This is a genomic window from Cupriavidus sp. TMH.W2, assembly GCF_050847365.1.
Classification (GTDB): Bacteria; Pseudomonadota; Gammaproteobacteria; order Burkholderiales; family Burkholderiaceae; genus Cupriavidus.
The window spans coordinates 216,711-274,159 of sequence record NZ_CP193795.1; the positions used below are offsets into that span (position 1 = coordinate 216,711).

At 60.0% G+C, this 57,449-nt stretch carries 53 protein-coding genes and 4 pseudogenes (2 of these 57 cut by a window edge); 34 read left to right on the forward strand and 23 right to left on the reverse strand.

Annotation, left to right across the window (positions count from 1 at the left end; all coding sequences use genetic code 11):
• Together ACREYQ_RS32955 and ACREYQ_RS32960 are read left to right on the forward strand one after the other, a co-directional pair.
• A protein-coding gene (locus ACREYQ_RS32955; protein WP_432263162.1) for a DNA cytosine methyltransferase crosses the window boundary here: on the forward strand, positions 1–216 show its final stretch. Its footprint begins 1,218 nt before the window's first position; the window shows 216 of its 1,434 coding nt (coding positions 1,219–1,434); its start codon lies beyond the left edge, outside the window; it ends in the stop codon at positions 214–216.
• Positions 217–364: 148 nt separating this feature from the next.
• A complete protein-coding gene (locus tag ACREYQ_RS32960) occupies positions 365–946 on the forward strand; it encodes a hypothetical protein (RefSeq protein ID WP_432263163.1) in 582 nt (193 codons plus the stop codon).
• 210 nt (positions 947–1,156) lie between these two features.
• Here the strand turns inward: ACREYQ_RS32960 and ACREYQ_RS32965 are convergent, their stop codons facing one another.
• Positions 1,157–1,897: a hypothetical protein gene (locus ACREYQ_RS32965; RefSeq protein WP_432263164.1), complete on the reverse strand. Its 741-nt coding sequence runs from the start codon at positions 1,895–1,897 to the stop codon at positions 1,157–1,159.
• Positions 1,884–2,765, reverse strand: coding sequence for a SprT-like domain-containing protein (locus tag ACREYQ_RS32970; protein WP_432263165.1), 882 nt, complete (start codon positions 2,763–2,765; stop codon positions 1,884–1,886). Before ACREYQ_RS32970 ends, ACREYQ_RS32965 begins: the two co-directional genes overlap by 14 nt.
• Positions 2,766–2,923: 158 nt before the next feature.
• Between ACREYQ_RS32970 and ACREYQ_RS32975 the strand changes: the two genes are divergently transcribed.
• The 5 genes from ACREYQ_RS32975 to ACREYQ_RS32995 all read left to right on the forward strand — a co-directional run bounded on the left by ACREYQ_RS32975 (position 2,924) and on the right by ACREYQ_RS32995 (position 7,077).
• Positions 2,924–3,640, forward strand: coding sequence for a DsbC family protein (locus ACREYQ_RS32975; RefSeq protein WP_432263166.1), 717 nt, complete (start codon positions 2,924–2,926; stop codon positions 3,638–3,640).
• A gap of 193 nt (positions 3,641–3,833) precedes the next feature.
• A complete protein-coding gene (traW, locus tag ACREYQ_RS32980) occupies positions 3,834–4,463 on the forward strand; it encodes a type-F conjugative transfer system protein TraW (RefSeq protein WP_432263167.1) in 630 nt (209 codons plus the stop codon).
• The gene (locus ACREYQ_RS32985; RefSeq protein ID WP_432263168.1) at positions 4,460–5,497 is read left to right on the forward strand and encodes a TraU family protein; all 1,038 of its coding nucleotides are present in this window, start codon (positions 4,460–4,462) and stop codon (positions 5,495–5,497) included. Before traW ends, ACREYQ_RS32985 begins: the two co-directional genes overlap by 4 nt.
• Positions 5,445–6,176, forward strand: coding sequence for a type-F conjugative transfer system pilin assembly protein TrbC (gene trbC, locus ACREYQ_RS32990; RefSeq protein ID WP_432263169.1), 732 nt, complete (start codon positions 5,445–5,447; stop codon positions 6,174–6,176). Before ACREYQ_RS32985 ends, trbC begins: the two co-directional genes overlap by 53 nt.
• Positions 6,177–6,300: 124 nt before the next feature.
• Positions 6,301–7,077: a hypothetical protein gene (locus tag ACREYQ_RS32995; protein WP_432263170.1), complete on the forward strand. Its 777-nt coding sequence runs from the start codon at positions 6,301–6,303 to the stop codon at positions 7,075–7,077.
• Positions 7,078–7,136: 59 nt separating this feature from the next.
• Here the strand turns inward: ACREYQ_RS32995 and ACREYQ_RS33000 are convergent, their stop codons facing one another.
• The 6 genes from ACREYQ_RS33000 to ACREYQ_RS33025 all read right to left on the reverse strand — a co-directional run bounded on the left by ACREYQ_RS33000 (position 7,137) and on the right by ACREYQ_RS33025 (position 10,791).
• Positions 7,137–7,382: a hypothetical protein gene (locus ACREYQ_RS33000; protein ID WP_432263171.1), complete on the reverse strand. Its 246-nt coding sequence runs from the start codon at positions 7,380–7,382 to the stop codon at positions 7,137–7,139.
• Between the two features lie 131 nt (positions 7,383–7,513).
• Entirely contained in the window at positions 7,514–7,816 is a 303-nt protein-coding gene (locus tag ACREYQ_RS33005) for a hypothetical protein (protein ID WP_432263172.1), read from the reverse strand.
• A gap of 112 nt (positions 7,817–7,928) precedes the next feature.
• Positions 7,929–8,513, reverse strand: a complete 585-nt coding sequence (locus ACREYQ_RS33010) for a hypothetical protein (RefSeq protein WP_432263173.1) — start codon at positions 8,511–8,513, stop codon at positions 7,929–7,931.
• Between the two features lie 230 nt (positions 8,514–8,743).
• Positions 8,744–9,262 (reverse strand): single-stranded DNA-binding protein, encoded by a 519-nt coding sequence (locus ACREYQ_RS33015; protein WP_432263174.1) that lies wholly within the window; start codon positions 9,260–9,262, stop codon positions 8,744–8,746.
• A 197-nt stretch (positions 9,263–9,459) separates the two neighbouring features.
• Positions 9,460–10,392, reverse strand: a complete 933-nt coding sequence (locus ACREYQ_RS33020; protein ID WP_432263175.1) for a recombination-associated protein RdgC — start codon at positions 10,390–10,392, stop codon at positions 9,460–9,462.
• A gap of 33 nt (positions 10,393–10,425) precedes the next feature.
• Positions 10,426–10,791 carry a hypothetical protein gene (locus tag ACREYQ_RS33025; protein ID WP_432263176.1) on the reverse strand — a complete coding sequence of 122 codons (366 nt, stop codon included), beginning with the start codon at positions 10,789–10,791 and terminating at the stop codon, positions 10,426–10,428.
• A 532-nt stretch (positions 10,792–11,323) separates the two neighbouring features.
• Here ACREYQ_RS33025 and ACREYQ_RS33030 point away from each other — a divergent pair.
• From ACREYQ_RS33030 to ACREYQ_RS33050, 5 genes and pseudogenes are all read left to right on the forward strand, one after another.
• Positions 11,324–11,650, forward strand: a complete 327-nt coding sequence (locus ACREYQ_RS33030; protein ID WP_432263177.1) for a hypothetical protein — start codon at positions 11,324–11,326, stop codon at positions 11,648–11,650.
• Positions 11,651–13,669, forward strand: a complete 2,019-nt coding sequence (ligA, locus tag ACREYQ_RS33035) for an NAD-dependent DNA ligase LigA (RefSeq protein WP_432263178.1) — start codon at positions 11,651–11,653, stop codon at positions 13,667–13,669.
• A 20-nt stretch (positions 13,670–13,689) separates the two neighbouring features.
• Positions 13,690–14,652 (forward strand): hypothetical protein, encoded by a 963-nt coding sequence (locus tag ACREYQ_RS33040; RefSeq protein WP_432263179.1) that lies wholly within the window; start codon positions 13,690–13,692, stop codon positions 14,650–14,652.
• A 136-nt stretch (positions 14,653–14,788) separates the two neighbouring features.
• Positions 14,789–14,942, forward strand: a pseudogene (locus tag ACREYQ_RS33045) (tyrosine-type recombinase/integrase); the annotation flags it as partial.
• A 922-nt stretch (positions 14,943–15,864) separates the two neighbouring features.
• Complete coding sequence (locus ACREYQ_RS33050; protein ID WP_078201668.1) at positions 15,865–16,149, forward strand: hypothetical protein; 285 nt, start codon at positions 15,865–15,867, stop codon at positions 16,147–16,149.
• A 317-nt stretch (positions 16,150–16,466) separates the two neighbouring features.
• On the opposite strand, the gene ACREYQ_RS33055 is transcribed toward ACREYQ_RS33050, so the two are convergent.
• From ACREYQ_RS33055 to ACREYQ_RS33065, 3 genes are all read right to left on the reverse strand, one after another.
• Positions 16,467–19,556, reverse strand: coding sequence for an acetoacetate--CoA ligase (locus tag ACREYQ_RS33055; RefSeq protein ID WP_432263180.1), 3,090 nt, complete (start codon positions 19,554–19,556; stop codon positions 16,467–16,469).
• 492 nt (positions 19,557–20,048) lie between these two features.
• Positions 20,049–21,740 carry a site-specific integrase gene (locus ACREYQ_RS33060; RefSeq protein WP_206363466.1) on the reverse strand — a complete coding sequence of 564 codons (1,692 nt, stop codon included), beginning with the start codon at positions 21,738–21,740 and terminating at the stop codon, positions 20,049–20,051.
• Positions 21,741–21,880: 140 nt separating this feature from the next.
• A complete protein-coding gene (locus ACREYQ_RS33065) occupies positions 21,881–24,004 on the reverse strand; it encodes a VTT domain-containing protein (RefSeq protein ID WP_432263181.1) in 2,124 nt (707 codons plus the stop codon).
• A 198-nt stretch (positions 24,005–24,202) separates the two neighbouring features.
• Here ACREYQ_RS33065 and ACREYQ_RS33070 point away from each other — a divergent pair.
• The 9 genes and pseudogenes from ACREYQ_RS33070 to ACREYQ_RS33110 form a co-directional block, all read left to right on the forward strand.
• Positions 24,203–24,604 (forward strand): annotated as a pseudogene (locus tag ACREYQ_RS33070) (transposase); the annotation flags it as partial.
• A gap of 761 nt (positions 24,605–25,365) precedes the next feature.
• Positions 25,366–25,806: an Hsp20/alpha crystallin family protein gene (locus ACREYQ_RS33075; protein ID WP_224082962.1), complete on the forward strand. Its 441-nt coding sequence runs from the start codon at positions 25,366–25,368 to the stop codon at positions 25,804–25,806.
• A gap of 15 nt (positions 25,807–25,821) precedes the next feature.
• A complete protein-coding gene (locus ACREYQ_RS33080; protein ID WP_022540321.1) occupies positions 25,822–26,229 on the forward strand; it encodes an Hsp20/alpha crystallin family protein in 408 nt (135 codons plus the stop codon).
• 88 nt (positions 26,230–26,317) lie between these two features.
• The gene (locus tag ACREYQ_RS33085; protein WP_116323008.1) at positions 26,318–26,884 is read left to right on the forward strand and encodes an Hsp20/alpha crystallin family protein; all 567 of its coding nucleotides are present in this window, start codon (positions 26,318–26,320) and stop codon (positions 26,882–26,884) included.
• Positions 26,885–27,121: 237 nt separating this feature from the next.
• Complete coding sequence (locus ACREYQ_RS33090) at positions 27,122–27,502, forward strand: hypothetical protein (RefSeq protein WP_116322964.1); 381 nt, start codon at positions 27,122–27,124, stop codon at positions 27,500–27,502.
• Positions 27,503–27,649: 147 nt separating this feature from the next.
• Positions 27,650–27,937: a co-chaperone GroES gene (locus tag ACREYQ_RS33095; RefSeq protein WP_116322965.1), complete on the forward strand. Its 288-nt coding sequence runs from the start codon at positions 27,650–27,652 to the stop codon at positions 27,935–27,937.
• Positions 27,938–27,978: 41 nt separating this feature from the next.
• Entirely contained in the window at positions 27,979–29,601 is a 1,623-nt protein-coding gene (groL, locus tag ACREYQ_RS33100) for a chaperonin GroEL (RefSeq protein WP_432263182.1), read from the forward strand.
• 87 nt (positions 29,602–29,688) lie between these two features.
• On the forward strand, positions 29,689–31,626 hold the full coding sequence (dnaK, locus tag ACREYQ_RS33105) for a molecular chaperone DnaK (protein WP_432263183.1): 1,938 nt from the start codon (positions 29,689–29,691) through the stop codon (positions 31,624–31,626).
• A 413-nt stretch (positions 31,627–32,039) separates the two neighbouring features.
• Complete coding sequence (locus tag ACREYQ_RS33110) at positions 32,040–32,603, forward strand: Hsp20/alpha crystallin family protein (protein ID WP_432260193.1); 564 nt, start codon at positions 32,040–32,042, stop codon at positions 32,601–32,603.
• 398 nt (positions 32,604–33,001) lie between these two features.
• On the opposite strand, the gene ACREYQ_RS33115 is transcribed toward ACREYQ_RS33110, so the two are convergent.
• The gene (locus tag ACREYQ_RS33115) at positions 33,002–34,267 is read right to left on the reverse strand and encodes a sensor histidine kinase (RefSeq protein ID WP_432263184.1); all 1,266 of its coding nucleotides are present in this window, start codon (positions 34,265–34,267) and stop codon (positions 33,002–33,004) included.
• A 249-nt stretch (positions 34,268–34,516) separates the two neighbouring features.
• The gene (locus tag ACREYQ_RS33120; RefSeq protein WP_432263185.1) at positions 34,517–35,176 is read right to left on the reverse strand and encodes an RNA polymerase sigma factor; all 660 of its coding nucleotides are present in this window, start codon (positions 35,174–35,176) and stop codon (positions 34,517–34,519) included.
• A 52-nt stretch (positions 35,177–35,228) separates the two neighbouring features.
• On the opposite strand from ACREYQ_RS33120, the gene ACREYQ_RS33125 reads away from it, so the two are divergent.
• The 8 genes and pseudogenes from ACREYQ_RS33125 (at position 35,229) to ACREYQ_RS33160 (ending at position 39,600) form a co-directional block, all read left to right on the forward strand.
• A complete protein-coding gene (locus tag ACREYQ_RS33125; RefSeq protein ID WP_432263186.1) occupies positions 35,229–35,993 on the forward strand; it encodes a hypothetical protein in 765 nt (254 codons plus the stop codon).
• A pseudogene (locus tag ACREYQ_RS33130) lies at positions 35,990–36,241 on the forward strand (hypothetical protein); the annotation flags it as partial. The gene ACREYQ_RS33125 and the pseudogene ACREYQ_RS33130, both read left to right, overlap by 4 nt.
• Before the next feature lie 163 nt (positions 36,242–36,404).
• Complete coding sequence (locus ACREYQ_RS33135) at positions 36,405–36,659, forward strand: hypothetical protein (protein WP_432263187.1); 255 nt, start codon at positions 36,405–36,407, stop codon at positions 36,657–36,659.
• 96 nt (positions 36,660–36,755) lie between these two features.
• Positions 36,756–36,887 (forward strand): annotated as a pseudogene (locus ACREYQ_RS33140) (IS5/IS1182 family transposase); the annotation flags it as partial.
• Between the two features lie 544 nt (positions 36,888–37,431).
• A complete protein-coding gene (locus ACREYQ_RS33145; RefSeq protein ID WP_432263188.1) occupies positions 37,432–38,010 on the forward strand; it encodes a hypothetical protein in 579 nt (192 codons plus the stop codon).
• A 100-nt stretch (positions 38,011–38,110) separates the two neighbouring features.
• Positions 38,111–38,314: a CsbD family protein gene (locus tag ACREYQ_RS33150; protein WP_432263189.1), complete on the forward strand. Its 204-nt coding sequence runs from the start codon at positions 38,111–38,113 to the stop codon at positions 38,312–38,314.
• Positions 38,315–38,351: 37 nt separating this feature from the next.
• A complete protein-coding gene (locus ACREYQ_RS33155; protein WP_432263190.1) occupies positions 38,352–38,711 on the forward strand; it encodes a hypothetical protein in 360 nt (119 codons plus the stop codon).
• A 367-nt stretch (positions 38,712–39,078) separates the two neighbouring features.
• Positions 39,079–39,600: a DUF6496 domain-containing protein gene (locus ACREYQ_RS33160; RefSeq protein ID WP_432263191.1), complete on the forward strand. Its 522-nt coding sequence runs from the start codon at positions 39,079–39,081 to the stop codon at positions 39,598–39,600.
• Positions 39,601–39,737: 137 nt separating this feature from the next.
• Here ACREYQ_RS33160 and tnpC read toward each other — a convergent pair whose 3' ends face one another.
• Together tnpC and ACREYQ_RS33170 are read right to left on the reverse strand one after the other, a co-directional pair.
• Positions 39,738–40,076, reverse strand: coding sequence for a Tn3 family transposase post-transcriptional regulator TnpC (gene tnpC, locus ACREYQ_RS33165; protein ID WP_432263192.1), 339 nt, complete (start codon positions 40,074–40,076; stop codon positions 39,738–39,740).
• The gene (locus ACREYQ_RS33170; protein WP_432263193.1) at positions 40,069–43,068 is read right to left on the reverse strand and encodes a Tn3 family transposase; all 3,000 of its coding nucleotides are present in this window, start codon (positions 43,066–43,068) and stop codon (positions 40,069–40,071) included. Before ACREYQ_RS33170 ends, tnpC begins: the two co-directional genes overlap by 8 nt.
• Before the next feature lie 71 nt (positions 43,069–43,139).
• Here ACREYQ_RS33170 and ACREYQ_RS33175 point away from each other — a divergent pair, with 71 nt between their 5' ends.
• A complete protein-coding gene (locus tag ACREYQ_RS33175) occupies positions 43,140–43,577 on the forward strand; it encodes a hypothetical protein (protein WP_432263194.1) in 438 nt (145 codons plus the stop codon).
• A 204-nt stretch (positions 43,578–43,781) separates the two neighbouring features.
• Here ACREYQ_RS33175 and ACREYQ_RS33180 read toward each other — a convergent pair whose 3' ends face one another.
• The 6 genes from ACREYQ_RS33180 to ACREYQ_RS33205 form a co-directional block, all read right to left on the reverse strand.
• On the reverse strand, positions 43,782–44,009 hold the full coding sequence (locus tag ACREYQ_RS33180; protein ID WP_432263195.1) for a hypothetical protein: 228 nt from the start codon (positions 44,007–44,009) through the stop codon (positions 43,782–43,784).
• Between the two features lie 177 nt (positions 44,010–44,186).
• Positions 44,187–44,477 carry a type II toxin-antitoxin system RelE family toxin gene (locus ACREYQ_RS33185; protein ID WP_432263196.1) on the reverse strand — a complete coding sequence of 97 codons (291 nt, stop codon included), beginning with the start codon at positions 44,475–44,477 and terminating at the stop codon, positions 44,187–44,189.
• Positions 44,477–44,761 (reverse strand): type II toxin-antitoxin system Phd/YefM family antitoxin, encoded by a 285-nt coding sequence (locus ACREYQ_RS33190; protein WP_432263197.1) that lies wholly within the window; start codon positions 44,759–44,761, stop codon positions 44,477–44,479. Before ACREYQ_RS33190 ends, ACREYQ_RS33185 begins: the two co-directional genes overlap by 1 nt.
• An 809-nt stretch (positions 44,762–45,570) precedes the next feature.
• On the reverse strand, positions 45,571–47,028 hold the full coding sequence (gene dnaB, locus ACREYQ_RS33195; protein WP_432263198.1) for a replicative DNA helicase: 1,458 nt from the start codon (positions 47,026–47,028) through the stop codon (positions 45,571–45,573).
• 25 nt (positions 47,029–47,053) lie between these two features.
• A complete protein-coding gene (locus ACREYQ_RS33200; protein WP_432263199.1) occupies positions 47,054–47,980 on the reverse strand; it encodes a hypothetical protein in 927 nt (308 codons plus the stop codon).
• Positions 47,977–48,513 (reverse strand): hypothetical protein, encoded by a 537-nt coding sequence (locus tag ACREYQ_RS33205; protein ID WP_432263200.1) that lies wholly within the window; start codon positions 48,511–48,513, stop codon positions 47,977–47,979. The genes ACREYQ_RS33200 and ACREYQ_RS33205 overlap by 4 nt, the downstream gene beginning before the upstream one ends.
• Positions 48,514–48,853: 340 nt before the next feature.
• Between ACREYQ_RS33205 and ACREYQ_RS33210 the strand changes: the two genes are divergently transcribed.
• From ACREYQ_RS33210 to ACREYQ_RS33225, 4 genes are all read left to right on the forward strand, one after another.
• Positions 48,854–49,912: a toprim domain-containing protein gene (locus ACREYQ_RS33210; RefSeq protein WP_432263201.1), complete on the forward strand. Its 1,059-nt coding sequence runs from the start codon at positions 48,854–48,856 to the stop codon at positions 49,910–49,912.
• A gap of 456 nt (positions 49,913–50,368) precedes the next feature.
• Positions 50,369–52,333, forward strand: coding sequence for a DNA topoisomerase IV subunit B (locus ACREYQ_RS33215; RefSeq protein WP_432263202.1), 1,965 nt, complete (start codon positions 50,369–50,371; stop codon positions 52,331–52,333).
• Between the two features lie 18 nt (positions 52,334–52,351).
• Entirely contained in the window at positions 52,352–54,790 is a 2,439-nt protein-coding gene (gene parC / locus ACREYQ_RS33220; protein ID WP_432263203.1) for a DNA topoisomerase IV subunit A, read from the forward strand.
• Positions 54,777–55,325, forward strand: a complete 549-nt coding sequence (locus ACREYQ_RS33225; protein WP_432263204.1) for a YcbK family protein — start codon at positions 54,777–54,779, stop codon at positions 55,323–55,325. The genes parC and ACREYQ_RS33225 overlap by 14 nt, the downstream gene beginning before the upstream one ends.
• 473 nt (positions 55,326–55,798) lie before the next feature.
• On the opposite strand, the gene ACREYQ_RS33230 is transcribed toward ACREYQ_RS33225, so the two are convergent.
• Positions 55,799–56,695 (reverse strand): hypothetical protein, encoded by an 897-nt coding sequence (locus ACREYQ_RS33230; protein ID WP_432263205.1) that lies wholly within the window; start codon positions 56,693–56,695, stop codon positions 55,799–55,801.
• Positions 56,696–56,725: 30 nt separating this feature from the next.
• Positions 56,726–57,449 carry the 3' portion of a hypothetical protein gene (locus ACREYQ_RS33235; RefSeq protein ID WP_432263206.1) on the reverse strand. The gene runs 689 nt beyond the window's last position, so only the last 724 of its 1,413 coding nucleotides appear in the window; its start codon lies off the right edge, out of view; its stop codon occupies positions 56,726–56,728.

Genomic DNA, 57,449 nt, shown 5'->3' on the forward strand with positions numbered 1-57,449 from the left:
CCAACGGTCTGCGAACATGCCCGCGCAAAAGGCATTTGGGAAGACATGGTCCGAGACGTAACGCAGACCTTTGGCCATGAAATCTGTGGCCAGGCCGTCAGCACGCCACCGTTTATCGCGGTGTTCAAAGCCATCGGCGACATGCTCCAACGATTCAAGCAAGCGATCGAGGTCAGGTTTACCTCGTTTGTTCGCGCAGATCTGAAGGCAGCCTAACCCCTCCCACGCCACCAGCTCAAAACTGGTGGCGTTTTTCTTTTCCTCTTTGCCTACGCCTGGCCTTATCCCGCCCTGTGAGCCATCCCCACATGCCAAGCCAATCGCCGCATGCCTCGCAAGGGAGCGGCTCACTTCAGGAGAAACCATGTCTCAAATCCGTGTCCGCATCAACGGCAAAGAAGTTCCGCAAGTGGGCGAGAGCCCTGTGTCACTCGAGATGGCCCTCCCGGGCGGCAATCAGGAAAGCGACACCAGCATCGTCCTTCAACTGTCGGATGAAGGGCTGTCGTTCGAGTTCATTGACGGCAGGGATGGCCAGACCCTTGGAATGCACCGCCAGGTCGTTGTGTCGCTGGGTCACCTTCGAGATCTGGCCTTGGACCGCCGCGAGATTCGTCTCAGTCTGATGGAGAACGACGACTGCGCCGTACGGCAAGAGGACATCACGGACATGGCTGGGCAGATGATTGCCGAGGCAGTCCTTGATCAGCTCCAGGACGCTGATGAACTGGGCGGCGTCGATACGCCCGAACAGTATGTCACCTTGATGTACTTTCTCGCGCGACGTGCCTTCAGCGAGCCAAGACCTGCTCAGCGAATTCTGGACTTGCTGAGCCGATTGCCAAAGTCATCAACGTTCTGCCACCGTTCCCAGTCGACGGCGATGTGGTCTCGGCCGAAACCATTGCGCTCGCCCTGGCAGTGCTATCTGGACGGCCCGCGGTAGTTGACGACACGGCGATGGGCGAGATTGACATGTTGATCGGCTTGCGCGTCCCGCTCGTTAAGCTCCCAAACCCGCAGCAATGCGGACTCCACGACCGCTACTTGCTGTGTCGAGCCGACGCGGACGGAGTCACCTCGGATCGGCGGAAGCAGGAGATCGTTATCTAAACCAACCGCGCCATCACCTAAACCAGGTGGTGGCGTTTCCTTTTCAAAGCTGCCCGCATGGCTGTTCACTCGCGCCGCGATCGATTCCCGACGCTGGCTCTGCCGCCTCTTCAAGGAAAGCCATGGCTTGCCGGCAAAAGCGCCCCGCCTCCGCAAGGGATCTGAGGTAGGCCGCATCGGCAAACTTGCGTCTTGCCAGATCTTGGTAGTCCAACCGGAACGCCTCTGCCGCTTCCATCTCCAAGCCCTCGGCGCTGCTTATGTGTGTGGCGATCTGATCCTGTGTGAACCGCCCTGCAGGCTCCCAAGACAGTGAGCCGAACCTTAGGCGCCCGGTGCTGATGATCCGGCCTAGGTCATCGAGAATTTCGGCCCAGTCAATTGATCCGATTGACTCGTCTTCGTCGAGGTCCTCAGCGAATTTCTGACACCACAACGCTTCAACGCGCTCGCTGGTCAGCAACTCCCTCGCAACATCCAGTGAGCAGGAGGGGATGCGAACCACGGCCGTTGCCTTCCTGGAAAACGTAGTCGCACTGATGTGCTGGCCACGCATTTCAACGGCGATGTATCCATGAATTCGCACTGAGGTTGCCGCCGTTGCAATCGACTCTGCCAGGCGAGCGAGCTCACGACTTTCGCGTTCGCAGGGGACGCCTAGCCTCCTTTTGCCGCGGACGACCGTCGAAAGGACATGGTATCCAACCCGCTCTCGTACTGACGCCAGCAACATATCTATCCCCGCCTGTGTCAATTTCACTATCCTCGTATCAGTGCGCTTCAAAGCGCTTTTGACAGTCCCCGCACACCACGTTCACGGACGGTTTCGCCCACAAATTCGTTCCGCAGCCACCGCAGGTGTACTTCACCCGATTGCTTCGATCAACGGATACCCCCGCGGAAGCGGTTCGTCCGCCGCTGATGCGATCACCGCCGGCGGCAGAGGTAGGTCGAACCACCTCAAGGCCATTGCTGATGGGAATCGGCGAGAAGACTGGCACCTCGACCGACAGTCCCTTGCCGCCGGTTTCGTCATCGTCATCTTCCTCTCCATCTACCTCTGTCGTTGAGGCATCAATCCCAAGACTTCCGTGGGGCTTCGCCGACTTCGCAGGAATTTCCACAGTTCCCGCATACGTGTAGTCCTTGCGACTGAACTCCGGGTAGCGGTCGAACCAGACGATGCCAAAGGTGTGCGTAAGCAACTCCTTGCAGGCAAGGATGAACGGTCCGTCCGGGACGATGTAGTGGGACATTGTTTCCCCAACAGTCTTTCCCCCTGGGCTACCAGTTGAGCTCGGCTGAAGACCTATGGAGAGCATCTTGGCAGCCCACTTTTTGTCGTGATATGAGCGCCGCGGCGGCTCACCGTCGTACTCACGCCACTGATGGCATTGTTCGTGCGCCAGGGTAGACAGCACATCCTCAACAGGCCTTGTCCCGAAAAACACAGGATTTAGGTTGATCTCGTCCGAAATGATGCCACCGCGATTCACGAAGCGTTTCGGTGAGAAATGGCCCAAAGACCGGCCTTTTCGGTTCAACGTGATCAGGCACCCCTGAAGCACACCGGCGAAGAGACGCTCGTTCAAGAAGTCATACGCGAACTGAAGTGCCTCATATGCCTCTTTTGTAGGTCTGACATTGCTCATCGCCCGTCCGTCCATGGGTTTGCACAGGGCAATTATACTTTTCAATCTATCACAGATACAATTGCCGTATGTGCACGTGTGATGTATCTTGTCGTTGATTTTGCTAACACGTAAGCGTAAGATTCATGAACCGCATGTTCAACTACTGAGGGAATTCGATGAAAAAGATTGCCGCCGCACTCCTGCTTGCCTCCCTGTCCGCCGCCGCCCTCGCGACGCCGGAAACTGACGGCGTCATGGCGACGCTCAAGCAGAAGTACCCGAATACCACCTTCACGAGCATCGAGGCTTCGCCCCTGCCCGGGATCTATGAGCTGACGATGGGCAAGAACATTGCCTACACCGACAAGGAAGGTCATTACTTCCTGTTCGGTAGCCTGTACGACATGGAGAAGCGCCAGGATCTGACAGCGCCGAAGCGAGATGCCGCCAACAAGGTCGACGTGAGCAAGCTCCCGCTCAAGGATGCGATCGTGCGCGTGAAGGGTAAGGGCACTCGCAAGCTGTATCTCTTCTCCGACCCCGACTGCCCGTTCTGCAAGCAGCTCGAGTCGCAAGCCCTCCCGCAACTCGACGATGTGACGATCTACACCTTCATGTACCCGCTCGACTCGCTGCACCCCCAGGCCCGGGCGAAATCCGAGGCCATCTGGTGCCTGCCGGCGAAGGAGCGCGGAGCGGCCTGGGACAACCTCCTGACCCGCGGTGCTCAGCCGCCGATGAAGAAGTGCGAGAACCCCCTCGCAGCGCTCGCGACGCTCGGGGATAGCCTGGGTGTGCGCGGCACTCCGACCATGTTCAGCGAAGACGGCCGCATCCTGCCCGGTGCAGCCGACGCGGCCCGTATCGACGCGTGGCTGAACGGAGCGAAGTAATCGCCGTGGCCCTCTGGCCGAGCACCCCATGTAAGGGGGTGGCCCCTTCAACCGCAGCCGCATTCATGGCTGCGGTTGTAGTTTTTGTGCCGGCGTCGCGCGCCGAGGCCGCAGGAAGTATTTGGGCCTCGCGGCGCGCAACTCGGTAGGAATCTCCGGGTTGAAGCCCGGGGAGGACGTCAACGGAGCCGACATGAAGTTCAAACGCATTATTCCGTGCTTCATTGGCCTTTCGCTCTCCCTTTTCGCGGCCATATCGCTTGCCGAGGATCTCGGCCAGTATGGCAATACCTGGCATATTCAGGAACAGGACGCGATCGACATGATCAAGGGTCGGCTGACCCAGATGGAGAAGCAGGGCCAGTTGAAGAACTTCTGGGAAAACTTCAGGGACAAGCAGCTTGCTAACCTGGAGAACCCGAAACCAATCCCGGGTATCACGACGGCAACTGGGCCAAAGATCTGGACGTTCGACCCGACATACACATACAGAGAGAACGTCAAAGACAACCTGGGCAACATCATTGTGCCTGCGGGCACGAAGCTCAATCCGCTCGACTACACGTCACTCTCCAGAGCACTGATCTTCATCGACGGACGAGACGCGAAGCAAGTCGCCTATGCGAAGCAAAGGACTGATGCCAATCCGCGTGACAAAGTCATCTTGGTGGCCGGTTCGTTTCTGAAGCTCGACCGTGCATGGAAGCGGCCTGTGTACTTCGATCAGCAGGGCATCCTCGTCAATCACTTTGGTATCAAACGTGTACCGGCCGTTCTCTCGCAGAAGGGCAAGGTATTGCAGATCGAGGAGTTCGCACCGTGAAAAAGCTGCTCGCGGCCTTTGGCCTACTCATCGGCATGTGCTTCACGTCGAGCGCGGCGAATGCCGACGCTCTTTGTCAGGGCAAGTTCCCGAACCTCATTACCGATGTGTGTTGGTCATGCGTGATGCCAATCAAACTGTTCGGTAGCACTACGCTCCTATCGGGGGGGCAGGAGGACTTCGACTCCGGCGGCAACAGCCCGGTTTGCTTCTGCGACAACCCGCCTAAAGTCGGCATTCCCACGTCCTTCTGGGAAATGGACATGATGACCGACGTGACGGCAGTGCCGGGTTGCTTCCCGCTCCTCGGTGGCGTGCGGGTGAACGTAGGAGTGAACTCCGGAGCCTTTGGTCAGGTATCGGATGACCAGTCGGGCGAGATCGGTTCAACCCGCGCGTCGTTCATGCAAGTGAACCTGTATATCAACCCGGCTCTTTATGTCATGGGAGCAATCCTGGACGACTCCTGTCTGGATCAGCGCGGCATCGACATTCCGTGGGTTTCCTTTGCCGACCCAACGCACAACGACGACGAGTTGTCCGGAATCATGACGCCATATGCCTTCCCCTTCGGAGGCATGGTTGCGATCGGAGCGATGTCTGCCGATGCCGTAGCTGCGACGGCTGGCTTCCCGCTGCCCGAGATCTTCTGGGCGGCTGGCGCGTATGGACACATGTATCCGCTGACGGGGAACAATGAGGCGCACTTGAGCATGGAGCAGACCGCCCGCCTGCAAACCACGCGTGTTCTCGCAAAGCTGCATGCCGCCGGGACGCAATGGTCTGCGTTTGGCAGCGACGCCATGTGCCGGTATTACCCGCAGATCATCATGGACAAGCGCCAGTACAAGTTCACACGCCTATATCCGACGCCACAGACGGTGAAGATCAATGGTAAATGCTGCGACCCGATTGGCCGTTCTCCCATCCTTACTCAAACCAACACTGAACTGCCCATGCCGGGCTGGAGGGATTTTGGATATGCGATTTTCCGCAAACGCGATTGTTGCAGCGGCGCTACTCCTGGCCATTAGTTTGGAAGTTGTGCCGGCCAGCGCTCAGTCCCTGCAAATGCCGTCGGACGCCGAGATCCGGGCTCAAATGGCCAAGCAGCGCCAGGATACAGCCGAGGCCCTCGGCCAGAAGATTGTGCCCGTAAAGCCCGGCACGTTTAAGGCCGAGGTCCCTGTCATCAAGGCGCCGCCACCCGTCAAGACTCAGAGCCTCGACGATGTGATGAAGCAGTACGCCGAGGCCAAGAAAGGACCTCAGGTCAAACGTGGAGCCAGCGACCTGATCATCTTCGTATCGTTCTCGTTGCCGAAGGAGATCCTGACGGAACTGGCTCGCCAGGCCAAGGCAACGGGAGCAGTCATGGTGGTGCGAGGCTTCAAGGGTGGCTCGCTCAAGGCGACCAAACTCGCCGCATTGGAGGTGAACCGTGCCGGCGCTCCATGGGAGATTCACCCAGAACTTTTCAAGGCGTTCAAGGTGAAAACGGTGCCGACCTTTGTCGTGGCAAGCGCGGAAGCTGAGTCCGTTCTCGATGACGGATGCTCGCCGGAGGCTTCGTTCTCCTCAGTCTCCGGCAATATTTCGGTGGAGCTCGCTCTGGACACGATTCGCCGTCGAGCGCAGCCGTCGATTGCAAAGCTGGCCGAAAGCCGGCTGGCGATGATCCGCGCCAGCAACCAACCCGGTCCCTTGCACTGAGATTCGCCGGGGTTGATTGCATCAGCAGGCCTCCTGTCGAGTTGCGGCCGGGGGCCTTCTCCCTATCAGTTAGCCAGCCCTACCAAATTTAGTCCGCTACGGGCGGAACCGCACAAAGGAAGAAATGATGTTCAAGAAAATCGCTTTCGTGTTGGCGACCTCAGCAGTGTCAATGACGGCTCTGGCAGGGAACACTACGCTCATCAACTCCCCGTTCCCGGGCCTGGTGCCAACCTCGGCTGTGCTGCCGGCCATCGACCGGGTCAATGGCGTCGATGGTGTCAGGGCCGGCGAATCCCGTTCCGCGGTCGCCGGCGCGAAGCTAGTCGATCTGACGGTGGCCACCAAGACAACCAATGCACTCGTTGAAGTCGTGCGTGACCTGTCGATGTCCACCGGAGATGCAACGCTGAACCTCAAGGCTGGGGCAAGAATTCAGCCCGATGCCCGTCTGATCGACAACAAGGGCAAAGTGTACTACCTGGTGAAAGCTGACCCCGAGTCCAGCTCGTTTTTCAAGCGGAACCGGTACTTCGGTGTCACGGAAGATGGCGGCGTGCTGGATCACGCCTTCAGCGCTCAAAGCGACAGCTTCCAGACGCGTGAGCTTGTGACGGTGACGCCCGGCGATGTGGTCGTCACCAAGTCGTTGACCACAGGCCCAGCGCTCTGTGGCCTGTCGACTTTCTTCTTGGGAGCCGGGGAGGGGGTGGCCAAGTTCAAAGTCATTCGCACCAACAGCAACGGCGAGGTGAGCGCTCAGAAGGAACGTGCTTTCACTACCGACTTGAGATCGATCGGACTTTCTGGTACTCAGCTGGTGATCGACAAGATTGATCCGAACGCCGTTCGCGCGAGAGTGAACGGCGTGGGCCAGGTGAGCTGTCAGAGCGAGATCTGACACTACGCGGTCCAGAATAAGAAAAGGCGGCACCGGAGTCTATCCGTGCCGCCTTTGTTCTATTTGGTAGCCAGCGGCGCTGCGTTTGCAGCGAGCCGCGTGAATACCTCAGCCAGTTGGTTGAGAACGCCCCAGTCGCTTGGCACCTCGATGACGCAGCGTCCGAGTTTCCCTCGAGACGTGATCGGCTGCACCTGGACGCTGCCGCGTATCTCTCGAATTACCATTCCGGCCGACTTGAACTCACCATTTCGGCCGACGAAGAGGCCTAGCGAGGGGTACTTCACTTCCTGTTCCGTGAGCATGACGTTTCTCCTGAGTAAAGGGTGGCATTGCGAATGCCTGGCTCTTGGATATGCACGTCAGGAGCTCATAAAAAGAAGAAAGGCCCGAGTCCAAGGGAGTCGGGCCTATCGCTTACGTTATCCATCCTGATTCAGGAAGCGATATTTCCCACTGCCTCCTGTTCGGTCTTTTCCATCTTGGCCCGGATATTGGCCCATTCGACATCTGTCATGCGAATCCGATGGCGTGCCTGGACTTCTCCGTTGAGTACATGGCAGAACTTCACGATGAAGAAACCCGGAGTGACGCTGGGGATGCCTTCATACTCGTAGATGTTGAAGCCTTTGGGGTCTTGATGCGTGGTGGTGACCACTTGAGAACGGAACATCCAGTTCCGGAATGCAAGCAAAACCATTTTGAGAAATTTCAGGAATTCCATGACGATGATCTCCATGTAGACGCCATGCCCTTGCGATGGCCTGGTAATCGGAGATGCGTATCAGGGAACTAGATCGGGAAGCCCCCTCATCTAGGCACGGCCGTAGAGGGCGTCGGCCGCTAGGCTGCTACTTCTGGTGCTCCAGTTTGGTCTTGTAAGCGGCCAAGAGCTCATCAAACGTGTGATATCGCCTTCGACTCATTGCTGGAGAGGGAAGGCCCTTGAGCGCTGTTGTAAGACGCTCTTTCGAGGGGAACATGCGGGGATTCGCAGCAAGCACACGCTCAAGACGATCGGCCAGCGGTTGCATTGCTACTCCAAGCGGCACACTCGCATCGGCCTCTGCAAGCCAGGCAGCAATTGGCGCCGCATAGAGAACCACGAGGTTGTCAGCAACGGACTGATAGTCCTTGGCAAGCTGCTGTGCAAAGTGCCAATCCAGCCTGACAAAGTCACAATTCGCCGCCGCGGCCAGGATCTGCTTGCACCCCGCCTGCCAGTCTGACTGTCCAGGTCGCTTCTCTGCTTCCTCTTGAAGCATGCTATGGATCTTTGAACGGGCCTCGTCATGCATGCTGCGGAACTCTTTCGACTCCGGCGGCAAATACCAGTTGTCTAGACTGCGCTTCTTCATGCCCAGACGATCCGCGAACTCATCGCGGGTCAGGCCGAGCACCTCTTGGGCAGCTCGAAGAAATTCCCCTTGGGTCATGTGTCCACTATTCCTCGGCGCTAGCCGCCTAGTTGCAGGCAGCCTTGGTCTGTTAAATCCGAAGATTTTATACTCAATTCGAGGAAGTCTTCTTCGCCTCCGATCGGGCTCAGTTCACCCGCCACCTGCTGCATAGTTCGAACGTCGAAGCACCGAACTTGCGCAAGATCGAGCCTTGAGATAAAAAGGGGAAATGTAATTTCCCCTTTAAAATCAATGCCTTATTCTGTCTAGAACGGGATATCGTCCTCGGGAGGCTGCTGAGGCGTCCCCCGATTTTGCTGGTGGCCACCGCCATTTTGACCATAGCCACCCTGGTTCCCACCCCGACCTTGATTCCCACTGCCCTGTTGCTGATGGTTGCCGTTATGCTGGCCGCCACCATAGCCATCGTCATCACCACTGCCGCCACCTTGCCGCGATCCCAACATCTGCATCTGGTCGGCCACAATCTCGGTGGAGTACTTGTCCTGGCCGGACTGGTCCTGCCACTTGCGGGTGCGAATGCGGCCTTCGATATAGACCGACGAACCCTTCTTGAGGTACTGCGCGGCGATCTCGGCCAGCTTCCCGAAAATCGACACGCGGTGCCATTCAGTGGCTTCCTTCATTTCGCCGCTTTGCTTGTCCTTATAGCGATCGGTGGTCGCCAGGCGAAGGTTGGTCACAGCGTCGCCGCTGGGCATGTAGCGGGTTTCCGGATCTGCGCCGAGGTTGCCGACGAGGATGACTTTGTTGACGGACGCCATTTCTGGATCTCCTTTTCCAACCCCATACTGGGGTACGCAACGGGGAAGGTGATAGCGCTTTAAATCCCTGCTACCACCCTATGGGTTTCTCGAATTTCCTGGAACGAGACGCCAGCTTTCGTTGGGCTTTCTGCTTTGGCCGCCGCGAAAGTAACAACGACACCGCCTCACCACACTATACTCATGTTGAGTATAGTTCAAGCGATTTCGTACTGCTCCTCGCCACCGAGACTCTCGACGAGATCAGGGAAGAATTTCGACAATTCTCCGGCCATGATCGCGAATGTGGAGTGGAAAACGGCATCAGCATCTTCCGCATCGAGATTGACCTCTTCCATCACGGCATCCAGGAAAGTGAGTTTTTTCACCTGCAACTTGTCGGTCAGGATGAAGCTCACCCGGTCCTCCCAGGTCATGGCCAGCTTGGTGGGACGCTTGCCTTCCTCGATGTGTTGGCGGATCTCGTCGCGCTCGAGGGAGAGGCGCGAGTATTTGACCGTCGGCTTCTCCTCTTCCGTGCCTTTCAACTCGCATTCACGATCGACAGTGAAATGGTCCGGAGCCTCACAAGACGTGAGCCAATCCGACATGGCCTGCGCCGGCGACTGGTTCGTGCGTACGAGGCAAATGGGGGCCGTTTCGGCGGTCTGGAGTAAAACACTGACCACGTCATCCGCTTTCGATGGCGTGGAGGTATTCATGGCGACCCAGCCGTCTTCGGCGTTGATCCAAACCTGGATCGTCGCTTGCTTCGGGAAGGCTCTTGGCAGCAGTTCCATAAGCGCCTCCTCTTTCATCTCCTTGAGAACCTTCCGCGCCGGCTTGTAGCCATTGCGCTGTTCATAGTCCTTGGATTTTTCCGCGACCGTCTTCTTTATTGCCTCACCTGGCACGGCCTTGGTCTCGATGCGCAGGGATAGCAACCACTGGCGTCCCTGGGCATGAACAAGAGGGCCGCCATCCTGGGGACTAACCCAGCCCATCGACTTCATATCCTGGCTGCCGCACGGCTGAAACGGTCGCTTCTCAACCAACCCTTCAAGTCGATCCGCGGTCATCTCCCACGGACGCGTCAGGCGATAGATGTGCAAGTTTGAAAACATCGTCAGGCCCTTGTGCTGTTGTTGCAAATGTAATACACGACACGTACCTATAGTTCTGACTCAAATTTCGATGACCGGCGGTAGCTTGGTGCCTTCGCTCAGACTAACCATTGCCTCAGCCTGAAGGCGCTCAATTTCCGCAGCGATCAGCGCACCAGCGATCACCAGTTGCTTGACCCTTGATTTGTCGAGCAGAAGTCCTCGCGGCCACTCTTCGGGCCAGCAGCCAGCCTTGACCTCAAACCCACCGAACAGAAAGCAGGCTGCCACGGCTGGGAGCTCGCCTTCGAGCAACCTGGCATCAGCGGATGCCGTGAACCCCCTGGCACGGTGAGTTGCCAACTCCTCTGCAATGAGCTCAACAGCCGTCCCAGCGTGCGCTCTTCTTCCGTCGGCAAAACGACGGGCGTCGGATTCAGTAAGCACCGGCGGAAGCCACCTCTGGGACGAGGCGGAGGATAGTGGGTGAGACACGTCCCAATTCCGCATCGGTAAGCTGCTCAATAGACAAACCGAGACGCCGAGCCGCGGCTAGCGATGACTCCTTCAGGGCCACGCGCGATTGGCGGTGCATCCAACCTTGCCGAATCCAGGCGACCTGCTCGTCAGTGATGAATCCCTCTCCCTTGCACATGGGGCAGGGCGCCTCGGCCGATAGCCTCTTCTTGCCGTCGGCATCCAGCACGAAACCACAAAGCTGTTTCTTGCCTGCGCAGGAAGGGCACAAATGTCTATTCTCCATGCTGCTGTCACCCCCTCTTTGAGCTCGAAACGGGCGAAACATACTCGCCTCGCCATGACCAAACTAGGCCGGGCCTTGGTAACATTGATGTATAATACTATCAGATTTAATCTGACAAGTATCACTTGCAAAGTGTATCGACTGCCTACTCGCGTATCCGCGCCTGCTGGCTACATCCAGCGCGCGGGGTTCTTAGGAGTCGTAGGCCCGCACCTGTTGGCGGTTGATGATGGCGTCTATGCATTGACCCGGTTTGAACTGAACGGCCAGCAGCGCCTGTTCATCGTCACCGAGTTGGCAGAGAACAACGGCCATCCTCTGTCGTTCGCCGCGGAGCGGATCGCAACGGAGATCCTGCGTCGCTATGGGGCAGACATTCCCCCGTCAAGCGCGCTCTTTGTTGAGCACTACGACCCTGGTGTTTCATTTCGCGGCCCGGCGACCGCAGAGTGTGAGCGTTTCCTGGAATGGAGCGTCACGTGGCACAACCGCCAGGCTGTATTCATTCACCCCAAACCCGTCAGCAAGAGAGGGACACACTGAATGGCCGCCTCACAGACTCCTGAAACTCAGATTGCTGAGCTCCGTCAGCAAGTGGCTCATCATGCCTACCGCTACTATGCGCTGGACGATCCGGAGATTCCTGACAAAGCGTACGATCAACTCTTTCGTCAACTCCAGTCCCTCGAATTAGCAAACCCTCATCTCATTACGCCTGACTCTCCAACTCAGCGCATCGGCACCGCCCCACTTGACGAATTCGACCAGGTCGAGCATGGGGTTCCGATGTTGTCGCTACGCGATGCCATGAACGAAGAAGAGGCCATGTCGTTCGTTGACACAGTCGCGAAGGAATTGGGCCTGCCTGAGGAATCGCTCGAACTCTCCGGAGAGCCCAAGTACGATGGCCTTGCCATCGGCGCACGGTACACGCGGGGGGTGCTCGTCTCCGCGGTAACGCGTGGAGACGGATTTGTTGGGGAAGACGTGACGGCACAGGTCAAGACTATCCGCAACATTCCGCTTCGATTGCCGGAACCTATTGATCTCGAGGTGCGTGGCGAGGTCGTGATGTTCAAACGAGACTTCGACATCGTCAACGCGCTACAGGAGGCGAGTGGAGAAAAGAAGTTTGTCAATCCGCGCAACGCAGCTTCCGGCAGCATCCGTCAACTCGATCCTCGCGTTACGGCCACCCGACGGCTGACGTTCATGGCCTATGGTGCGGTGTCGCCCGACGGTTCAACGCCACTTGGTGCCTCTACCCAAGTCGAGTTGATCGAGGGCTTGCGCCGCCTGCGATTCACCATCAGCCCGATTGCCACCAAGGTCACAGGAAAAGCCGGAATTCGCGCCTTGTTCGCACAAATCGGCGCCGGCCGAGCGGATTTGCCATTCGAAATCGACGGCGTAGTCTTCAAGCTGAACGACTTCGCCGCACAGGCCCGCCTTGGCTGGAACAACCGCACCCCCCGCTTCGCAATCGCTTATAAATACCCGGCCGAGGAAAAAACCACAACCGTGAATCAGATCGTTGTGCAGATCGGCCGTACTGGAGCCTGCACGCCAGTGGCCAAGGTCGAACCTGTTTTTGTCGGCGGTGTGACAGTGTCCAGTATCACGCTCCACAATCTGGACCAAATCCGCCTGAAGGACATCCGTGTCGGAGATTCGGTCGTGGTGCGACGCGCCGGGGATGTGATTCCCGAGATCGTCAGAACTGTGACCGAGCTCCGTCAGATTGACGCGGTTGCGTTCGAAATGCCCACTTCCTGCCCGGTGTGTGCCTCACCGATCCACCAAGCCGAGGGAGCGGCAGACCACTACTGCACGGGGAACCTGAAATGCCCTGATCAGCGACTGTACCGCCTGGCCCACTTTGCCTCGCGATTGGCAATGAATATCGACGGGCTTGGGGAACAGACGGTCAAAGCCTTGCTTGATTCCGAGTTGGTGACGATGCCGTCCGATTTTTTCTGCCTGGATGCCGCGTCTGTCTCTCGATTGCCCGGATTCGCGGAGGTATCCGCAAGCAACCTGGTCAGTGCAATCGGTTCATCCGTTGCGCCGGAACTCCACCGTTTCATCTTCGCTTTGGGAATTGAAGATGTCGGGGAGAAGACCAGCAAAGATCTGGCCACCGTCTTTGGCTCTTGGAAGGAGTTCCGCAACGCGACGCCAGAAGCCCTCGGCCGCGTCCATGGGATCGGCCCGGTCACAGTGCAAAGCGTCATCGACTTCTTTGCGGACCCGGTTCTTGGTCAAGAAGCTGACAAACTCGCGGTCATCGTCATGCCTCGTGAAGCAAAGAAGGCGAGTGGCGGAGCACTGACTGGACTCTCGCTCGTTTTGACCGGCACTTTGCCCACGATGTCCCGTGAACAAGCACAGGCCATGATTGAAGCAGCAGGAGGGAAGGTCTCTGGCAGCGTGTCGAAGAAGACACACGCCGTCGTTGCTGGCGAGGCGGCCGGCTCCAAGTTGGAGAAGGCCACAGCATTGGGCGTCGCAATCTGGGACGAGGCCCGCCTGATTGCGGAGTGCAAAGCAGGAACTGCGTGACAACACCGGAGGAGTTCACCTTGAAGTTCGCAACGATTGCCACTTCCAGCGGCGAGGTGCTTACTGTAACGGCCGATGGAAATCCGCTCGGCAAAGGGGATGTTGATCGCAGGGTGCTGCACATCAGGCCGAAGTTGTTTGTCCCCAAGGCAGCGCTCGCGCACCTCAACTATGAGGAGGTCGAACTGACTGTTACGACCACCCTTGGCATCGATATCACGCCGCCAGGCGGCGTCCAGATTCGTCAACCCTACCCGAACAGGCGGTACTTCGTCGGCGGGTCTACGGAGATGCGGAATGGATGGGTGGTTCCCATTCCCGAGGGAGTGGCGGAATTCGACATCCAGTTTGCCTGGCTGCTCAACCGCGCCTGGCTGTGGGCACACGCGGAAGGCTGGGAGTGCCGCCAACTTATCCACGTACAATTGCTGCCCGGCGAAGGGCGGACCTACACCATGGACGCAACCTGTTGGCCTCGGGATGCGCAAAGCGCAGGGGGCCGTTCCGCCATCTCGCTCGTTGGTCACCAAGAGGACGAAGACCTCGGGGCGGGGAACCGCGATATTGTGCGTGAGGCGAACCTCGTCGTTCCAGATCAACCCGATATGGTAGTCGGGCACTACATCCAGGAGCGGTTGGCGATCCCCCCGATCTACTATGAGCAGGCATGGTCAATCCAGGCATTCCAGGAAGAACAGATCCATGAGGTAAAGCATGTTACTTTTACCAAATTCTCTGACAGCCATCGTCAGAACGGATCTGTCGAGATGCCCGCGTCCATCCTGCTTGAGGCAATTGAACTCGCCCGATCGATTCCCGTCGAGAAAGGCTCGGCTTACGCCAACTCAGTAGCCGGCCAACCAGGTGGACTTGAGTCCCACCCAGCTCTGAAGCTATTGAACGACTGGTGGGATCAGCACAGGCGAGATGGCCACAAGATGAAGGTCGGGTCCTGCCAAGATACAGCCAATCCGCTATCATAAGCCTTGCGGTTATATTGAAAGAGAAAAACCGCTTTATTTCGATATAAGCAAGGAGAGTTTCTGACCGCCCCAATTGGCCCGAACACCAAGTTGCTAGGAAGCCGCGGCGTACTTCGCCAGGGAATCACAGCCCGGTACCCGCGCACGCGCGCTGGCGGTGGTGGCGAGCCTGTACTGCTACTGGTACGACACCGGCTACCTGCACGCCAACCCGGCTGCCGGTCTGTCCGCTGGCAGCCGCGCGCGCCGAGTTCGCGCCGACGCGGCTGATTCCGCCGGCTCTGCTGGCCGAGTGAGATGTGTGGCTCGAACCCGTCGCGGTAATTCGCGCACCAATCTGCCAACGACCGGTTGAATCCGCAGGCCCCTTCAGCCAGCCAGAAGCAGTTAGTGTACGGCAGGGATTGGCCGAACTCGGACCTCAAGGTCAGCGGGCCTGACCGCCCAGCGGGAGAGCTTGCTGGGGCCGTCGAGATGCCTTCTCGATCGCCATTTGATCACCGCGGACAGAATCCGTCGTGGAGAACCGTAGGTCGGTGCCGTGACAACGATGCGAACGATAAAGAAGATATCGACTGCGAGATGCCCGTGTTGAAAGAAGGGGGACAGCCCGCCGCCGTTGCTTAGCTGTGAATGTGGAGACTCGCCATCAAGAGGCCTCAATTCCTCGTAGCTCAGTCAGAGCTCTGATCTCGTTATTCACAATCCCGGATCGGCGGGCTGTGTCGGCATGGTTACACAATGGCATTAAGGCGTGGAATGAGCCATAAGGATGACATGGGGGTGAGCCTGTCGATCCCATAGCGGGTTTCCACGAGCCGTTCGCTTACTTGTCCAAAAAAGGGAAGCCCTCTGCGGAGGAACTCGAGGGCTACAAATAGTTTGGGCCAATCACGAATCCGCAGGCATGTCGCGCCGCGACATTTGAATTGTGCGCAACGCCGCAAAGCCTTTGGTCATCTGAAACCAATCGTGCGGAAGGGCACCATGCATAGCGACACGCCCCGCGTAGACTTGTGGCAAGCTGTTGGGGACTGCCACTAAGCCACCACCCTGCCGGCTCTAAATGTCCGGAACGATCCTGCCATGAGGTCCGCTACTACAAGGGCTGCCCGCCGCGGCTAGTCCTGACGGTGGGCTTAGGGCACCAGGCTCGGACATCAGCCTGGTGCTGTGATTTATCGCCAAAGAAGAGCGCAACGGGGTCAAATTATGAGCGCAACTGAAGCCGTCCCTTGCGTGCTATGCGCCGAACTCGCGCGGCGCTGGCGCGACCCGCATGACCGCCTGCGCGGCGGCCGGATTTACCGCTGCGCCGTCTGCGGCGGGCGCTTTGCCATCACCGGCGACGCCTTGGTTGCGCTTGAGGGGAACAGGTGGGACGTTGCTGGGCTACTGGCCACGGTCAGGCAGTGCATTGCGGTCGGCATGCTGCCGCGAATCGATGAGGTCGACGGTAAGCCAAGCGTGGGAGCGGTGGGCAGCCAAGCGTCCTAAATTCTGCGGACTTGCACTGGCAGAACGTAGAGCCGCCGGCCAATGAAGTCATTGCGATTCCGTTCGTGTGTGTAGGCGCGGACACGCTGTCGCTCATCCGGGGAAAGCGTGTGGGCGAGCGCCGAACATACTGGCTCGACCATAGCGTCATTCAGTACCCACACATGCATGGCGCTTTGCGGCAACGAGAGGCGGCTCGGATCAGGCAGTAAGAGAGACGCAGTAGGTCCCGCATTCCGTGCGGTGAAAAAATCCTGCTGCATGCCATCCGATCCCCGCTCAAGCCTTGCGGCGCCTCTTGAAACACGCCCGCCGCGTCACGCGTTTGCCAACCCGTCGTCCACTACCGCCGCGACGACCTGCAGATTCGGTTCGAGGAGCATATCGATGTGGCTGCTGGGCACTTCGGCAATCGTCAGGCCGCCGCGCGCGACACGCCGCCACAGCGATATCGGGTCGCCGCGATGCTCCTGTCGAATCGCCGCGCGCACATAGGCAATCGGGCCCGCGTGATACGGCCGCGGCCGATAGGCTGTCATGGCGAGTCCCATCGTTTCACGCACGCGCCGAAGTGCAGGCGGCAACGATTCGGTGAAGGCGTCCGGCTGGGGCATCATCCGCGCGGATCTTATCCCTACGCGGCCCGCGGCCTTCCCGAGCATGTAGGTCTGGTAAGCGAACAACTGCGACGCCGGCACCGCGCGCAGCTTGCGCCACTGCCATCCCAGATACGTGCAGCAGTACCGCATCCAGGCACCCCATGGCAGGAAATGCTCGCCCACATAGGTATCGAGCAGGCACAGGAACTCGACGTGCTCGCCGGCGCGCGTCAGCTGCTGCGCCATTTCGAAGGCGACCAGGCCGCCGAACGAGTAGCCGGCCAGCGCGTATGGTCCGCGCGGCTGCACGGTGCGCATCTGTTCGATGTAGCTGGTCGCCATGTCTTCGACGCGCAGCTGTGTCGGCTCGCCGTCAAGGCCTTGTGCCTGCAGTCCATAGACCGGGCGCGAACTGCGCAGCGCGTAGACCATTCCCCAGCACTCCATCACCGAGCCGCTCGCGCCATGCACGATGAACAGCGGTGTCCCGGCGCCGGCGCGTACGGGCACGAGGATCGACGACTGCGGCGTTGCGGCCTCGTCGATCGCTGCGGCGAGGCGCGCGATTGTTGGCGCGAACAGCAGCGTCGCGAGTGGAATCGTGCGCCCGGTCGACCGATGCACATCAGCGAGCAACCGCGCCGCGAGCAACGAATGACCACCCAGCTCGAAGAAGTTGTCGTCGCGACCGATCGGCGCGAAGTCGAACAGCTTTTCCCACAGCCCCTGCAAATGACGTTCGAGTTCTTCGCGCGACTCGCCGGCGGGTGGCAATTCGCGCGCCGCCAGGTTCAGTGCCGGATGGTTCCGGATCGCGTCGAGACAGCCGGGATTGCGTAACGCCGCGGCATTGCCGACCGGCAGGCCGTTGACCGCATTGCGCGCGGCCGCTTCGGACAGCTTGCCGTTATGCGTGACCGGCAATTCATCGACGGCGATGATCCGGTCTGGCACGTGCGTCGGCGACGCGCGACGTGCGAGTTCGCGGCGCACTTGGGCGGCCAGCGCGCCGGTCAGCGCGACGCCATCCTGCAAGACCAGCAGCAGCACGATGTGCTGGTCGTACCTTTGCGCGTGCGTGCGCTCAGGCGGGGCGGTGGGCGAGCGCTGCTCGACCACCAGCGCCTCGCGAATGTCCGGGATATCGCGCAGCACACGATAGATTTCGCCGGGACCGATGTTGACGCCGCGAACATTGAGCACGCCATCGGAGCGCCCATGCAGCCGCGCAGAGCCTTCCGGCGAAAACTCGATGCGATCGCCGTGCGTCCAGACACCCGGGTTGCCGGTGAAATAGGCAGCGTGAAACCCCTTTCCCTCCGTGTCGCCAAAAAAGCCGAGCGGACGTGACGGAAACGGGTTCGCACAGACCAGCTCGCCGATTCCGCTGGTGCTGGCACCCTGTTCCCACGCCTGGACATCGAGCGCAAGGCTCTTGCATTGGGCTTCCCCCGCATAGACCGGCAGGTTCGGATTCCCCAACACAAAGCAGCCGAGAATGTCCGTGCCGCCAGAGATCGACTGCAGGGGCAGCGCCTTCACGTGATCGCGCACCCATTCGAACTGTGCGTCGAACAGCACCGCACCGGTCGACATCATCGCGCGCAGTGCGCCGAGATCGAACTGCTGCCCTGGCACCAGGCCCGCGTCCTCGCACATCTTCAGGTAAGCGGGACTTGTGCCGAACACGGTGACGCGCTCGTCGGCGACGAGGCGCCACAACGCATCGACCGCTGAGATCGGGCCGTCATAGGTCACGATCTCGACCCCGGACGCGAGCGCCGACAACTGCCAGTTCCACATCATCCACGCGCAGGTGGTGTGAAAGTACAACCGATCGCCGGGGCGCAGGTCGCAGTGCAGCCGATGCTCCTTCAGATGCTCGAGCAGGCTGCCGCCGGCGCCGTGCACGATGCACTTCGGCTTGCCGGTTGTGCCCGACGAGAACATGATGAAGAGCGGATGGTTGAACGGGAAGTGCCGCCACACGAAACTTCCGGCATCGCCGCTTTCGATTAGTTCGCCAAGCGAATAGACCGGCGGCCTGACGGTGTCCGGCAGAATTCTGTCGTCGAGCCGGACGATGCCCTGCAGCGACGGCAACGCAGCAGCCAGATCGGCGATATTGTCCGCCAGCGCCATGCCCTTGTCGAACGCCCGCTCCGCGGTGTGGGCGAACAGCAGTCGCGGCTCCAGCGGCGCGAAGCGGTCGAGGATCGTCTCGACGCTCATCTCGGCCGAGGCAGTCGAGAGCGTCGCACCGAGCGCGGTGACGGCCAGCGCGGCAACGACCGCCTCCACGTCGTTGCGCATCACGCCAGCCACGCGGTCCCCTTCGCGCAGCCCCAACGCCGAAAGCGCATGCGCGAGACGAGCTACCCGATTGCGCAGTTCGCCGCGGGTCAGGCGGATACGCCGGCCATCTGCGTAACAGGCGGTCAGCGCGGGTGTGTCGGGCGTGGCTATCGCCAGGCCGAGCAGGTTGTCCGCGTAATTCAGCTGGACCTGCGGGAAGAAGCATGCATGCTCGCACTCGTCGCCGACGCAGACCGGCTCAGCGCTGCCGGACCATGCGAGCCCCGGCGACCACTGCAGGAAGCATTGCCAGAACGTCCGGTACTCCCGTACCGAGAAATTGTGCAGCGCATCGTTGTTATGGAAAAATTGGCCGGTGGATGCCTGCAGGGCCGCGGTAAATGCAGTCAGCTGCGACGCTGCGGCGCGCTCTGGCGTACTGTTGTAAATGGGAACGCGTCCCATGATCCCGTTTGGGCAGAACGACGCGTCTAACAGGCAAAAACGATCCATCCGATCCTCCACGGAGACCGGTACGCACGCTCGAAACAGCGGCTTGTTCTGATGATTCAGACTAGTGGCCCGCGATTTTTTGCTCTGTGCGTCATCGCACGAATTATTACAGGATATTACAAGGCCGCTGGCAACCACTGGCCAGCTGGCCCAAACATGTCTGGGGGCTTCAGGTATTTTCAAGTTCGTGAGCCCAGGCGGCTTCGCTGAAACAGCAAGGCGCGATCACCACGACACGCGAGTCACTATCAAATCGACACGTCCGGAAACTTCTTCCCGGAATTGTGTGAGCGAATCCACGAGATCCTGATACAGGCCACGGGCAGCAACTTTCGGTCGGCGGCGACGCGCGAGGGGCTACCTATAATGACCGGACCACGGACCTAAACAGCCAATCCGCTATCATAAGCCTTACGGTTATATTGAAAGAAATGAACTACTTCATTTCGATATAAGCAAGGATTCGCTGACCGCCCCAATTGGTCCAAGTCGCTAGGGCGCGGAGAACGCTGCCCCGATTTGGCATGCCCGTTTCACCTCGTCACTGTGCAGGTAGATCGAGGTGGTCGAGATGGACGCGTGCCGCAGATTGTCCCGCACCGTCGTCAATTCCGCGCCGCGGGCCAGCGCGTGGGTCGCATGGGTGTGCCGCAGCCAGTGCGGGCTGGCCTGCCGCAGCTTCTCGGCGGCAACCGGGTGGTCGGCCTGGATCAACTTCGCCGCTTGTACGAAGAACCGTCGCAACACGGCCCACAGTCGCGTGCCCGTGATGCCGCCGGCCGGGTCCTGGCCCAGGCCGCCGATCAACGGGGTATGCGGATCCCAGTGTGCCCGCGTGACGGGCAGGCTGCGCTCAACCAGATACCGGTCGAGCGTCACGCGCGCCAACGGCGGCAGCGCCACCTTGCCCGCCTTGGCCCCCTTGCCGACCAGGCAGAGCCAGTAGTCGCCATGGGCATCAATGTCAATGCCACCAAGGGTTGCGCTGACGAGTTCGCTGGCGCGCAGGCCGGTCGCATACGCGAAGTCGAGCACGAAGCGCAGGCGCTGGGCTGCCGGCGCCTCCCACCCATAGGACCACTCGAGTCCGTTGGCGAGCGTGCGCACCAGCATCCATTCGCCCTCGGTGAACACGTGCGACGTATCCAGCGGCGCAGCACGCGCGCTGCCGCGCACCTTGATGCCCGCGAACGGATTCGCCAGCACATAGCGTTGTTGGATCAGCCACCGGAACATGGCCCCGAGCACCGACAAGGCATAGGCCGTTGAACGCGGTGACAGGCCCTGCGCAAACGGGCGCCATTCGCTCGAGGTGCGTGGTCGAGGTGGCCCCACCCAACGCTTGTGCGGCGTCGGCCGACGCAGGAAACTGCGATAGGCAATCGCGTCCTCGGTGGTCAGCGACGACAGGGGACGCTCGCGCTCGACGATCGCCCACAGGATCAGCCGCTCCGCTTCCTTGCGATAGGCCCGCTGGGTGGCCGGCGACTCGTGCAACGCCAGCCAGGCCTGGACGGCCTCGTAGTCGTTCGACGCACCGAGGGTGCAGGTTTGCCGTGGGGCGCGGAAGGTGCCGGACGAGCCGTCGACCTCGTGGGGCAGGCATAGGTGCTCCCAGGGCACGATCCCCCCGTGGTCCGCCACGGCGATCAGCGCTCGCGCGCGCTCAGTCAGTTGCGGATGCTCGGCGAAGAAGGCTTCGATCCGTCGGGCGCTCGCCGGACCTAGGCCGGGCACCGCCGTCCACCAGCGACGCCGGCGCGGGATGCGCACCGTCAGGTCCGCCAGCGTCTCGATGCCGTGCGCGCGCAGCGCCTGCACGGCACGAGGCAGCAGCCACTGTCCGATGTCGTCGCCGACCTGCGGCTGCGGCGGGGGCAAGCGGCGCAGCAAGTCGACCGCTTGGTGGATGGCCTTAGCCCGCCCGACTCGCTCGGCCGCGCCGTGCACGAACAAAGCGGCGACGTCCTGGCGCTGCCGGCGGCGCGCGAACTCGGCCAACTGACGCCGGATGTGGCCGAGGATGCCGCGCGCGGACTGGCCGCTGGCCTTGCGCTCGCCCAGGTAGCGCACCACCGCGTCGCGGGCCGACAGCCCCTCGTACCAGGCGCGTAGCGCGGCCAGCGACGCCGCATCGGGGAAGTCAGGCGGCGCGGGATTGGTCTGGGGATTGGTTGGCAGCATTCTCATGGCTACCAGTTTAGTGTATCGATCAATCTATTGCGATAAGAAGAGTTATCGTAATAGCGCACCTCCAAGACGCATCGTGAGGGTGAGCAGCATGGCCAACGGGCGACGGTCGCGACCACTCGCGTGCTAGCGACTCAAGGCACGGGAGTGGCAACATCCTGTCCCAGCAACACCTGCCCATCCCACTCACGTTGGGATTGCTCCTCGGGACGGGCCGCGAGACGACCGTTGACGAGTGCTGCCGCCAGCGCCTGTCGTGGCGCGTTCGCTTCGGGCTGGGTGGAACTCACAGTCAGCAGTGAAAGGGGCCGGTACAAATGCTCTTCGACGACAGAACCGACCCACAGCGAATCGGGCTCACGATCGCGCAGTTGAAACTCTGATGGCCATAATCGAAGCACCAGCCGCGAATGAGGCCGCCCTCCATCCTGTAGTGGGTATATCAAGGTAAGACTTGGCGCACTGCCTCGCTCCAGGCGAAGGAAAACTGGCAGCCGTAGAGGATCAATATCTGCAGCGAACCACTCCAGTGTGCCGTGCCATGACCAGCGCTCTGCCATTTGCCAGCCCTGTGTAGCCAACTGCCGTTCAAGTCCCCACAGCCCTCCAGCCCACTGAAATGTCAGAGGCTCTTCGAACTCCCCGGTTAAATCGATACGTCGCGCAGGCAGCTGCTGCCAGTCCTTGTTCCACCATGCTTCGAACCCAATCGAAGATCGAGCTGGATGAACGGCGTAGCGCTGCATATCGGAAGCATGGTGACGGTAGATGTTAGTGCCACCCGCAATCGCCAAGGCCAGGCACGCTGTAACTCCCAAGACCCTCACGTTCAGTCGTGGTGCTTCCCGGCGGAAGTATGTGACCGCGGCGACGAGCAACCAGGCGGTGGCGAAGGCCATGCTGGCGGCGACATCAGAGAACCAATGGGCGCCAAGATACAACTTGGAGAAGGCGATGAGAGCTATCGCGGACACCCCTGCCGCGCACACTGGTACTCGCCACGCCTGAGGCAGTTGCCGCGCAACCAAGATCGAAAGGAAGCCATATAGGACGGCGTTCACAGTGACGTGGCCGCTGGGAAATGAGAACGCGCTCGAGCCAAGATAGAGCGCTTCCACTGGTCGAGATCGATGAAGGGCCAGCGTGATGCTGGTGTTGATGATCGATGCAAAGCCGATTGCGAGCGTCCAGTAGATAGCGGTGCGCCAATAGCGGCGCCATACCAGGTACACCATGACGGCAAGGCTTACAGGGATAACGACCTCAGTGTCACCAACCGCCGACACTGCAATCATTGCCGCGTCCCCCCCTGGCGTTCGTAAGGTCTGGAGGAAATGATAGATTGCGACGTCCGCACGCACCAAAGGATCGCCGCTAACAACATCCTCGAGGATGCCAAGAAACAGCCAAATGGCGGCGAGGCTAAGGCCGGCCCATACTGCCAGGCTGGTGTCTCGTCGGCTCAGCTCAAGTATCGAGACGGCCGTCTGAGCTAACCGTGACTCATGGCGGTTCGCCCATCGTTGCAATCGTCTGCGAATTGCGAGCAGCACCGGGCCGCCGCGCTGCAGCACAAGACGTACTAACCGCGTGAGGCCCCATAGCAGGACAACCAGGACCATGAGCAAAATCGCCAGCCGGCCCGCACCTGCCCCAGCGGATTTGACGGATGCGCCGAGCACGATGCCTGGCAAAATATGGACTGGAGCCCAAAGAAGAGCGGAACTGATATTAGCGACATAGAATCGCCATACTGGCATGCCCAGGATGCCCGCAAAAAGCGGAATGAAGGAGCGCACAGCCGGTGTAAAACGCCCGATGAAAACGCTCTTTCTGCCATGGTGATGAAGAAAGGCTTCGCTCTTGGCAATCAGGTCAGGATATCGATTGAGGGGCCGGCGGTTCAGGATGGTACGTTGATGGCGGTGACCGAGCCAATAGGAGAGGCCGTCTCCGATAATCGCGCCTACCACCGCTGCCACGAGAAGAGGCCACAAGCGAACGCCGCCCGAGGGCACCAAGGCGCTGATTCCGACAATGAGTGACGAGCCGGGAACGAGTGTGCCAATCACGGGGACGGCTTCTGACAGCGCCAACAGAAAAACGGTTACATAGGCCCAGTGCGGGTGCAAGAATACGAAATCAGAGATCGAGGCGGTCAAGGAGTCCTCCATCTTCATGGCATGACGGTTGCTACCAGCTGGGCTGATCGGCGGGTCGATCCGCTCCAAACTGTGCTGCTGGAAATTGCGCGGCACAAAGTCTCAAATTTTCTCACGGACTTAGCCATCAATCGGTTGCAAGACCGGTTGTCGCGCATGCTGATCAATTCCGCGCCGCGGGCGAGAGCATGTGGGCATGTGGATGCCGCATCTCTTCGACATGAATCGGGCCTTGCCTCGCGGTAGCCGGCATCTGCAGACAGATCAAAGGATGCCTTTTCACATCTACGGCCACTTACCTTGCGCCAGGCGTGGAATGACGCACGATCAAAGCCGCCGTTCGTTCAGGCCTGTGTCGAGGCCGGTGCGCAAGTGCGCACCGATGGCTCGGCCGCCTACCGCTTCAGCTATGACCATCAGCGCCATGTCATGCTCGGCTCCGAGGTGCCAGCACGCGTCTCGATGGCTGGCGTGCATCGCGTCGCCTCACTGCTCAAGCGCTGGATTCTGGGCACCCAACACGGTTCGGTTCAACCAGAGCACCTCGTGGACGAGTTCGCGTTCCGCTTCAATCGCCGCACCTCACGCTCGCGCGGCGTGCTCTTCTATCGCTTACTCCAGCAGGCCGTCGTGACCGACCCGTTGACATACGACAATGTAATACAGAAGTCACCGCCAGACGCGCAGACGCACTAAAAGGAGTACGAGCCAACAGCGGGCCCGCCCTTGCCATGCTGCCCGCGTCGAGTTGCAACCGGCGGGCGAAGGCAGGCCCGCCACTGCGTGTCGGGGTCGCTTCAGAAAACGGAAAATTTTGCACTCTAAGCGATCGCTAGCCCCCCGCCGGGCGCCAACTACCGGGCGACGAACCTGACCCATAGAATTTGGAGATAGTGTCCCGGCGGAGACCCCGGACGGTCCGCGGCCACATTCTACGACTCAGCCAATTCTGCTCAACGAGAGGCAAGCCGGCGCCGCCGTGTAGAGCATAAACTAAAAAGTGGCGCTAGGAGCACATTGCGCTGCCAGCTAGTTGATCTGTGTCCGCGGACCGCGACCTGCGTGAGACGTGCCGAGCCGGCCACTGTTATCCGGCGAGCCACGCCACAAGGCAGGGCCCCAGTCGAACTGTGCGTCTCTGCTGGGCAGGCGGCGACAAATACACTCCATGCGGCACATAGATGTGGCGCCGTGTAACGGAAGCAACCCCGGTGATGCAATGTAAGCGTATCTGCCCAACCGTGACCGGGGGCAGCACGAATCGGCCGATGTCCTTTCGCGGAACGGCGCAAGCTGGACCCCTTGAAATTTGGCTGCGCAATTACTATTTTATTTTCGCTCAGGCAGTCGCGACCATTGCGCGCTGCGTGTTTCTGTTTGTTTGCCAGCAGCTTGGCAGGTGGATGGGAGCGCGTATGCCCCTTCGCCTCCTTGCTGCATCGAAGGAGGATACGACCATGAGCGATCTTTTCTTTGGAACCGACCTCTTCAGCGAACTCGACCGCATGCATAGGCAGATGGCGAGTTTGTTCGGCGGCTTCCCATCCAGCCTCCGCTCCGGCCGCTTCGGGGCATTTCCCCCGGTCAATATCGGTGCCACGGACGATTCCATCGAGATTGTCGCGTTCGCACCCGGGCTCAAGCCAGACCAGTTCGAGGTGTCGATCGACAAGGGCTTGCTGACCATCAGCGGCCAGCGCGAAGCGGCGCAAGCTGCGGAAGATCCCGAGGTCCGGTTGTATGCGCAAGAGCGATTCACCGGCACGTTCCGGCGTGTGGTCGAATTGCCGCAGAGCGCCGACCCCGACAAAGTCCAGGCGCGCTATGCCAACGGCTGCTTGTCTATCAGTGTTGGCAAGCGCGAAGCCTCAAAGCCCCGGGCGATCACGGTCCAGTAACGCCAGGAGAAAGCCATGAACGACACTACCCAAATGGTTGAGCGCAACCAGAACGCGGTGGCAAAGAGCCAGGAGGACAGGTCGTCGCCGACGATGACGCTGCTCCCCGCGGTTGACATTATGGAGGACGCCAATGGCGTCACCCTCTGGGCCGACCTTCCGGGCGTGACGAAGGACAAGCTCGAGGTGAATGTCCACGACGGCAACCTCCATATCGAGGCGGAAGCGGTCGTGCCAACCCCCTCCGGATTGCGGGTCCAGCACGCGGAGATTCGCCAGCCGCACTTCGCACGCGCTTTTTCACTGAGTGCCGACCTTGACGCGTCGAAGATCGAGGCGAACTTGCAGGACGGCGTGCTCAAACTGACAATCCCGCGTCGCGACGAAGCGCGTCCACGCCGCATTGCAGTCAACGTGGCGTGAGTTGCCGCCGCCGGGTACCGGTGGCGTCTGCAAGGGCGCCACCGCAGTACCCGCGGAAATGGGCTGGACATACATCGGTGAGGACAAGATGAAAACAGACCTGGGCAAATGGAACCCATTCAAGTTCCTACGCAAATCGACAGAGGATAGGCAGCCGACGGGCGAGTCGTCGAATGTTCCAGCGCCAAGGCACTGGACACCGGACTGGCCCGACGTTTCACGGCTATTTTCAAGCGATCCCCTGCGTGCGATGGGCGAGTTCCTGCATGAACCCTTCGCGGGCTTCGGCGGCCTGGATCGATGGTTCGGTGACTTCAGTTCTTCGCGCTTCCAACCTCGCATCGATGTAGTCGATGATGGCACGGCGCTGAGGATCACGGCGGAACTGCCCGGCATGGATCGCGAGGACCTGCAGACCACCATCGAAGATGGCGCGCTGGTGTTACGGGGTGAGAAGAAGCAGGACATTCAGAGCGAGGAAAACGGCTGCTACCGGCTGGAGCGGGCATACGGCGCTTTCATGCGCAGTATTCCGCTGCCCGATGGCATCGACCTCGATCACATCGATGCGAAGTTCGACAGAGGCGTATTGACGCTGCGTCTACCCAAGACCGGCTCGTCGCAATCTGCGGTGAAGAAGATCGAGGTGAAGTGAGCGAAAGATGGCGAGCTGCGTCAAGGGAATACACTCGCGTGAGTCTGCGCGCTCAGCTGGGAGATTCCAGCTGGCCGTGCAAGGTAGCGCCTCCGAGGCCCTTTCTGGCATAGGCGGCGCTCGGAACGCGCGGTGCTGGCTTGCAACTGCAGCGAATCCACGTGCGACGCTAAGGTCTTGAAATCGCCGGACTGGCCTCTATTTTCACGGCAAACTCTTCCCGAGATGGAGACTTCGATGGAATTCGATTCTGAGTGGGTGACGCTAGGCAGGCATCGGGTGCGGCTCAAGTGCACGCGCGGCTTTCCTACCGAGCGGACGCGGCGCGTAGCGGAGTTGGTCACAGTCGCGATCGATAACAACCTCAGCGCGCGGGCCCGTTTGGTCGACGTCACAGCGCAAGGCGATGCTTACGTGATCAGCATCGGCACGACGTTCGACAAGGACAGAGTGGCGGCCCCCCACCTGGAGGTGGCGCTGGCCACGATGTTTGGCTTGTCGCCCGAGCAGGTCACGATTGACGTTGTCGTCGTCAGTCAGGCAGAGGTGGATGTGCATTTTGGCGTATATGAGCGGATGCTGGCAGAGAAGCTCGGCACCGTGCCGGCCATTCAGTGAAGCGCCAGGATCGGTTCCTGGCCAATAATGCTAGCGGCTTGATCCAGACGCCGGCGTTGACACGTGAATGCCCTGAACGGCGGCCCGGACACGACCCGATCGGCCGGACAAGCTCATGATCACAGTGATCGGACGAGGAGCAAGGCTATGAACATCCGTCCACTACACGATCGCGTCATCGTCAAACGCTTGGACGCAGAACACAAGACGGCCAGCGGTATTGTCATCCCCGATACCGCCGCCGAAAAGCCGGACCAGGGCGAAGTCCTGGCTGTCGGCCCCGGCAAGCGCCTGGGCGATGGCCATGTCGGCGCGCCGAGCGTGAAGATTGGCGAGCGCGTGCTATTTGGCAAGTATGCGGGCACCACCGTCAAGCTTGAAGGCGAGGAGGTGCTGGTTATGCGTGACGAGGATATTCTGTGCGTCGTCGAATAGAGGAAGGAACAGAAGGTTAGCGTCTCGCGAGGAGTCTCATCATGGCAGCCAAGGAGATCCAATTTCAGGAGTCCGCGCGCCGCCGCATCGTGGCGGGAGTCAACCTGCTGGCCAACGCGGTCAAGGTCACGCTCGGCCCCAAGGGGCGCAATGTGGTCCTCGAGCGATCGTTCGGGCCGCCGCTGATCACCAAGGATGGGGTATCGGTCGCCAAGGAGATCGAGCTGCGCGACACGTTCGAGAACATGGGGGCCCAGTTGGTCAAGCAGGTTGCGGCCAAGACATCCGACGTGGCCGGTGACGGCACCACGACCGCCACCGTGCTGGCCCAGGCGATGGTTCAGGAGGGCATGAAGGACGTGGTGGCGGGTCTGAATCCGATCGATCTGAAGCGCGGCATGGACCTGGCCGTGACCGCGGTCGTCGAGGCGCTGCGCAAGCTGAGCCGGCCCTGCACTACGAGCAAGGAGATCGGCCAGATCGGCGCGATCTCCGCCAACGCTGATGAGGCGATCGGCAAGATCATCGCTGACGCGATGGCCAAGGTCGGCAAGGACGGGGCCATCACGATTGAAGACGGCAAGTCGCTGGAGAGCGAGCTGGAGGTGGTCGAAGGCATGCAGTTCGATCGCGGTTATCTGGCCTCTTACTTTATCAACCAGCCCGAGAAGCAATCCGTCATGCTCGAAGAGCCGTATATCCTGCTGCATGACAAGAAGATATCGGCGATTCGCGATCTGCTGCCGGTGCTCGAGGCCGTGGCCAAGACCGGCAAGCCGTTGCTCGTCGTGGCCGAAGACGTGGAAGGCGAGGCACTTGCGACCCTGGTCGTCAACTCGCTGCGCGGCACCTTCAAGGCCGCCGCGGTGAAGGCACCGGGCTTCGGCGACCGGCGCAAGGCCATGCTGGAAGACATTGCCATCCTGACCGGTGGCACGCTGATCGAGGAACAGACGGGCAAGCAGCTCAAGAATGTCGTGCTGGAGGATCTGGGGCATGCCAAACGCGTCGAAATTGAGAAGGAGAACACGACCCTCGTCGGCGGCGCGGGCGAACCCGCAGCAATCGAGGCCCGCATCAAGGCCATACGGCGGCAGATCGACGAGGCCACCAGCGACTATGACAAGGAGAAGTTGCAGGAGCGGGTCGCCAAGTTGGCCGGTGGCGTAGCGGTGATCCGGGTTGGCGCGGCCACTGAGGTGGAAATGAAGGAGAAGAAGGCGCGCGTCGAAGACGCTCTGCACGCCACGCGGGCCGCGATCGAGGAAGGTATCGTTGCGGGCGGCGGCGTCGCGCTGCTGCGCGCCCGCGCCCAGCTTGCGCCGCTCCAGGGCGCCAACGCCGATCAGGAAGCCGGCATCCGAATCGTGCTGCGTGCCCTGGAGGAGCCGCTGCGGCAGATCGCCGCCAATGCCGGCGAGGAAGCGTCGGTGGTGCTTAGCCGGGTACTCGGACATGACGGCAACTTCGGCTGGAATGCGGCCACCGGTGAATACGGCGACCTGTTCGAGATGGGCGTGATTGACCCAACCAAGGTGACCCGTACCGCACTACAGAACGCGGCATCAGTCGCCGGACTGATTCTGACCACGGACGCGACCGTGGCAGAGATGCCAAAAGACCACGGCAAAGCCGCTGCGGTGTCATCGGAGCTGGAGTATTGACGAGACACGCAAGGCGTGCGGCGAGTCCCATACGGCTGTGGATTTACAGGGAGTCTCCTACCAGGAAGCGCCAGGCGCTTGGACATCATGAGCAAGATCATCGGGATTGACCTCGGCACCACGAATTCGTGTGTGGCGCTGATGGAAGGCAACCAGGTCAAAGTGATTGAGAACTCCGAAGGCTCGCGCACGACCCCTTCGATCGTCGCCTATGTGAACGACAGCGAAATCCTCGTCGGCGCACCCGCCAAGCGGCAGGCCGTCACGAATCCAAAGAACACGCTGTTTGCCGTCAAGCGGTTGATCGGCCGCCGCTACGAGGAAAAGGAAGTGCAGAAGGACATTGGCCTGATGCCCTTCACGATCTTGAAGGCCGACAACGGCGACGCATGGGTCGAAGCGCAAGGCCAGAAGCTCGCCCCGCCGCAGGTCTCGGCTGAGGTACTGCGCAAGATGAAGAAAACCGCCGAAGACTATCTCGGCGAGCCCGTCACCGAAGCCGTCATCACGGTGCCCGCCTACTTCAACGACAGCCAGCGCCAGGCGACCAAGGATGCCGGGCGCATCGCCGGGCTGGACGTCAAGCGGATCATTAATGAACCGACCGCGGCGGCGCTCGCGTTCGGCCTGGACAAGAGGGAAAGCCGCGACCGCAAGATCGCCGTGTTTGACCTCGGCGGCGGCACCTTCGACATTTCCATCATCGAGATCGCTGACGTGCAAGGCGAGAAGCAGTTCGAAGTGCTGTCGACGAACGGTGATACCTTCCTGGGGGGCGAAGACTTCGACCAGCGCATCATCGACTACCTCATCGGCGAGTTCAAGAAAGACCAAGGGGTCGACTTGTCGAAGGACGTGCTGGCGTTGCAACGCCTGAAGGAAGCCGCGGAGAAGGCCAAGATCGAGCTCTCGTCGAGCCAGCAGACGGAAATCAGCCTGCCGTACATCACGGCCGACGCCAGCGGGCCGCGGCATTTGAACCTGAAGCTCACACGTGCCAAACTCGAAGCTCTGGTCGAAGACCTGATCGAGCGCACGATGGAGCCGTGCCGCATCGCAATCAAGGATGCCGGTATCGCGGTCGAAAAGATCGACGACGTGATTCTGGTGGGCGGCATGACCCGCATGCCCAGAGTGCAGGAGAAGGTCAGAGCGTTCTTCGGCCGCGAGCCGCGCAAGGACGTCAACCCCGACGAGGCGGTGGCAGTGGGTGCGGCGATCCAGGGTGCGGTACTAACCGGTGAGCGCAAGGATGTGTTGTTGCTCGACGTGACCCCCCTGTCGCTCGGGATCGAGACCCTGGGCGGCGTGATGAGCAAGATGATCACCAAGAATACCACCATCCCGACCAAGTTTTCTCAGGTCTTCTCTACGGCCGACGACAACCAGGCGGCGGTAACCATCAAGGTGTACCAAGGCGAACGCGAGATCGTTACGGGCAACAAGATGCTGGCCGAGTTCAACCTGGAGGGCATTGCACCGGCGCCGCGCGGCATGCCGCAGATCGAGGTGACGTTCGATATCGACGCCAACGGCATCCTGCACGTGTCGGCGAAGGACAAGGCTACGGGCAAGGAGAACCGGATCACCATCAAAGCCAACTCCGGCCTGTCTGAAGGCGAGATCCAGCACATGGTGAAGGACGCCCAGGCTCATGCTGACGAAGACCGTCGACAGCGGGAGTTGGTCGATGCGCGCAACCACGGCGACGCGCTGGCACACAGTTCGCGCAAGGCTCTGACCGAATACGGCGAGAAGCTGGACGCGGACGAGAAGGAGAAGATCGAATCCGCAATCAGGGACCTTGAGGCGGCACTGAAGACCTCCGACAAGGCCGAGATCGACGCCAAGGCGCAGGCCCTGGCCACGGCCTCGCTGAAACTCGGCGAAAGGGTCTATGCGGACGTTCAGGCTCAGCCGGACAATGGCTCCGGTCGCGCCGCGGACGCGAAAGAGGCGAGCGCCGAGAAGAAAGGCGAGGACGTGGAGGATGTTGAGTTCAAAGAAGCGGGCGCCAAGCAGTAAATTAGCCGACGTCCGTCAAACTTTTGGGTGCGTTCAAGAAACGGTTTTTTTGTACGTTAGCGGCCTCTGTCGGTGTTTCTTGTAATGATTTCGCGGCCGGCATATACGGCCAAGAACACGCTTATGTGGCCGCGACAGCCAGGGGCTTGTCAAACCGGCTAGCAACGACTGACGCCTTCGCAGAGAACCGAAGACCAACCCCTACGGCTGTCATAACGTACCGAAAATATACCGGTCCGGCTTTCTGCAACTGCCATCTGCGAGATGTCTTCAGGGAGTTTTCCCCGTGCGCTATTCATATACCGTCGGGAAACCGCACGTCAGGGGGTTCCTACGGTCAATAGATCATCGACGATGCGGCTGACACCAACTGGAATCCGGTTCTCCTGCCAGACCTCTTAGAGGAGGATACGATGAACACCGACCCGAAAAAGTGGAATCTCTTCAAGTTCCTTCGCGGGGCAGCCCGCAAGTCCGATGGGGACAGCCCGGAAAGCCCGCCGGCGAGCGAACAATGGCGCGCCTCCTTGCCTGACATTCCGCGACTGTTCTCACGCGAACCGTGGCGCGCAGTGGAGGAGTTCTTTCATGACCCGTTTGCCGGCCGTGGTGCACTCGAGCGATGGTTTGGCGACTTCAGTTCATCGCGCTTCCAGCCGCGCATCGACGTGGTCGACGAAGGGCAGGTGCTGCGCGTGACCGCCGAATTGCCAGGGATAGAGCGCGAAGACCTGAACGTGAGCGTCGAGGACGGGGCGATCGTGCTGCGCGGCGAGAAAAAGCAGGACGTGCGCAGCGACGAAGATGGCTGTTACCGGCTAGAGCGCGCCTATGGAAACTTCGTGCGCACGATTCCCATGCCGGAAAACGCCGACCCCGATCACACCCTGGCAAAGTTTGACAATGGTGTGCTCACGTTGACCGTGCCGAAATCGGAGCCGGCGCGATCCGCGAGTCGCACGATCGATATTGGCTAGGGCAAGCAGGCAAGAAATGTCTTGGTGGCGGGCGGATATCGTGTGGGCCGGCCATTAGCTCAACTGGTAGAGCAGTGGACTGTTGATCCGTTGGTCGCTGGTTCGACTCCAGTACGACCTACCGGACAAGGCCACTAGCGCCGGGGCCGGTCCAGTGGCGCCGGTCGGCGTGGTCGAGATTCCTGAGCCACTGCTCACGACGATGTTCGAGACGATAGTGGCCGGCCACGAAGATTGTCGCAATCGCCCGCGCAAACGACCCCACCACCATTGCCCACATCACGCAAGCTCCTTCGCCTCGGCCCCGGCGCAGCGTGTGACCTGACGAAACGCGAGGATTGCCTGCTACCATGGTCAGCGCCGTCAGAGCCGGAGCAGTCGAAGGACACGACGACCAGTCAGCATCGCGTAGAACAGTGATCACCGCCCGCATTCAGCCCCCCGTCGGTCTCCGGCTCCCTGAGCCTCACCGGAAAATGGATCTCGAAGCTTGTGCCGTGCCCTTTACGCGATTTGAAATGGATGACGCCCTCAAGCGTCCGGCAGAGCTCCTTCACGATTGCCAGTCCCAGTCCGGCGCCTGGGATGTCCTCGTCTGCCGCCCGCTCGAATTCGTTGAACACACGTGCCTGGTCAGATGGCGCGATGCCCACGCCCGTATCCGACACCCGAAGATACCAGTGATCCGCGTCCACCCAGCCCACCGTCAGGCGAACCTCGCCCTCGGGCGTATACTTCAGGGCGTTCGACAGCAGATTCGTCGCCACCTGCTTCAGCCGGAGCCGGTGCGAGCGAACGGCACTCAACCCGGGGTCACGCTCGGCTTCGAGCCGCAAGCCTTTGGCTTCAACCAGCGGACGTGAAGTCGCCACCAGTTCGTCGAATAGCTCGCCCAGGTCAAGCGTCTCGGGAAGGACAGGTGAGACGTCGCCGAGGACAACTGAATACTCCACCATCTGGTCGACCAGTTGCTTCATGTCGGCAGCCTGCCGGCTCGCCAATGCAACCCCGGCTTCCGTTTTTGCCGGTGCACGGGAGATCAGTTGCAGCGCAATCGAAAACGCGTTCAGGAAATTGCGCAGGTCGTGGACGACGCTGCGCGTCATCTGCATGCGCGACTCGTGCAGCTCGCTTAGCAGCCGCTGCCTGAGTTCGAGCTCATCATTGGCGCGCTCGAGACGAGCGGTATATTGGTCGATCTCGCGCTCGCGCTCGGACACGACCTCCCGGATCGATGTCAGCGTCACGAAACTGCGCGCCTCATCGATCAGGCGACGCGCGCGGGCTTCGTATTGCCGGCTGAAGCTCGGGACCGACTGCGCATATTCGTCGAGCGCGTCATCCAGCACCTGACCCAACAGGTCCAGCTCACGCACCAGTTCCACGATCTGGTAACCCTGGCGCCAGCGCACATTGCCGTGCTGACGCGCCCCCCGTCCGATTGCCGGCTCGGCCTGGTCGAGATCTTCCGCCTCGAGCGCCACGCAGATGCTGTCGATAATCTGGGGCAGATGGTCTGCGAGCTGTTCGTACGTCAGCCGGTCAGCCTCCGTCAGGATTTCATCCGCAGATACCGCGCGCATCCACCGCTCAGTCAGCGCGGTTCGGCTCTGCTGGAGAAAGGCGGCAAGGCCGCGAAGCGGCGCCGGTTGCAGGTCGGGCATGATCAGGTTGGGTCGGCAAACGGGAAACGAGGATTGGCCCGGACGGGTTGGCGGGTGACCAGCGAGGAGGCGGCATGGCTTGATTATCCGTCAGACCGGCCCTCTCCCTCTGGAACGGGATTTGCATGATGCACAGGCAATCTACAAGTATCAAGCTCAGACTCGCTTTGGAACCTACATGTGGGATCCCGATCCATCGCGCCCCTGCTACGATCTGACCCGGCGTGCCCATCCAATCCTGACATGTGCTTAGGTGTCAGGCAGTTGGCCCTCCGTCTCGGCGCCACTTTCTCGCCCGTGTCGTTTCTGGCCAGTCCCGCTCACGGGTTGCAGCCCGTCCTCTTCGAGCCTGGCCTTGAGAAAGGCATCGGCGTGATCCAGCCAGCTCCGTACCTCGCCTTCCGGTGTGTTCAGCAAGCGCGCAATGTTGCGCACTGGCACGTCGTCCACGCGTGCTAGCAGCACAGTTCGACGCCACTGGTTAGGCAGCTGCGACAGCAATTCGCCGACGATCTCGTGCAATTCGTGCTGGGCGGCTACCACGTCCGGGCTAATGGCAGCGTCAGGCACCACATCTTCCATCCGCAGCAACTCATCCGGTTGCCAGTACTCGAATACCGCGTCATCAATGTCATCATGAGAGCGTGCCGGCACAACCGTGGCCTTGGCCTCGAGCGAAACCCAGCGGCCTTCTTCGCTGCGCCGCCGCGCAACCTCAGCTTCCAGCACGGCCAGCGCGAGCCCGTGCAGTTCATCCTCGCTCAGTACCACCTGCGGGGCCTGGTTCAGTCGCTCGAGGGCGCGAGTCAGTACCTCGTCGACCACATCGTCCAAGGCCGGATCCGCTTCTGCCAAGTCGCCGCGCGCCCGCAGATAGGACAGTTCGGGCACGTGTGCGGAAGAGGACAATGTCTCATTCGCCTTTTCCGCTGCCGCAATTGGGAAGTTCCGGATCCAGGCATTGCATCCCGCTTATGTCAACGCAATCCGCACGGACCGCTCCGCGCCTGATTTCTCCGGGTGCAACTTCGGCGAAGCACCCCACCCAACCGATCCGCACCATGGCTTCGCGCCTCGCACGACCAGCCTTTATGACGGCGAACACATTGCCGTTGTGGGCATCACGTTTACGAGTTTCTGGCGGCCGCATCGGGTGCCTGTCACGGTTGCCGGCCGGCCGAACGCCGGCTTTCATCTGATCCAGGTGTTCCACAAGTCTGGCCGGACGCGCACCGAGGTCCTGGTCCTCTATCCCGCCGATGGCTACTGGCGCGCGAAGCCGTTGCCGGCTCGCCACTTGGGTAGCAATACGTATGGCTCCTCGTTCCTGCTGGGGCCGATAGAGCGGGATGGGCGCCCAGTGGTAAACATTGCGCGGATCGAGATCGAGCCGGAGCCCATATCCATCAGACTGCATTTCACGCGCGGAGGCCAGGCCACGGTCACGATCACGGCAATCAGCGATATAAGCACCTCACTCGATGTCGAGTTCCTGCCGGCCTACGACGCCAAGCGACCTTTCGCGATGCTGCGCTCGATGTATGTTGCCGACGACAATGCGGACGCGAGCGAGGCCACCTGGTGGACCGAGTCGGCTGGTAAAGTCCGCAGGAAGTCCGTGATGGCCGTCTCCTCAATGCAGGCGACTGCTGTGCGATTCGGCCGGACCGTTTGGTCGCACCACAACACCAGCGCGCCCGACTTGATGTTCGACGCCTTCGAGTAGCCAACACAGCGCCCGAAGATCAGCAAGGCACGGCGTTCGGCTTCTTCAATCTGGCGAGCGGGCTGGCGCTTCTCATTGCCAGCGCGCTAGCCGGCTTGCTTTGGGACCGGCTCGGAGCGGCCTTCACGTTCGCATATGGGGGCAAAACAGCGGCAGCTATCTTGGGTCCCCCGCGAATGCGGTCGTTGAGCAAATCGTTGTTGAATGGCTGCTGGACTTGCTGTCGTTGCCTGCGTCCTGCTCGATAGGCTTCACGACAGGAGCGACGATGGCAACGTTCGTTTGCCTTGCTGCGGCGAGAAGCAAGGTTTTGCGGCAGGTCGGGTGGAATGCCGATGGTGACGGCTTGTTCGGCACACCCCAATTCACGTATGCGTCGGCGACCACGCTCATGCCGCCATCTTTGCCGCGTTGCGTTATCTTGGGCTTGGGCACGATCGTGTCATCCGAATCGCGACCGATGATGCGGGACGCATGCAGGTTGCCGCATTGTCCAGGGCCTTGGAGTCCTGTGATGGGCTGCTGATCGTCATTGCTCAAGCTGGCCAGATCAACACCGGCGCGTTCGATCCATTCCAGAAGATCGTGGACATTGTGCCTCTCCATGGAGGCGGATTCATGTCGATGGAGCGTTTGGGCTATGGGCCAGAGCCTGTCCCTTGCTGATCAATTTAACCGCGGGCGTCGAGCAGGCGGACGCGCGGTAATGCCGCTCAGCTAACACATCGAGAAGAACGATCGCCTCGGCAAGCATCGTTGGGTCGCACGCATGCCTGGCTTGCCGCGTTCCGCAAGCTGCGCATTCGCTTCGAACGTCGCCTTGATATCCATTTCGCTCTGCTCAAGCTAGCGTGCGCTGTCATCTGCTCCCGATTCGTTGAGGAGTTTTGTTAGCCGCACTAAGTCAGGGTGCTCCGCCCCCCGGGATGACGCGGCTGCCGAATACGTCGTTGTTACTGTCGAAGATGTCTGTCCTATTTCGGCGGTCAGTCCAAACGGCGTAGTTGGTAGTGTCATTCACCGCAAGGCCGGTGTAATCGCCGATAAAGGTCTTCTGGCTGAGCGAGGATGATGCTTTTCAAGCGTAGGCCACGGAGACGGAAAGTCCCTCCGGAAGCGAACTGATATCGGTGTAGGAACAGGACGACGCGGGCGCGCCATGTGCCGGTGCGCAATCAGATGAGTGTGATTCCGTCCGTTTCGGTCAGGCGGTGCTCCGTGGCGTAGACGGCTACCTGTAAGCGGCTGGTGAGGGGCGTCCATTCCTGTTGAGTCCGCCCACCGCTGTTCGGAGTCCACTTCCTGTCGGATTAGTCTGACACACCTTTCGGAAACGCTCTTCTGCTTGCCGGCTCCGTCGGAACCTAGCCTTGACATACGGATGGGCCATACGGCGGCGCCGGAGGCGCTCACGATTGACTTTGTGAAGGATCTCGACATGATGAAGAAATGGCTGTCAGCAGCAGTGTGTTCGATGTTGGTTGCCGCTCCGGCAAGCTTTGTCCTGGCGCAGGCCCCGGCCGGTTCCAAGGCCGACTACGAGGCCGCCGTCAAGCAGGCAGATGCGGACTACAAGGCAGCCTCCGCCAAGTGTGACGGCATGAAGGCCAACGCCAAGGACGTGTGCAAGGCCGAAGCCAAGCGCGACCGCGACGTGACCAAGGCCGAGGCGGAAGCGCGCCGCGACGGCACCGAAAAGGCGCACGCGAAGGCAATGAAGACCAAGGCCGACCGGGACTATGACGTTGCCAAGGAAATGTGTGAAGACAAGAAAGGCAACGACAAGGACGTCTGCGTGAAGGACGCCAAGGTCGCGCACGAAAAGGCGCTGGGCGCGGTGAAGGTCGAAAAGGCCGCCGCCACCGGCACCAGCGCCGACGTGGCCGAGGCGCGCCGCGATGCGAAAAAGGACACCATGGACGCCGCCTATAAGGCAGACAAGGAACGTTGCGATGCGATGTCCGGCGATGCCAAGGACAAGTGCCAGGCCGATGTGAAGGCCAAGTACGGCAAGTAGTTCGGCGGGAAGCATCACCCTCGCCGGCAGGCGGGGGCACTCCCCTGGGTCCGGCTTCCAAGCGGGCCGGCCCCGGGGAACACGTACCAAGGAGCCGGATATGAATTGGGATCAGATCGAAGGCGAGTGGGAACAGGCCAAGGGCAAGGTCAAGGAAAAGTGGGGCAAGCTCACCGATGACGACATCACGCTGGTCAGCGGCAAGCGCGACCAGTTGGTCGGCCGGATCCGTGAGCGCTACGGCTATACCAAGGAGCGGGCCGAGGAGGAAATGAAAGCATGGGAGAGGGACGTGCGCTGGTAAGGCCTCAGGCAGGAACTGCTGTCGTCGCGGCTGGGTGATGCACTATCTCATCTCCACATGGCATGCGCCTGCCTGCGCGGTACGCCGGGCAGCCAGATGTCGAACTGGTGCCTGTCTTGCGCGGCGCCATCCGGCACCAGCTCTGGCTCGCCAGCGAAGCCTGCATGAGTTTTATGACAACGTATCCAATCCAGTGCTGAGGGTGGCCGGCAAGATCGCGCTATGGGGGTTAAGGCCAAGCCACCGCCTGCGCGATTCGGAAAAGCTGGCGATTGCTGATGCGCTCGGGGATCCGCGGGTCATCCAGCGACTATGCCCGGATATAGGAATGCCAGGTGCCGGCGGCCTGCGTAATCTGCTGCCGCTGGCGCAGGAGCTCGGCGAAGAGGAGAGTTAGCGGCTGGCCGGCGCCATTCGCCACCTCAAAACGCTCGAGGAAATTACCTCCACCTCTTCCGCACCGCAGGCGCTTGCCTTCCTGCGCGCGCTTGCCAAGGTGATCGAGGTGGACAGCTTTCCCGCGGACGGTGGGAGTCGACCGCTCCATGCTTCATTGCCATTGCACGGCGTGCGGCAATGACAGGGCGCAAGCCGCTGCAATACGACTGCCTTCGTGAGTGGGCGGGGCGCACAACTAGCAAGTCTGGTACGCATTTGCATAAAACCTGTTGAGCTTGCCGGCAGATGGCGGGCCTCTGTCAGCGCCGCGGACATCGCATCTGCCGTGCCCATGTCGGATGCCCGCGGGCACCATGGAGACGATCATGCCAAGAGCATCCAGCATAGCGAAGGCCAGGGCAGACAAGCGGGCGGGGAAGGCGCCAAGCACCCAGGCCGGTCATTTCGTTCGCGACGAGATCGAGGCCGTGCGCCGGGGCAAGCATGGCGTGCGCTCGGCCAAACAGGCCATCGCGATCGGCTTGTCGGAGGCGCGCCGCGCCGGCATTGAAGTGCCGCCGAAGAAAGGCGCCAAGGCAGCGGCTGCCAAGCCTGCGGCTAGTGGCGGCGGCTACAAGGCGGCGCCGAGACGGCCGAGTTCAGAAAGCACGGCCAAGCGCAGCAGTGCTGCTACCAAGGCGCTCAAGCTGGAGAGTACGGCCGGGGCCTCGCATCAGGCGCTGTCCGCCCAAGCCAAGCGCGCAGCCAGCACACGGACTGCGGCAGACCGATCCGCCGCCGCCGAGAAGGCGGCCAGGACCAAGGGTGCGGCCGGCCGGTCCGAAGCAGCCCGCAAGGCCGCGCGCACGCGCTCAGCGAAAAAGCAGGCCGGCCAGGCGTCCCGCTAGCCTCACGAAAGCCCGGAACAAGAACTTTCCCGAAGAAGTGCGCTGGCTGAAGAAAGAATCGCAGCCCACCGAGAATCATCCCGAGGTAGACAATCAGAAAGATCCCGACGATGGTGGCAGTCATTTGGCAGTGCTCATCATGCTTCCGAGTGCAAGCGCTGCAGAGGCTGAAGCAATTGCACGGCGCGCCGGAGCAGCAGAATCCAGTCATCCAGCTCCTCAAGGATCGACTCGGCCTGATCGACCAGGGTGGGACCAGTGGTCGAGCATGACAACGCGGCGCCGTTGATGACGGTGTGCGCCATGCCGTGCAAGCGCAGCAAGTCGTCACGTAGTCCAGCCGGATCACAGCAGCGCGCGCGGATAGCGTCCATCTGGTCGACTAAACGCAAGATGGCGGTCGTGTCGAACGTGTCCTGCAGCGCTTGGAGGGCGTCGGCGTCGACTTTGCCATAGGGGGTGTCAATGTCAGGCATGGCGGGGCTTTCGGACAGAGTGAGCTGGCCCGGCAAAGAGGCTATCGCGAATCCAGGCTTCGGGCACCCGGTCCAGGTTTAATTTGTAGTCGCCGAAGCGCTTGATATTGCTGGTGAGGTAGGGACTCAGGAAGCCGATATCGGCCACGTCGACCTTGGTCCCTTCCTTTACCATTGCACGCAGGGCCTGCATCATGTCCGCGGTGTTCTGCAGGATCACGGCTGAGGCGATCAGGTCGTTGTAGCGCAGGCGCTTCTGCTGCTCGTCGGGATCGTTCTCGGCGAGCACATCGCCACCGAACGAGAACCATTTGGCAAAGCCATTGTAGGACTCGATCTTGTTGGTGGTGGCGGTAATCTCCTGACGTAGCTCGCGGCTGCCAATCCATTCGAGCAGGAACACCGTGCGCACAACCTTGCCGAGTTCCTGCGCGGCCAGGAACAGGCGGTTGCGGCGGCTTTCCGAGCCGAACCGACGCAGCAGGAGCGGCGAGGAGATCGTGCCGGCCTGGATCGACAGCGCGACCTGCATCAGGTCCTGCCAGTGGAACGCGATCAGGTCCCAGTCGACCGTGTCCGAGAACAGCCGGTCGACGTGCTTGTACTTGGAGTTGGCATCGGCGCGATAGAGCTTCAGATCCTGCCAGTTGCGGATGCGCGGCATCAGCTTGATGCCCAGCAGATGCGTGAAGGCGAACACGGCGGCCGATTGGCCCTGGGTGTCGGCGTGCACGGTGTCGGCCTCGACGCTCAAGCCAGCCTTGAGAAGCCCCTCGATGACATAGATGGCTTCCCACACGCCGGGAGGGATGAAATGCCTGAACACGGCGATATAGTTGTCCGCCACGTGGCGATAGGCCACCGCACCCATCTTGCGATAGCGAAAGTGATAGCCGGCCAGCAGGTTGTTGTCGTAGAAGTCGTACTGGGTGCCGTCGGCAGCGACGGTCTTGCCATCGCCCCAGTGCTTGGGCAGGTCGAGCCGCAGGTACAATTCGATCAGCTCCCGTTGCGCGGTTTCGAGCCGCTCGAGGCTCAGGTGTCGGCGGTTGACGAACGACATCATGTGCGGCGTGACCCGATCCCCCATATGCCGCGCGGCCTGGGTAGGCCCAAGGTTGCAGCCCATGGCGAAAATGGTCAGCAGATAGCGCTCTGCCGCATTGCGAATCTTCGGGTCGCTGCCTGAGAGCGGGCCAAAGTGCCGCGTGAAGTGCGTCCAGTGCTCGATGTTGGCCAGCACGTCCAGCAGATTGCGCGTGGGCATACGCCGGATCAGTGCCTGCTGCAAGGCAATGGCGCTGGCTGGAATCTCCCGGGCGACGGTACGCTTGAGCACCGGCTCGCCATCCTGGCCAATGGTGACGTGCTGGCGCTTGTCGGGAAAGCTGGTATCCAGCTTGCGCGCTGCGTCGGCGAGCCACTGGCGTAAATGCGCCACGAAGTCCTGCGCGTTGGCCGGCATGTCGAGCTTGTCACAGTATTCCGGCAAGCGCCGCTCGCATTCGCGCCAGGGCAGCAAGTGCGACCGGTAATCGGCAAAGGCGTCCGACCCCACGACGCACAGGTCGCCCGAGCGCAGCTCGTTGACCATATGTGACAGCACACAAAGTTCCAGATAGCGCCGGTTGGTTGGCGGCCCTTGGTCGTGCGGGCGGCGGACCAGCTTACGCCAGCGTTCCGAGGCGAAGCTGACATCGACCTCGGCGGCGAGCCACTCGCGATGCAGAGATTCGTTCTCCAACACCACCTCCAGCGCCGCCAGCAGCGTGCGCGACTGGCTGGTCGACTCCCATTCCAGCACCTGCGCCAGGCGCAGCATGACCGAGCGGTGCGCCCGGAAATGCCGCCAGAGCAGCGGCAGGTAGTTGTTGCCGCTCAGGGCCCGCACCTCGGCACAGCTCTCGCGCAACGGCTCCAGATCACCAGACGGCGCGAGAAAGCGGCGCACCTGCTGGCCAATCTGGGCGTCATCCTTGCCATCGGCGACGATATCGACCACGCCGTCGAGCACAGTGACGAGCTTCTCCATCTGCGCACGTTGGCGGGACTGGATGCGCTCCATCTCATCGCGCGCCCGCTTGTGGATCGCGCCCATGCGGCGGATGAACATTTCCGCGAGATCGTCCCGCGAGCGCACGCGCATGTGGTTGAGCAGCGCCACGATCAGCGTGTAGCGCTTCTCGGGAAGGGTTTCCCGGAGATTGGCGGCGTCCAGGCTCATGGCCTGGCTGGCCAGCGAGCGCAGCTTCGAGGCTGGCACCCCGGCTACGGCCCGCGAAAAATCGCCAAAACCATCGAGCCAGCGCAGGTGTTCGATCAAGAGGTTGAGATGCTTGCGTGAAGGCCGGCGTGCGTGACGTTTGATGTTGTTGTAGAGGGTCTGGCGATTGGCGAAGTCTCGGACGAGAAGCTTGTCCAGTCGCCGCTGTTCCTCTTCTGACAAGCGCCTTGCGACGCGCCGGAACAACGCGGTTTGCGTGCGCGTGTGAATCTGCTCCGCAATGCTATCCAGGGTGGAGAACGCAGGCAGTTCGACTTGGTGCAGGACCAGTGCATCAATGGTGGCGTTGATGATATCCACCGGCTGGTCCATGGTTTCTGCAGCTTCGCGCGCGGCGCGGATCGTCACCTCGTTGGCATCCGTGCCGATGTAGGGCTGCACGCCGAGGAATTCACGCACCGCCGTGTAGTGCCGGAACAGCGTGGGGGAAAGCCTGCGGTCGTAGCCAAAGGGGGTATCGGGATCGAGCCCAGCGCTGGCGCGCACATGGTCGATCACGGCGGCGGGAATGCTGTCCAGGTTGGGAAAATAGTGCAGTTGCTGAAAGACTTTCAGCAGGACCAGCAGGCCAAGCCTTGAACCCTGGCCACGTGCGGAGCGGGCGGCCCAGTCCAGCTCCTCCGCGTCCGGCGTGTACCACGCCTGCAACTCTTTGGTGGAGAAAACCTTCGGGAAACGCGGGTAGGCGGTACGCTCGACGGTGGCCATACAGGATCTCGGCAATCGCTGAAGGGCCAGCCAGTCTAACGATGGCAGCTACGGAAATCTAGCCACCGCTTATGCAGCACAGGAATAAAGGTCGCAATCTATATAACCAAAAGGCTTGTGATAGCGGATTGTCCGTATCTTGGCATGACCCCAAGGTCGGCTTCGGAATGCCCTGGGTGCGAGTACGTGATGACCACGAATACTGGTGCGCACATGGCGAGAGCCCTAACGCAGACATCGAACGCTTTGCATCGTATGCTCCCGCGGCGGCCCGCGTTGGCGACTTGGTGCTGGTGCTCTTCCATTGTTCGCACGAGCACTTCACCTACGACTCGGGAGACGCAGAGATTTACACTGCGGATGGGCAGCCTTTCTCGACGATTGGCATTGACAAGGAAGACATCGAGTCTGGAGAGCATGACGAGGCGCGGTACTCGCTAACGGCGCTAGCCTCGTTCCCCACGCGATTCCCCGCCGCCTATATGGCGCTCTCCAAGGCCGCGGCCTGAAATCAATCTCTGCCGGCACAAAGGCAGAGCCCCCCGGGGTCACCGAGGGGCTCTGCCTTCCTTAACAATCCGAGGGCGTCCCCTCACAGTCGTGCCGCAAGCATTTCAGCTCAACTTGTTCATCCGCTCTGGATCGTGCCTGGCATCCGGGTATGAGCATCACAGAAACATAACGTGACCCTCTTCAGCCGAGACAAAACTCGGTCAGCCCCGCTCAGGCTCCTCGACGCGGGATAGAGATGCATACGCCTGGTCGTTCATCGCATTCACGAGATCGACAGCCAATTGCTCATCCGGCGCAACCACCCGAACAGTTTCCGACTGACCCAAACCTCGATCGACTACGACGTTGTGCGGCACCTCTTCGAGATCGCTCCGGCAGGTTTCATTTCGCTCTGCAGCCGAGGCAAAAACGGCGCAACGGTATTCCATATTTCCACTCCTATGCGTATTGACACCCCAATGCGGCATTCCACCACCAGATATCTTAGTTGCAACATACTCGTTATGAGTATAGTTAAAGTAAAAATGGTCAACGACGGCCATTCTTCTTGCTTCGTATGCTACTGGCCTGGCCCCTGACAGCACTTCGAGGTGACCGACTCGCATTCAGTCGACTCGACTGGATGCAGCGTCGTAGATCTCGTTGTCCCTACGCATGCCGACGGCAATAATCAGCACCTCGATGCGCTCGCCGTCGACCCGGTAGACGATACGCGTCTGCCCGGTCCGAATGCGCCGGCATCCAGTGAGCTGGCCGGCGAGCGGCTTGCCGAGCTTGTCGGGCTCGCCGTTCGCGATTCGCTCTTCAATGACCTTGAGGATTGCCCTCGCCTCGGTCCTGCCCAGGCTGAGCAGGTCGTGTTCGACCTCTGGGTGATAGCTAACTGTCCAGGCCATCAGCCGCGGGCTCCGATTCGAGCCTGCATGTCAGCGTGGGAGATGGTCTTGGTGCTATCCAACGTGGCCAGCCGCTCGCGGGCGACGGCCTCGATACGGAGATCCTCGAGTTCGGCCATCAGGGACTCGTACCGGTCGGTTGGTAGCAGCACGGCCGTCGGCCGGTTGTCACGGATCACGACATAGCGGTCCTGCTCGCCGGTGGCGATGCGATCCAGCAACACACGGGTGTTCTTCTGAAGCTCGGTTGAAGAGATGGCCTGGTCGGCGCGATCGAGCAACATGATACGACTCCTATTTGACTATGATCGTCATTTTAATGCTACTTAGATCGGATTGCAACTATTGGCTCACGGCAGCGCTGGTCGTGGCCAGATACGCAGAACTCCCCCTACCCAGAAGGATGCGGACCGCTGTGGCTGCCAACGAGCCGCCACATTCCTGGAGAGTCTGGCACGTGGCTCGGACTTTAGAAGGGTTTTGGGCGAGGGGGAGGGGTAGACCCGCGCCCTTGGGCGCGCTTCTCTTTTGGTTAAAAGCGGTTAAAAACCGGTTAGCGTCTGTGGATAAGAGCTGCAACCATCTGTTTCATATGACGATTTCGGAACATGCCGATTAGTCATTTTGAGCAATTTCATTAGTCAGATTGAGCAAAACCGGGAGAAGCGTGAGTACCTCATTAGTCATTTTGAGTGGCGAGCTCGCCAAAAATTAGTCATTTTGAGTTCGCCATTAGTCGTTTTGAGCGACTGCCGGCCGGGCTACCTCGACGAGCCTATCCTCCTTCTCCCAAGACCAGCTTGAACGAGAAACTCCTCTCAAGGCTGCGGAGCTTGTCGGGGATGGGTTAAGGCTTGGGAAGAACGTCTGGAGCCGCTTGCCGGTGCCGGACAACTCATCCCGGGCGCGCATATCGACCAGCGTCAAGTAGGGCTTCGCAAACAGCGCCACCTGGCTTTTTGTCGAGCGAGATCTTCCAGTGGAGGTTGCCCTGGGGAACGTTGTCGTAGAAAGTCCGCGCCTTCTGTCCATCGCGGCAGTGGAACAGCGCGCAGCAAGCCAGCTCGCCCGACGACACTACGAAAATGAAGCCTTAGGCATCCGCCCGATAGGAAAAGCCTCCGCGAGACCCAACAAACTGCTTGGTCGGCGCTGCCTCTCCGTCTCCGGATGGTAGCCGGCCGAAAAAATCCTTGAAGTGGGACTGCGATCCAACGAACTCAAGCCCGACGGTGCCGGTCTCACCCATTCGTTGTTTGGCGATGATCGCCTCAGCGACACCCTTGTACTGGGAGTCCGGATTGTAGTAGTCGTCGCGATACATGAAGATGATGATGTCGGCATCCTGTTCGATACTTCCCGATTCGCGCAGGTCAGCCATCAACGGGCGCTTGTTCGATCGCTCCTCAACTTTCCGGGAGAGTTGCGACAGCGCGATCACGGGCACTTGAAGATCCTTAGCCATGAGTTTCAGGCCACGTGTAATTTCCGATATCTCGTCAACACGCCCACGGCGCGCAGCAGACTCTGAACCAGACATCAGTTGTAGGTAGTCGACAACGATTAGGCCCAAACCGTGTTTGCGCTTGAAGCGACGCGCCTTGGCATGCATCTTCGCAATCGAAATTCCAGGTGTCTCATCGATGAACATCTTCGAGTCGTGAAGTTTGCCGACGGCTACTGTCAACTTTGACCAGTCGCTGGCATCCTGGAGGCGTGTTGGTGTACGCAGGGTGTTCAGATCGATCTTCCCCGCGCTGGCCAATGAGCGTAGGCCAAGTTGCAGATTGCTCATCTCCAGTGTGAAAACGAGGGTCGGTATGCCGGCGGCGGAAATCGGCATGCCATGGGCGTCCGTCAGAGATGAGATTCCCATGCTGACGTTTTCAGCAACGTTCATCGCCAGTGCACTTTTTCCCATAGCGGGTCGACCAGCGATGATGATCAAATCTCCGCCTTGGAGTCCCGATGTTTTCTCGTCGAGCATCTTGTAGCCCCACGAGGTTCCCGTAAGCGGAGAGTTCGCGTGGTATCGCTCGTCTATCCACTCCACTGTGCCTCTGACCACTTCCGACATCGACTTCGGTTCGTCTTCGACGCTCGATCCTTCGGCAAGATGCATTACCAGGCTTTGTGCGGCGTCCATCTGTTCGCGCACGTCCCCCGCCTCGTAAGCGAGTTCTTCCATCCGCCGGGCGGCATTGATCAGTTGACGCTTCATCCGCCGTTCAACGATGATCTCCGCGTAGCGACGAGCGTTGGCGGCTGACGGCGTCCCACGAACGATTTCCTCAAGGTACTCGCGTCCGCCGGTCTCTTTGAGCACACCAAGCGATTCCAGTCGTGCCGTGACTGTCACGACATCGGCCGGCCTGCCCGTCTGCACAAGAGTCCCAATGACGCGATACAGAGTCTGGTGGCTACGGTAGAAGAAGTCACCATCCACCAGGATGTCAGCCACTTTGTCGAAACTTCCTCCCCCAGTCAGCAGGAGGGAGCCGAGAACGGCGCACTCCGATTCGACGCTTTGGGGCACTTGGTTTTCACGCATCTACATCTCTCCACGGCCGCGGCAATCAACGGTGATAGTTGCCCTCAAGGATCTTGGCGAAGTTCTTCGGCCGCACGATCCACTCGAGACTTGCGACAAACTGCGGCGAGTCTCCCTTGGGCGGAACCCTACCGGTCAAGAAGTGGGATTTCCCGCAGTGCATGAGAAAGCTGCGCCACCAAGCCATCCCCTGTTCGGTGGATGTGTATCCCGGCCCGAGTTGCTGGTTCTTGCATACGGCCATCTCCCGCCATCTCGACCGCAGCAGCGCTTCGCGATCCTTGCCCCACGTGAGTGCGCGAGGATTTGTAGGCAAAAGATCGTGGTATAGGGCGATGATGTCCTGTTGCGGGCAGGGCGGAACATGTACCGGAGAGGGAGGTGGCCGGCCGCCTTCTGGGTCTAGCTGGTCATCGAACAATGCACCGTTCATCCCGTCGGCGGCATTGCCGTCGACACACATACCGGAGGTATGTACTCCTACGACAGCAGTTGCAGTTGCAGATGCAACTGCAGATGCAAGGCCACCACTTGCCAATGCCTCGGAACTGGCACGGCCATCTTCTCGTTGCGATTCATAGCCTAAGTCACTGTTCCACCTACGATCCGCGCCAAGCTTTCCAGCAGCAGAGCGAACTTCTCGATTCGTCGCCTGCTTCTCCCTCTCGCGCTCCAACCGGGCCTGCACCAGGCGACCAGGCATGTCCGGATGCGGATCAAAGCACGCAACGATTTCTGGCCACAGGCGCTCCATATCGACCAATGATTCACCCGTCAACCTCGCAAGCTTCTGTAGCTCGGCAGGAATGGAGCCTTCCAGCCATGCGTAACACATCAGCCGAATATAGGCGCCGAGGGCCTGATTGGTCATGACCGCAACGTTCTCGTCCGAGAGGAAGTCGCGCGCATAGAACTGGAATGCGGGGGATTTAACGGAGGCGGCGGCTTTCACTGCAAGCCTCCTTCTTTTGCACCGAGATCCTTCCTGGTCTCAGGATGTATCGTATAAAAGCCCAGCACATCAACGTGCAGCAGCGCGTTGTTTGCAAGGGTGTTCAGCAGAGGCTCCCCTTGATCCGGTGGTACGCCAAGTTTGTGGAGCGCGACATCGCCCTCGAAGGGCAGGGACTTGTATTCACGTGAAAGCGCAAGCAGCAGTTTGGCTGCATCCTTTCCCGCGAGCCGAATCCGCTCGGCCGTCGTGTCTCCGACCGGGGTTGGACTACCCTCCATGACAGCCGACACAAGACGGTTGTCAGTCGAAGTCACGTGCGGATAGTGATACTCAAGAATGTACTTGGCCACGTTTTCGGTCAGGAACACGCATCCACCCCTTCCGCGCCGGCGACGCCGAGGAAGCCGCTGCTCAGATATCAACTTGACTGTGTTCGGATGACTCCTGAGCCTACGCGCAACCTCGGTCGTTTTCATAAAGTCGCCGTACTCTTCGTACAGCTCCTTGGCGAGTTGATCGAGTGACTTCATGACTGTTCCCTTGTTTTTACTTGTCGTGTATCAGCATCCTACATAACACGTCGCAATAATTTACTCGCAACAACCAGATATGGCAAGCAATCGACCAGAATCGCACTGCGTTTGTGGATGAGCCATCCAACTGCCAATAGCCAAACGGTGACGCCGTGGGCGCTGAGTGATGGCCTAGCCTTGGCATACCTGTTTTTTTGCCCTTGGCAGTTGCCTGGCGAACGGATGGGGGGAGGGTGCGCAAGTGAGCCGCCTTTCTCACCGCGGTCTCGATCTGATCAACCTTACATGTCCGCGTGAAGCATCACCGGTCACCAAGGTTTTCATCAGGAGCATCGCGATGAGTCACAACAATACAAATTCGGACAGACAGAGACGATCCGTAGATTTCTCAGAGGTGCGCAACAAAGTTCCGGTCGACTGGTTCTTTGAGCACCTGCTGGGTGGAAGCCCCAAACAAATGAGCGGCACGATCCGATACTCGGTCTGCCCGAATCCTGAGTGCGGCGCATCGTCGAAGGATTCGGTGAAGGTCAGCGTAAAGGATGAGAGGTGGAAGTGCTTCGCGTGCAACGAGCACGGAGACGTGATTGAGGCCGCTGCGTTGTATTGGGGGAAGTCTCTCGTTGAGGCTGCGCTTGAGCTGGTTGGTGCGGATGCAGATATTCTGAATTCGTACAATCGGCCCCAGCCAAAGCCTGCTATTCAGCGAGACGACTTGGCCCTTGCTGAAGTCTTCTCCAGACTGGTCGCTGCGCTGCCTGAGCCAACGCGGGACGGTATAGAGTACCTTGCCGGGCGCGGAATTTCGCCCGACATCACTCGTACCGCCTGCAAGAAGGGCATCGTTCTGACGCTGCCTTCAAACCCGAAGGAAGCGAAGGAGTTTCTTCTCGACCGCATTGGCTACGACCTGATGTTTAGGGCGGGCTTGTGGAAGGAAGGATCGAAGGCGCCAGCCGCAGCATTCCGCCCATTGGTGTTCGTCTCGAACAACAAGAAGGCGGCGGAGTTTCGTTACTTGCGCGAGTCTCGACCGGATGAGGTCAAGTCACTGCGTTATGGAACGATCGCTCCGTGGGGATGGCTGGGTGATTCCAGGATGAGAATCCTGATCACCGAGGGCTGCATTGACCTGCTCTCTGCTGTCGCGCTCGGAACAAAGCGGAGCGTCATGGGGCTACCTGGCTGCGAGAACTGGCGACCGGAATGGTTTGCTAGTTTTCGTGGAGCGGATGTCCTGACCGCTTTGGACGACGATGATGCTGGACGCACTGCGTTTGAGAAACTTCGCCCCGTGCTGGAGGCGGCAGTTGGCGGGCCGATTGGCTCATACAAACTGCCAACCGGAGCGAAGGATCTTAATGAGCAGCTGAAGCAGAAACTCGGTCTCATGTAACCACCCAAGCCCGGCACCCTGCCGGGCTATTTTTTTGCACATTGACACTCAAAATACATCCGCGAACGTCCGTGCGAGCTTGGACCGATCATTGGGTCATTCCTCGACTCACTGATCTGCGCCTGGATCAGACTCGAGCATGGTGTCTACGATTTCCAAGGCATCGCGCCCGGCCCCACACCAGGCGTGGTCGACCTTAGCCGCCTCAGCCCGGGCGACATTGTTCTGCGCCCTGGACTCCTTTATCGGCCCCCCGGTGCACCGATAGGCCGTCGGCACACCTGTCGATCACGTCACTTTCCCCCAAGAACCACCAGCCCCCGACAAATCCGGTCCCGGGACCGTGAGCACTTTCACCAACCGGACTTCATGCCCTTTAGCTTGTCTGTCCACATTGTTCGCATTATGCTTACGCGTTAGAATACTGGTAGTTTCCATTCGATACGGGGCTACAGGATGACGCAGGAAAGCAAGGTCTACGACGAGTCTGACTTTGATGTGCTGGAGGGCCTCGAGCCTGTCCGCCAAGTGCCGGGCATGTACACCCGCACGAAGAACCCCCTTCACATCATTCAGGAAGTGCTCGACAACGCGGCTGATGAGGCCCAGAACGGGCACGCATCGCGAATCGACGTGATCGTTCACAAGGACCACTCGGTCTCCGTAGCAGATAACGGACGCGGCATCCCCGTCGGTCTGCATCCAATCAAGCAGATCCCTGTTGTCGTGCTTGCGTACACGAAGCTGCATGCCGGAGCGAAATTCCGCAAGGGCAATTCCTATCAGCGATCCGGCGGTCTGCACGGCGTTGGTGTTGCGGTCACCAACGCTTTGTCAACTAAGGTGGAGGTTGAGGTCAAGCGGGATGGAAAGATCCATCGCGTTCATTTCCTCGATGGCGATCGCGAGATATCTCCAGTTGCAGAAGTCGGTGAGTGCGGTCCTCGCACGTCCGGCACTCGCGTCAGAGCATGGCCCAATCCAAAGTACTTCGATTCACCGAACATTCCTCTCGGCGAGTTCGAGGAGCTGCTTCGCTCCAAAGCAATGCTCATGCCTGGTGTCAACGTCAACTTCAGAAATGAGGACAGCGGAGATGAGAAGAGCTGGTGCTACAAGGACGGCATTGGCGCCTACCTTGCCGATCGCATCGCCCACCTCGATCTGGTCGGTGAAGTTTTCACCAGTCAAGGGTATGTGACCGAGAGTTCGGACTCAATTATCGAGGGTGACGGCGGGAAGTGGGCGGTCGCCTGGACTGCTGAATCGGGCAAGGGTGAATCCTATGTCAACCTGATTCCGACGCCTTTGGGAGGGACTCACGAGGCTGGACTGCGTGCAGGGCTCTTTGAGGCGCTCAAAGCCTACTGCGAACACCATGCGATGCTCCCGCGGGGCATTACGCTCCAGGCCGAAGACGTTTGGTCTCACGCCCAGTTCGTGCTTTCCGCCTCTGTAACTCATACCCAATTCCAGGGCCAGACAAAGGACAAACTGACCAGCCGCGAGGTTGTCCGATTGCTGTCGTCTGTCGTGCGCGACCCGTTTGACCACTGGTTGATCGACCATCCCGATGCCGCCAAGAAGATTGCGGAACTGGCTATCCGGCATGCCACCGCCCGAGCCAAGCAAGGGAAGGTGGTGGAGAAACGGAAGTCTTCCGGTGTCGCCACGCTGCCCGGCAAACTCACAGATTGCGAATCCACCGATATCGGCCGCAACGAACTCTTCCTGGTGGAGGGCGACTCCGCCGGCGGCAGCGCCAAGCAAGCTCGTGATCGCGAGTACCAGGCCATCCTGCCGCTACGGGGCAAGGTGTTGAATACGTTCGATACTGCTCGTGATCAACTGTTCGCCAACAACGAAGTCCATGACATCTCAGTTGCCATCGGAGTCGATCCGCACGAGCGCGGCGCAGAGGTCGATCTGTCCGGGCTGCGTTACGGGAAAATCTCGCTGCTCACTGACGCCGACGTTGACGGATCACACATTCAGACGTTGCTCCTGACACTCTTCTTTACCCACTTTCCGGCCCTGGTGGACGGCGGCTACATCTATATCGCCCAGCCGCCCTTGTTCCGCGTCGACGTGAGCGCGCAGGGCAAGGGCCGGCCGGCGCGCAAGATCTACTGCCTCGACGAGGCTGAACGATCATCTGTGCTCAAACAGCTCGCCGCGGAAGGCGTCCGCGATTCGTCAATCACTATTGCGCGATTCAAAGGCCTGGGTGAGATGAATCCGGAGCAACTACGCGAAACGACCATGCATCCGGACACCCGCCGCATGTTGCAAGTCGGGATTCCCGACGGTGCCCTGGAAGAAACGGTCAGGGCCTTCCACCTGTTGATGGGCAAGGGTGAGGCCGGATCGCGCCGCACATGGCTGGAAACAAAAGGTGATCTGGCCGAGCTGGATGTCTAAGTACCGAGAGAAAAGACCATGACCGAAGCAAACGATCATTCGACCGGCGACCTCTTTGCAGTGCTCGACGACGCCGATACGCCTCCAAAATACGATGGCCTAACCGAGGACGCTCTCTCTCCGGAAAAAGTGGCTGGCGGCGTCAACACACCACCGCCATCACATTCCGTTGAGATCAACGAGATGCATGATGGAAGAGTCCCCATCGCTGCATGGGCTGAAAGGGCATATCTTGACTATGCGATGAGCGTCGTCAAAGGACGCGCACTTCCGAATGTGGAAGATGGCCAGAAGCCGGTTCAGCGACGCATCCTCACAATCATGAAGGAGATGGGGCTCGACGATCGCTCCAAGCCAGTGAAGTCTGCCCGTGTGGTTGGCGACGTGATGGGCCGGCTGCACCCACATGGTGACTCCTCGATCTACGACGCTATGGTACGCATGGCGCAAGATTTCTCATTGCGCTACCCACTTGTTGACGGTCAAGGCAACTTCGGCTCCCGCGATGGAGACGGTGCTGCGGCTATGCGCTACACGGAAGCACGACTGACGCCCTTTGCCGATATTCTTCTGGGCGAGATCGACAAGGGAACCGTCGACTACCAACCCAACTACGACGGGGCGTTCCAGGAACCGACTCTGTTGCCCGCTCGTTTGCCCGTGCTCCTTCTGAACGGTGCATCAGGCATTGCTGTCGGGATGGCAACGGACATCCCCAGCCACAACCTCCGAGAGGTCGCGGACGCCTGTGCTCTTTTGATCCGCCGGCCCGATGCCTCCTTCGACGAGGTCATGTCCATCCTCCCCGGTCCTGACTATCCCGGTGGTGCTCAAATCATCTCCAGCATGGAGGACATTCATAAGGTCTACTCCGTTGGCCGCGGGAGTGTCCGGGTGAGGGCGCGTTGGGTTGTCGAGCAGCTTGCCCGTGGTCAATGGCAGGTCGCCGTTACCGAATTGCCGCCAGGCGTGTCGACGCAAAAGGTCCTGGAGGAAATCGAGGAATACACGAACCCGAAGATCAAGGCAGGCAAGAAGGCGCTCACGCAAGAGCAGGGAAACATGAAAGCCCTGTTCCTTTCCGTCCTCGATCGGGTTCGTGACGACTCTGATAAGGACCACCCCGTACGGATGATCTTTGAGCCGCGCTCCTCGCGTCAAACTCCTGACGAGTTGATGACCGTCTTGCTCGCCCATACGAGCCTCGAGTGCAATAACTCCGTCAACCTTGTGACGATTGGTCTTGACGGTAAGCCGCAACAGAAAGGCGTGGTTCAGGTCCTGAAAGAGTGGGTTGCATTCCGCTACCAGACGGTAACACGCCGCTCGCAACGCCGCCTTTTTGAAGTGGAGCGCCGTATCCACATCCTTGATGGCCGGATGATCGCCTTCCTGAATATCGATCACGTGATCAAGGTGATTCGGGAGTCGGACGAGCCGAAGCAACAATTGATCAAGGCATTCGGGCTATCCGAGACCCAAGCTGAAGATATCCTTGAGATTCGCCTGCGCCAACTCGCTCGCCTCGAAGGCATCAAGATTGAGAGTGAACTCGCCCAACTTCGCGACGAGCAGGCCCACCTCCAAACCCTGTTGTCGGATCACTCGGCAATGACCGACCAGATCGTCAAGGAGTTGGATGCGGACAGGACCAAATATGGCGACGATCGCCGAACGCTCATAGAAGTCGCGGAAAGAATCACTTCCGGAGCTGTGGCCCCGGCGTCGGACGATCCAGTAACAATCATCGTTTCGCGCGCAGGCTGGTTCCGAGCTCGTACTGGCCATGGGGCTGACCTCTCGACCCTGACGTTTAAGGCAGGCGACGAGTTGCTGGTGACGATCGAGACGCGCACATCTCAAACCCTCGCCGTATTCGATACAAACGGACGCTGCTATAACGTCTCCGCTTCCATGGTTCCCACTGGACGGGGCGATGGCGTTCCCCTTACGTCACTAGTCGAGATCCAGGCCGGGGGACGGCTCGTGCATGTGATCTCGCTCGATCAGGCGGCAAGTTACCTGGTTTCCTCCACCGGCGGCTATGGCTATGTGTGCACGGCCGCCGATTTGCTGACGCGGCAGAAGGCGGGTAAGGCGTTCATGAGTCTGGATCGAGATGAGTTGATGCATTTACCGACGAAGATAGCAGGTACTACTGTCTCTGCTGTTTGCAGCGGCGGCCGCCTGCTGCTGTTCCCAGTCTCCGAGGTGAAGCACATGCCAAAGGGGAAGGGCGTCAAACTCATGGAGCTCGAAGGCAAGGAGACCCTCGTCGCCGTTCACGTTGGTGATGGAATGGCATGCACCATCACTACAGCATCCGGCAAACCAGTAGAGCTCGCCGGACATGGGCTCGACAAATATCGGCTGCACCGCGCACGGAAAGGTTGCCAACTGCCCGGAAAGGCAAAGCCTACGGGATTCGATGGGGAGGCGGGTCGTGGACAGGCGTGATTTTCTTCGCCTCACCACTGGTGGGGTTCTGGCGGCGTGCACCGAGCCACTTTTCGCTGGTATGCACAACGATTTCTGGGATCGGCCTCGCCGCCTGTGGTTGACGCGGGAAGTACGCAAAGGTGTGTGGGAAGAAGTCAATGAAGTCTATTTCTTCCAGGGAAAGCTGCACTGGTCGGGATATAAAGCAATCTGCCGCCTGATGCGCGACGTGCAAGCCAACAAGGACGAATTGATGAGTCCTGTGCTCTTTGACATTCTCCGAGGGATGCAAGGCTGGTACGAGATTAACGGGCAGCAACGGGTGATCGTTGTGAACTCTGGCTATCGTACGAGGCGTACAAATGAGGCGGTAGGCGGTGTCGGCGACTCGCGTCACATGCGTGGTGGGGCCGGCGACATCTACTTCCCCAACGTCCCTGTCAGTGACATGGGTCGAATTGCACAGCGGCTCCAAGGGGGAGGCGTGGGCTTCTATCCAGCAAGCGGCTTTGTCCACGTCGACGATGGTGACCTCAGGACGTGGCGCGGGTGAATCGCGCCCAGATACGGACCATCTGGAAAAAATCTCGCTCCTATACTCTTGCTGTATCGATATGATTCCGGTAGTATTACACAACTAGCTGATCACTTTTGATCGGCTTGCTGTGCAGTAGCAGTTGGGATCGTGACTGTTCCCTCCCTTCGGCCTCTCTCCACCTGACCCCTGAGACGGCTGCTTCCCCGCCCAGCCTCAATTGAGGCTGGCTTTTTTTTTCAGCCCCCCAGAAGACCTCCACCCACACGGACGGCTGCGGAGCCATAGCTGCTGCTCGTGTGATGAAGCGTGTGATCCTTCACCGAGGATCGATGCCTTCATCGTGTATGCACAGCAGTGTCTTCGTCGATGACAAACGAAATCCAGTCAGACTTGATCGACGCCGGCATCGTACTCGCGCCCCAGTGACAAACCAAAAAAAAAAAAGCCACCCGGGTTATGGGGTGGCTCGAGTGGGCTAATCGTCTGAATCAGAACATCTTCGACCAGGAGATCTGGTTGGTCAGCGGACGATACGGAGACGCGGAGAGGTCGATTGCCCTAAGCATCGGGTTCCGTCCGGTGAGATACCACGAGTCAGCTTGCTGGGAAATCAGGTAGCGCTCCGCCAGCAACTCAAGCGCACGCCTGTACCGGTCAATATTCTCGCCGCCTGAGGCCTCGTCAAGCAGCGCAGCCGAGCGGATGCCCGGTTGGAGCCAGGCAGCGCGAGCAAGGTCATACCCCTCATCACCAGCAACGATGTAGATCTCTCCTTCAACTGCATCCGGTACCGGATCGATCAAGAAGGGAAATTCCGTCGGGAAAACATACCAGCGCCTCCAGAACTCGTAGTGAATCCGCAAGCGCAACACGTCCTTGCGCGTGCTCAATGTCTCGCAACAGCGCTCGAAGTTCACCTCGCCCATGGTCCGCCCGAAGACCCATTGTGCTGCCTTGACATGATCTGAAGGCTTTCGCTTCTTGTCAAAAAGGGCCTCGACGTTTGCCTTGATGATCTGGAAGCTCAATCGCTCCATCCCAGCCTCGAAGTCCTCCTCGGTGAGGTTCCTCAGGTGGTCTTCTTTTTTCCGCCTTTGGGCTGTTCCAGTGTTGGAAACACTACTGAGTGCGGCGAGAGCAAGTTCTTCACTAAAAGGGCGTGCGAGTCCCACAGCTTCTTCATTCCCCACAACAGCCACTTCGCGGTCGCCGTCAGAATCGCCAAGATCGAAGGTGTCAAGACCTTGGAAAAGATCGGCGCAATCAAAGCTCTCAAGCCAGCTATGCACATCAGCAGGGTCAGACAGATCCCCCCGATCACCAGAAACACCATCAAGTCCGACGAGATCATTCGCCTCTCCCATTTTGGTCAACATATCACTCATTTGTGAGCTCCTCATCTTATATGGCAGGCCTTACACCACACTCGTCCGAGTAAAGATGTCTGCGCCGTCTGGTTGTTTGTTGTAGGTGCGGATTACAGATGAACGCGTGAACTTCTCTGCTGGATCGACCGACCGCTCAATGGCGATAGCCACGCCTCTCCGTATCGAGGAAGCGCCCTGAAGAAGCACAAACTCCTGCGGGTGAATCGTCTCGAGTTCCGCCGGCCTGATTGCAAGTTGCGCCGAGTCCTGTTCGGCCTGCGAGCATCCGGCAAGATCACCGGCATACTCCGGGAAGAATGCGGCAATCCCGCTGCCAGCGGGATCGAAGATCGCCTTGTTCCAGGTGCCACCGATTGCCCATTCACGGAGGTCGCTTCCCACGGCTTCCATCTCGTTCAGGGATCGTGCACACAACCATGTTGATACCCTGGCGCTGCGAGCCCGCGAGAGAATTCCACCAAGGCCGGGAAAGTCGCTGACATTCGCGTCGCCAAAAACCAACATGAAGGGGACATCCTCACTTCGAGAATCTTTCTCGACAGCTAGGCTCTTTGTCAGTGCCTCCTGGAGGTCGATGCAGATCATCTGTCGGACCGCTGCTGCGACAAGGTGGTCAGCCGTACCCGGAGCGGCGATATATACCAAGCGGTTCTCCCGTATTGCGGTGTAGAGATCCACTTCCGGCGAATAGGTGTTCAGGATCTGCCCAAGTTTGCCGGTTCCCAGCATATACAGCCGGCCAGCTATACCG

Coding starts and splice junctions, on each gene's coding strand:
- ACREYQ_RS32960 (WP_432263163.1), top strand. CDS start 365: ATGTCTCAAATCCGTGTCCGCATCAACGGCAAAGAAGTTCCGCAAGTG.
- ACREYQ_RS32970 (WP_432263165.1), bottom strand. CDS start 2,765: ATGAGCAATGTCAGACCTACAAAAGAGGCATATGAGGCACTTCAGTTC.
- ACREYQ_RS32975 (WP_432263166.1), top strand. CDS start 2,924: ATGAAAAAGATTGCCGCCGCACTCCTGCTTGCCTCCCTGTCCGCCGCC.
- traW (WP_432263167.1), top strand. CDS start 3,834: ATGAAGTTCAAACGCATTATTCCGTGCTTCATTGGCCTTTCGCTCTCC.
- trbC (WP_432263169.1), top strand. CDS start 5,445: ATGCGATTTTCCGCAAACGCGATTGTTGCAGCGGCGCTACTCCTGGCC.
- ACREYQ_RS32995 (WP_432263170.1), top strand. CDS start 6,301: ATGATGTTCAAGAAAATCGCTTTCGTGTTGGCGACCTCAGCAGTGTCA.
- ACREYQ_RS33000 (WP_432263171.1), bottom strand. CDS start 7,382: ATGCTCACGGAACAGGAAGTGAAGTACCCCTCGCTAGGCCTCTTCGTC.
- ACREYQ_RS33005 (WP_432263172.1), bottom strand. CDS start 7,816: ATGGAGATCATCGTCATGGAATTCCTGAAATTTCTCAAAATGGTTTTG.
- ACREYQ_RS33010 (WP_432263173.1), bottom strand. CDS start 8,513: ATGACCCAAGGGGAATTTCTTCGAGCTGCCCAAGAGGTGCTCGGCCTG.
- ACREYQ_RS33015 (WP_432263174.1), bottom strand. CDS start 9,262: ATGGCGTCCGTCAACAAAGTCATCCTCGTCGGCAACCTCGGCGCAGAT.
- ligA (WP_432263178.1), top strand. CDS start 11,651: ATGGCCGCCTCACAGACTCCTGAAACTCAGATTGCTGAGCTCCGTCAG.
- ACREYQ_RS33050 (WP_078201668.1), top strand. CDS start 15,865: ATGAGCGCAACTGAAGCCGTCCCTTGCGTGCTATGCGCCGAACTCGCG.
- ACREYQ_RS33055 (WP_432263180.1), bottom strand. CDS start 19,556: ATGGATCGTTTTTGCCTGTTAGACGCGTCGTTCTGCCCAAACGGGATC.
- ACREYQ_RS33060 (WP_206363466.1), bottom strand. CDS start 21,740: ATGCTGCCAACCAATCCCCAGACCAATCCCGCGCCGCCTGACTTCCCC.
- ACREYQ_RS33075 (WP_224082962.1), top strand. CDS start 25,366: ATGAGCGATCTTTTCTTTGGAACCGACCTCTTCAGCGAACTCGACCGC.
- ACREYQ_RS33080 (WP_022540321.1), top strand. CDS start 25,822: ATGAACGACACTACCCAAATGGTTGAGCGCAACCAGAACGCGGTGGCA.
- ACREYQ_RS33085 (WP_116323008.1), top strand. CDS start 26,318: ATGAAAACAGACCTGGGCAAATGGAACCCATTCAAGTTCCTACGCAAA.
- ACREYQ_RS33090 (WP_116322964.1), top strand. CDS start 27,122: ATGGAATTCGATTCTGAGTGGGTGACGCTAGGCAGGCATCGGGTGCGG.
- ACREYQ_RS33095 (WP_116322965.1), top strand. CDS start 27,650: ATGAACATCCGTCCACTACACGATCGCGTCATCGTCAAACGCTTGGAC.
- groL (WP_432263182.1), top strand. CDS start 27,979: ATGGCAGCCAAGGAGATCCAATTTCAGGAGTCCGCGCGCCGCCGCATC.
- dnaK (WP_432263183.1), top strand. CDS start 29,689: ATGAGCAAGATCATCGGGATTGACCTCGGCACCACGAATTCGTGTGTG.
- ACREYQ_RS33110 (WP_432260193.1), top strand. CDS start 32,040: ATGAACACCGACCCGAAAAAGTGGAATCTCTTCAAGTTCCTTCGCGGG.
- ACREYQ_RS33115 (WP_432263184.1), bottom strand. CDS start 34,267: ATGCCCGACCTGCAACCGGCGCCGCTTCGCGGCCTTGCCGCCTTTCTC.
- ACREYQ_RS33145 (WP_432263188.1), top strand. CDS start 37,432: ATGATGAAGAAATGGCTGTCAGCAGCAGTGTGTTCGATGTTGGTTGCC.
- ACREYQ_RS33150 (WP_432263189.1), top strand. CDS start 38,111: ATGAATTGGGATCAGATCGAAGGCGAGTGGGAACAGGCCAAGGGCAAG.
- ACREYQ_RS33155 (WP_432263190.1), top strand. CDS start 38,352: ATGCACTATCTCATCTCCACATGGCATGCGCCTGCCTGCGCGGTACGC.
- ACREYQ_RS33160 (WP_432263191.1), top strand. CDS start 39,079: ATGCCAAGAGCATCCAGCATAGCGAAGGCCAGGGCAGACAAGCGGGCG.
- tnpC (WP_432263192.1), bottom strand. CDS start 40,076: ATGCCTGACATTGACACCCCCTATGGCAAAGTCGACGCCGACGCCCTC.
- ACREYQ_RS33170 (WP_432263193.1), bottom strand. CDS start 43,068: ATGGCCACCGTCGAGCGTACCGCCTACCCGCGTTTCCCGAAGGTTTTC.
- ACREYQ_RS33175 (WP_432263194.1), top strand. CDS start 43,140: ATGCAGCACAGGAATAAAGGTCGCAATCTATATAACCAAAAGGCTTGT.
- ACREYQ_RS33180 (WP_432263195.1), bottom strand. CDS start 44,009: ATGGAATACCGTTGCGCCGTTTTTGCCTCGGCTGCAGAGCGAAATGAA.
- ACREYQ_RS33185 (WP_432263196.1), bottom strand. CDS start 44,477: ATGGCCTGGACAGTTAGCTATCACCCAGAGGTCGAACACGACCTGCTC.
- ACREYQ_RS33190 (WP_432263197.1), bottom strand. CDS start 44,761: ATGTTGCTCGATCGCGCCGACCAGGCCATCTCTTCAACCGAGCTTCAG.
- dnaB (WP_432263198.1), bottom strand. CDS start 47,028: ATGCGTGAAAACCAAGTGCCCCAAAGCGTCGAATCGGAGTGCGCCGTT.
- ACREYQ_RS33205 (WP_432263200.1), bottom strand. CDS start 48,513: ATGAAGTCACTCGATCAACTCGCCAAGGAGCTGTACGAAGAGTACGGC.
- ACREYQ_RS33210 (WP_432263201.1), top strand. CDS start 48,854: ATGAGTCACAACAATACAAATTCGGACAGACAGAGACGATCCGTAGAT.
- ACREYQ_RS33215 (WP_432263202.1), top strand. CDS start 50,369: ATGACGCAGGAAAGCAAGGTCTACGACGAGTCTGACTTTGATGTGCTG.
- parC (WP_432263203.1), top strand. CDS start 52,352: ATGACCGAAGCAAACGATCATTCGACCGGCGACCTCTTTGCAGTGCTC.
- ACREYQ_RS33230 (WP_432263205.1), bottom strand. CDS start 56,695: ATGAGTGATATGTTGACCAAAATGGGAGAGGCGAATGATCTCGTCGGA.